This is a genomic window from Arthrobacter sp. efr-133-R2A-120, assembly GCF_030209835.1.
GTDB lineage: Bacteria > Actinomycetota > Actinomycetes > Actinomycetales > Micrococcaceae > Arthrobacter.
Map to the genome: position 1 here is coordinate 56419 of NZ_JARVRF010000030.1, position 56637 is coordinate 113055.

Genomic DNA, 56637 nt, shown 5'->3' on the forward strand with positions numbered 1-56637 from the left:
CCCCCATGTCAGCAGCCCTCCCACAATGCGGCGGCGTTGCGCAGCGATTCGGGCGCCGCCGTGAGGCAGTCCTCGCGGCCCTCGTATTCCACCGAACACGGTCCGCTGAAACCGAAGTCCTTGATCAGGCGAAGGACACGCGGCAGGTCCATGTCCCCGAGTCCGAACACGGAGCCCTGGATATGGTCCCCTGCCAGCGTTTGCAACCAGCCGTCGCCGGGGTTTCGCTTCCGGCGGTAGAAATCCTTCAGATGCACCACAGACGCGTAGGGGAGGAGTTTGGCGACGGCCGATTCCGGCACCTCATCGACGCACAGGAAGTTGCCGATGTCCAAGGTGATCTTGAAATTGTCGCGGTCCACTGCGTGCACCAACTGCAGCAACCGTTCGCTGACGTTGAAGGCCATGCCGTGGTTTTCCACGCTGGTGGTGATTCCCAGGGTTGCCGCGTAGTCGGCGAGTTCCCTGGATGCAGGGACCACCTTCTCCAGGGCATCGCGGTATTCGATGTATGAGGCGGGGCGCCAGGCCCACGGGACAACATCGTGGCGGAAGCGGCTGATCCCCATCCGTTGGGCCGTGTCCAAGTGCGTCTTCACCCGGGCGATTTCAGCCGCCGCGTCGGCGCCAAGGAAATCCGCACCCACCACATAGTTGACCAAGGCGATCCCGGACGCCTCTGCACGCTCGCGCAGCCCTTCGGCTGCCGCGTGGTCCGCGGAAAGGTCCACGCCCAGTCCGGCCTCGGCCACTTCAAGATGGCCGGCCTGATGGGATGCCGCCCAGCCCGGCAGGTCCAAAAGGCCCACCCGGCCGGCAGCCAAGGCTCCCGCCAAACTGTACGTACTCAGCCCAATCTGCATTGTTCGATCCTCTTCCGTGGAGTCCGCGTGCCGTCACTTGCGAGCCCACGTTAGGCAGGATTCCGGGCGAAAAGGGCTGGTTGAACTTCATTCGGCATTGAACTTTCGCGGCTCCGCCCCGGTCCCGCAGCGAACCTCAATATCGTGGCAGGCATGATGGAAAAGAAGCCCCGGATCCTCATTACCGGAATCGCCCTCGAGGCCAGCACCTATTCCCCTGCCCGGACCCGCATGCAGGACTTTGTCCGGCGGGATGGCCAGGAGATCTTGGACCAGTACCCCTTTTTCGCCCCGGACCATCCGGTGCGCGAGGCGGCGGATTGGCTGCCGCTTGTCCACTTCCGTTCCATCCCGGGCGGGGCTGTCCCCTCCGCGGACTATGCCGAGATGAAACGGACGATTCTTTCCGCTGTGGCGGATGCGCTGCACGCAGGCCCCGTGGACGGGCTCTATTTCGACATCCACGGTGCCATGAGCGTTGAAGGCCTCGACGATCCCGAGGGTGATTTGCTCCTTGCCCTGCGCGGTCTGATCGGCCCGGACGTGCTGGTGTCCAGCGGCATGGACCTGCACGGCAATGTTTCCTGGACTTTGGCGCACCAACTCGATATCCCCAGTTGCTACCGCATGGCCCCGCACGAGGACTGGCTGGAAACCAAGGAACGCGCCGCCGTGAACCTGCTGGAGCGATTGGCATTACCGGAGGCCGCCCGCCGCCCGATCAAGGCCTGGGTTCCGGTCCCCATCCTGCTGCCCGGGGAAAAGACCAGCACCCGATTGGAACCGGCAAAGTCGCTATATGAGGAGGTCGGGGTGATCGCCGGGCGGCCCGGCGTGCTCGACGCCGCGCTATGGATCGGTTATGCCTGGGCAGACGAGCCGCGCAACCGGGCCGTGGTGATGGTCACCGGTGACGACGCCGACGCCGTCGCACGCCATGCGAGCGGGCTCGCCGTCGACATGTGGAACAGGCGGGACGAGTTCCGTTTCGTGGCGCCCTCGGCGCCGCTCGCTGAATGCCTCGCGGCAGCGGAGGCGAGCACGAAGCGGCCGTATTTCATCAGCGATTCCGGGGACAATCCCACGGCCGGGGGAGCCGGTGACGTCACTTGGACCCTGCACAAACTCCTTGGGCACCCACCCATCGCCGCCGGAACGATGCAGGCAATCTACGCTTCGATCCCGGATCCTGCCGCGGTGGACGCGTGCATCGGCGCCGGCGTCGGTGGATCCGTCTCGGTGGACGTGGGCGCCCGCGTGGACGGCACACAGTCCGGTCCGGCGCGGCTGGACGGCATTGTGGAGCACCTGGCTCAGGGCGACCCTGTGGCCATTGACGAGGCCGTCATCCGCGTTGGCGGGCTGCGCGTCATCGTGACCCGGCGGCGCAAGCCGTATCACTTGGAATCGGACTTCCTCCGGAACGGCTTGGATGCCCGGACAGCCGACGTTGTGGTGGTCAAGATCGGCTACCTCGAGCCCGAGCTCTTCGACATGGCCGCGGACTGGATGCTGGCGCTCACTCCAGGCGGCGTGGACCAGGACCTGCACCGGCTGGGCCACCGCAGGATAGCGCGGCCCATGTTCCCGTTCGACGACGGCGGTGCGACGCCCGACCTGACCGCACGGTTCGTACCTGCGTCGAACCAGCCGGCGGGCGTCGAGCGCTGAGGGGCGGGCCGCGTGCGTCCGGGCTCCAAATCGGACCCAAACTAAGTTCGATTCTGAACTAAGTTATAGGCCCTTCCGAAGCATCATTCCTCCATGATTTCGTTTCCTGCATGGTCAATCGACCCTGTGAGTTCAAAGTGGAGGAAGCGATGAAAGAACTTAGTCGACGTGGTTTGCTCGGTCTGGGCGGAGCCCTGGGTGCCGCAGCCTTGCTGTCCGCATGTGGCGAGGCCTCGGGCTCCGCCTCTTCGGACAGCCTCTCCACTCCGGCAAAGCTGCGGGTCTGGTTCATGAAGGACTCCGTGTCGGACAAGGCCCAGGCGTGGCTCAAGCAGGAGTTCGAAAACAAGTTCCAGGGATCCACCCTCACCATCGAGCAGCAGGAGTGGGATGGCATCGTCCCGAAGCTCCAGACGGCCCTTGCCAGCCCCGAATCGACGCCGGACATCATCGAACTCGGCAACACCCAGGCGCCCACCTTTTGTGCGGTAGGAGCATTGGCCGATCTGAGCGGCATGAAGGAAGAGCTGGGCGGTGCGAATCTGACCAAATCGCTCGTGGAACTCGGCAGCTTCGAGAACAAGATGTACGCCGCCCCCTTCTACGCGGGAAGCCGGATCGTGTTCTACCGGAAGGACATGTTCCAGAAGCTCGGGCTCGCGATACCGAAGACCATTGACGAGCTGACCGCCGTCGCAACGAAGATCCAGACCGGCAACCCCGAGAAGAACGCACACTTTTCCGGGATGTTCCTGCCCGGGATTTCCTCACAATCCGCGTTCGCTTGGGTCTTCAGCAATGGCGGGCGGCTGGCCGTGCAGAAGGACGGGAAATGGGAAGGAGGCTTGTCCTCGCCGGAAAGCCAGAAAGCCATCGCCCAGCTCCAGCAACTGTGGACGACCGGCTCCACCACCGGGACCATCACGGATTCGACCATCGGTTCCCAGCCGTACACCGCCTTCAACACGGGCGAGGCGGGAATGTTCTTCGGCTTCAACTTCCATCTGAAGAAGATCAAGAAGGAACTCCTGGACGCCGGCAAGGTGGGGTACTTCAACTTCCCGTCGCCTAAGGGCGACGCCGTGGGCAATCCTTTTGCCGGCGGCTCCAATGTGGCCATCTCGAACAACAGCAAGGCGCGGGGGCTGGCCAAGGAGGCCCTCAAACTCATCTTCAGCAAGCCGTTCCAGGAGTTCTTCGCGACCGAAGGAGGCTGGGTCCCGGGAAACCTGAACTACGCCGCGGCCCTTGGGCAGGACGAATTGTCCAAGGTCACCATCGAGGCCGTCAGGAATTCCGTGGGCACCCCGGCAGCAAAGAACTGGGCATTGGTGGAGAGCGCCAAGGTGGTTGACGACTTCTTCGTGGCCATGGGTGCGCTGAAGGATCCCGTGGGGCTGGCCAAGACGGCCGACGCCAAAATGACGGAAATCCTCAACAGCAAGTAGGCCCGGCGGGAAGCAGAAAGGACCGAAGCCATGACCGTAACCAGTACGCGTGCGAAGCCGGAAGGGACCCTGCCCGACCGGACTGAACCAGCGGCCCCCAGGAAACGCAGGCGCAACCCCCTGCCGTACATCCTTCTGCTTCCCGCGGTGCTCATTGTCCTGGTGGACATGGGCTACCCGTTGCTCCGCCAAATCACCATGGCGTTCCAGCACTTTTCCCTTGAGCAACAGTTCGGCAAACCCGCGGAATTCGTCGGGCTCGACAATTTCACCCGGGTGCTCGGCGATTCGGCATTCTGGCTCACCCTGGGAAGATCCCTTGCCTTCTGCCTTGTGTGTGCCGCCCTGACAATGGCCATCGGGATCGGAGGCGCGCTTCTGCTCACCAAACTCTCGCGCCCGGTCTCCGTCTTCGTCCAGGCCGCCATGCTGCTGGCCTGGGCGATGCCCGTGTTGTCCTCGCTCCAAGTGTTCCAATGGATCTTCGATTCCAGGTCCGGGGTGGTCGACTGGACACTGGCCGGACTGGGAATGCAAGGGATGGCTGGCTACAACTGGTTTTCCAACCCCCTGACCTTCTTCGCGGTAGCGGCCATCCTGGTCATCTGGATGAGCGTGCCGCTGGTGGTCTTCATGGTCTACGCATCGGTCACCCAGATCGATGAGTCCATGCTGGAGGCCTCAACTCTCGATGGTGCCAACGGCTGGAAGCAATTCCGCGAAATCACCGTTCCCACCATCGCCCCGGTTCTCCTGCTGGTCACGATCCTTGAAATCATCTGGGACCTGCGGGTCTTTACGCAGATCTTCATCCTGCAGAAAAACGGCGGCATCACCGAGCAGACCAACGTCCTTGGCACATACGTCTACCAGGTGGGCTTGTCCGGCGGAGACTACGGTGTGGCTTCCGCGACCGCCCTGATCATGCTGCTGATCACGCTGCTCCTCACTTGGCGTTATGTCACCCAATTCCTGAAGCAGGGAGAAGTCTGAATGGCCCTCAAACCCAGCCCCGTCCGCCGCTCGGCGGCCAACATCACCGGCCTGGTCTTCGGGCTGCTGTGGATTTTCCCGGTCTACTGGTTGGTCAACAATTCGCTCGTCACGGACGACGCCTTGCAGTCCCGCACGCCGTCGTTCCTGCCGCTCGACTTTACTTGGGCGCACTACGAAACAGTGCTCCACGACAGCCGCTTCTGGTCCGCCCTGCGGATGAGCTTCGGGGTTGCCCTGATTGTGGTGGTGGCCGCATTGCTTTTCGCCTTCTTCGCGAGCATGGCGCTCAGCCGCTTTCGATTCAAGGGCCGCAAGATCATCATCATCTCGGTGCTCGTGATCCAGATGATCCCTGCTGAAGCCATGTTCATTTCCCAGTACAAGATGATCGACAGCTGGCACCTGCTCAACTCCGTGCTCGGCCTGAGCCTGCTGTACGTCGGGGCGTCCGTGCCTTTCACTATCTGGATGCTCAAGGGATTTGTTGACGGGGTCCCTGTGGAGCTCGAAGAGTCAGCGATGATTGACGGTTGCTCCCGAATGGGCGCATTCTTCCGGGTGACCTTTCCGCTACTGGGCTCCGGACTGGTGGCCTCCGGAATCTTCGCCTTCTTGGCCGCATGGAACGAATACACATTGGCGCTGGTACTGCTGAGCAGCGACAACAGCAAGACCCTCCCGCTGTGGATCCAAGGCTTCAGCGGCCAGAACCAGGCCACGGACTGGGGTGGGATCATGGCCGGGTCCACCCTCATGGCGCTACCGGTGATCATTCTCTTCGTCATCGTCCAGAAGAAGATGGCCCAGGGCCTCGTTGCCGGTGCGGTGAAAGGCTGACATGCAGTTGAGTGTTCAAACCGCCGGTTCCCCTCCGACGTCGTTGATTCCGGGACCGGGCGCTCCGGTGATGGTCTTCGACGTTGGCGGCACCGACCTCAAATACGGCGTCGTGGATTCCACCGGCCGCTTCGCACACCAAGGAAGCACACCAACGGCAATTGGTTCGCAGGAAAAATTCCTTGACCAGCTTTCCGGCCTCGTCGCCACCTACCAGGCTGGGCCCCGGGAGCAGCGACCGCAGGCAATCGCCGTCAACGCGCCGGGGATTGTGGATGCGAGCACCGGCGTTGTGGTCTCCGCAGTGAACCTGGGCTGGAGCGACTTCGCCCTCTCCTCGGCTTTGGAAACGCGCGTCGGACTTCCTGTGGTGCTCGGCAACGATGTGCAGATGGCCGGTTTGGCGGAGCACCGTCTGGGGGCCGCGAAGGGGCTGCGGAACGCCCTGGTGTTGGTCATCGGCACCGGGATCGCCAGCGCGGTCATCCTGGACGGCGAGGTGTACGACGGCGACGGGTACGCCGGAGAAATCGGCCACGCCCGCATGGAACCACTCACGAGCACCGTGGCCATCCTGTGCACGTGCGGCGCGTCAGGATGCCTGCAGACGGTGTCCTCAGCCTCGGCCATCGCACGCAACTATGCAGCCGTCTCCGGTACCCGCGTTGTTGGCGCGAAGGAAGTGATGGAGGCCGCAGCAGCGGGTGACCCGGCCGCCGTCGGGGTCCTGAACCAGGCATATGACGGGCTCGCGCTGGCGATCGCGCAGAGCGTCGCACTCCTGGCGCCGCAGGCCGTCATCTTCGGCGGTGGCCTGTCCAATGCCGGCGACGCGCTCCTTCGCCCGGTAGCGGAGCGGCTGGACTCCATCCTGAGTTTCCACCGCAGGCCCCGGCTCCTGCCTGCGCGGTTCGGCTCTTCGGCGGGACTTCTCGGCGGCGCAGTGCAGGCCCGTCGGCTACTCTGCAAAGAGCAGCCCAACGGCGGCCAGCAGACACCGAGCCCCTGGAGGGACTGACTTTGGGTTACAAGCCTTCCTATGCCAAGACCGTCAAAAGAACCGGTCCCCGGGACATCGCGCTGACTGAATACTCCTCCAGCATCCTGTCCATGATCGCGAGCGGCCGGGCGACGTCGCGCGCCGACCTCGCGCGCACCCTGAACCTTGCCCCATCCACCATCACCATCAAGGTGAACGAGCTGATGGAAGCCGGGCTCATCAGCGAGAGCGGCTCAGGTTCGGCGACCGGAGGCCGAAGGCCAACGCTCCTGGAACTGGTCCCGGACGCGGGGTTCATCCTGGCGGCGGATTTGGGCGCCCATCATTTGTGGGTCGGCAAGCTGAACCTCTCAGGCAATCTGCTTGTCTCCGAAATCAGGACCATCGACATCAACGACGGCCCCGAAGTGGTTCTGCCCCAGGCCGCCGCGATGATGCGTGCCCTGAGCGATCCGGCCGTCGACCCTCCGCTGCGCGGCGTAGGGATGTCCTTGCCCGGACCGGTCAACTTTGCCTTGGGTGCGCTCGACTCGCCGTCCAGAATGCGCGGCTGGCACGAGTTCAAGGTCCGGAACTGGCTTGCCGAGGAATTCGGGACCTTGGCGGTAGTGGACAACGACGCCAACATGATGGCTTTGGGTGAGCACACGCTGCGCCAGCGGGAATCACCCGATTCCAAAGTCCGGCAGAACACGCTGTTCCTCAAAGCAGGGGCCGCGATCGGCTGCGGGCTCATCATTGACGGACAGGTCTACCGGGGCGCCACGGGAGCGGCCGGAGACATCGCCCACGTGCAGATCCCGGCCGCGGGCGATGCGCCATGCTCTTGCGGCAACCGCGGCTGCCTGGAGACGGTGGCCAGCGGGTCCGCCATCATCCGCGACCTGGCCGCCGTCGGGATCGATGCCGCGGACGTCAACGACATCGTCCTGCAGGTCAACAACGGCGACCCGCACACCACGACGCGAGTCCGCACTGCGGGCCGGATTTTGGGGCAGACCCTCAGCATCGTGGTGAATTTCGTGAACCCGGATGTGGTGGTGCTGGGCGGCGGACTTTCCCAATTGGAGCCGTATGTCGCCGCTGTGCGCTCGCAGCTCTACGAAAGCTGCCACCCGCTCGCCACCAAGAACATCGTGATCGAAGCCTCGCTCGCCGGTTCGCAAGCAGGCCTGCTAGGCGCGGGGCAGCTATGCCTGCGCACCGTGCTGGCCTCGTGAACATTCGGCCCGTCCGACGGAGGAACCATGAAGATTGAAATATGCGTGCAGGACCTGGACGGTGTTCGCTGTGCCATCGAAGCCGGCGCGGACCGCGTCGAGCTCTGTTCAGCGCTTGAGGCCGGCGGCCTTACCCCGAGCGCCGGCCTCGTTGAGGCAGCCGCTGGGCTCGCGCGCGACGCCGGTCGCCAGGATTTCGTCCACGTGCTCATCCGCCCGCGGCCGGGTGGCTTTGTCTATACACCTACCGAGATCGAGGTCATGAGGCGGGATGTCCGGCAGTCGCTTTCCCTCGGTGCCGACGGGGTCGTCGTCGGATTACTGACCGCGTCGGGCGACGTCGACGTCGCTGGCGCCGGGGCGCTGATCGATGCCGCGGGCGGGACCTTCGTCACGTTCCACCGCGCGGTGGATGCGGCCCGGGATCCGCTTCAAGCAGTGGACGACGCCGCCCGGCTGGGTGCGCAGCGCATTCTCACCTCGGGTGCAGCCCGGGCCGCTGGCGACGGTATTGACATGCTCAAACGCATGGTTGCGGCCCTCCCCGCTGACGTTTCCGTCATGGCCGGCGGCGGCGTCACTGAGCGGGCCATACCCGCGCTTTTGGCCACGGGAATCCGTGACATACACTTCTCTGGCCGTAAGCTCATGGTCGATTCCGCTCCGTCCGGGCCAGGCGGCGGGGATGGGATACGCTCAGTCACGCATCCGGCCACAGTGGAGCGGATGGTCAAGGCGATGCGCACCGCGGAGGCAATGACGCACATGCGCTGATTTTTGCCACATTGTGGGGAATAGCAGCCGCATGGTGTATGTTGCACATTCGCCAGCAAATATACAAGAGAAGAGATAACCCCAGGTGGCAACCGATTACGACGAACTCCGCTCCGACGTCGCGGAATCCCAAAGCACGTCACTTCAGGCCCTGCAGTCTGCCAATGCTCCGGACGCCCGCAGCGTTGTACGGGAGCTGGACGAAGCCGATGCTTTTGAAGGCAACGAGGTACCAGGCGGCGAATTCGTGGCCGAGGAACTGATCATTGCGGTCGTTCCCCAGAAGGAAGACGAGTTCACGTGCTACTCGTGTTTCCTCGTCCGTCACCGCTCCCAGATTGCCCGTGAAAAGAACGGCCACGCCTACTGCGTAGAGTGCGAGGGCTGAGCCTCTGAGGCTCAGATCCGTCCCTCACAGTCCCCTCCCCGAGAGTTGCGTTCATCACAGGGGATTCAAGCGCTTCTTCTTGGCGAGCTTTTCATAGCGGGCCTCGGAGTCCGCGGCTCGCTGCTCTTCGGCAGCGAGCAGGGGGCCATAAGGCGAGTTGTCCTCCACCGATCCGCCGGTATCGTTTGCGAGGCGGAGCAGCACCGAGCGGCTCACGACGCTGTCCTGGTGCTCTCCTAGGATCTTCTGGATCTTCTGGGCGTTACGCGCCAGCTTCACGGCGGGCTTCCCATGAACGTCTTGCAATGCTTCGGCTGCATGGCGCAGGCGTTTGGCGTCTTTGCGGACCTGATGCAGTGCCGCGTCGTTTTCGTCGCCGCTGTTCTGGGCCACTGCCTTCTGGGACCGGCGCAACCGTTTGATCGCTTTTCCGGCCAGCTTGGCCGTGATGGGACGGGCCTTCTTCCCGGCACGAGGCCTTACGGGAGGCTCGTCGCGGAACTCCTCAAGCGCGTCCAGGAGCCGGAAATACCGTTTCGTTCCCAAGGAGCGGAGCATCTGGCGATACCCGGAGTTGAAGGCGGCCTCGAGTTCGTCATTGATCTTGGTGGCAGCTGGGGCGGGTACCAAGCCGTCGGGTTGCTCATTCATCAGTTCCCCGATCCGGTCGCGCAGCACCTCGGCATCCCGGGCCTTGCCCAGGACCTTGCTCAGCCATTTCAGTTCGGCCTTGAGCTGATCCCCGCCGTCGGCGTCGAAGAGCTTGCCATACGTGGACAAGGTCGAGCGCAGCCTGCGGGTGGCCGAGCGCATGCGGTGGACGGCGTCGTCGAGGCCTTGCCGGACTCCGGAGTCCAGTGCGGTGATTTCGGCGATCTGCGCGGCAACGTAGGCAACTATTGCGTCTCCGGCAGAACCCTTCGGACGGGCTTTTGGTGGCGTCGGCACAGCGGCTGGCCAGGCCGTTCCGAATGCGCGGGCAAGCTTGGAAGCATGCCCTGAGGGGGTTGCGCCGGCGCCTGACAAGACGCGCTCCGCACTCTCGAACAGCGCTTCATCGCCGTGGACCAGCTCGATTTCCCATTCCCGCCATCGCCTCTCCAATTGCCTTGGGTGCAAGGTCTCGGCTGTCACGTGGTCATCCACGAAGTCGGCCAGAGTGACGTCTTCGCTTCCGTGCAGGCGATGCAAAGTGCGGCGGGTATGGATCCGGGCCACGGGCCTGAGCTCTTCGCCGCGGGTGAAGACGATGAGCCTCTCCGCCAGTTCCTCGGGGACGATCTCGGGCTGCCCCAGCGGCGCCTGGATCTCCACACGGGTGTCCCGGTCTGCGGGCAGTTTCAGGTGCCATCCTGAATCGGTGCCGCCGGTGCGGCGCCGCAAGGTGATGCGGTGCCTGGCAAGGGTCAGCCCGTCCGTGTCGAAGTAGACGGCCTCGAGTTGATGATCCGCAGGGTCTGCGACCTGTTCGACGCCGGTGATGTCCACGAACGCGGGAAGCGGCGTTTCCAAGTCGGCGTCGTACTTGCGTTCTGTTTCCACGGATTCCTGGGTCGACATGTCGTTTCCCGTCCTTCTCGTAGCTGCTCGCACCTATAGGCATCCTCCCACCAGGCCTCCTGCAGGAAAAGACCGGACCAAAGCCTCTCCAGCGGGTCCCTTGCGGGCGCGGCGATCTGGGGAAGAATGTGGGCATGACTTCGACGCCGAGCCTCGGTCCGTTTGTTGATGGCTTCACTGATGGCTTCTCTGGGGATGCCTCGTGAGCGCGTTCGTGCTCGTGCCCGGAGCAGGCGGCTCAGCCTGGTATTGGAGCCGCGTCGTCCCCCTCTTGCAGGAGGCAGGCCACGATGCTGTCGCCGTCGATCTGCCCGGCGACGACGAAAATGCGGGCCTGCCCGAATACGCGCGCCTGGTTGGGGCCGCTGTCAATGGCCGGAACGACGTCGTGCTTGTGGCGCAATCGCTTGGCGGTTTCACGGCACCCATGGTGGGAGCCCGGACCGGCGTCGCAGAGATCGTCTTCGTCAACGCGATGATTCCCAACCCGGGTGAGACCCCCGGAGCATGGTGGGACAACACGGGCTGGGAGGACGCGCGCAAGCGTTCTGCCGCGGCCGGCGGTTACAGCGCGGAGTTCGATGTGAACGAGTACTTCCTGCATGACGTTCCGCCGGAGCTTGCGGCCGAGGGGGAACCATACCAGCGCCCCGAGGCTAACGCAGTCTTCGCGTCGAGCTGCGAATTCGTGGAGTGGCCGGCAGTTCCCATCAGGGTGCTCAGCGGTGAGGGGGACCGGTTTTTCCCGCTCGAGTTCCAGCGCACGGTCGCACGCGATCGCTTAGGCATTGAGCCGGATGTCCTGCCTGGCGGGCATCTCCTTGGGCTGTCGAATCCGGTTGGGGTTGCGGATTATCTCTTGCGCCGATGAACTTTTTACAACCCCGGTCCTTCGATTCCCTAGACCGGAGTCGGCCCAAGCCCTAAGATCGCTCTGACGGCACCAGCCCTGGCTGATCGATGTCCGTCGCGGTCTCACCCTTAAGCGTGAGCGCCGGGTCCGTTCCGCGACTCCTGGGTCTCCGAACGGGCCCGGTCGACCTCCGTCCGGCTACTCAATGGCGATGCTGATGCGGCGCGCTCAGTGTCCGAAGGCACCAACTTCGCGATAGTTAGAGAGTAATTACTCGTAGATGGTGACTGTGGCCTTCCAACGGAGGATGCTTGATTGTTGGGAGGGAAAATCATGACACGAGATGTGACTCATTTCGAGCGACTTTCGGCGTGGACCGAAAACGACATGAAGCCAGCCGTCGGCAAGTTGTTGCGCGGTGATGGTTTGCCTGCCGATGCCCGGGAAAGCAACCATCCCTCGCCCTTGGATTTCCAGATCCCCCAGGAACTGGACCGCGCCTTGGAGTCGGCTTCACAGACGCTCAGCCTCACGCCCAGCGAGATCCTGCGCGAGGCCCTGTCTGAATGGTTGGGCACTCACGGACAGCCGGCCACGGGCCACCATCCGTTCGGGAAGCACACCGCGCTGTAGGGTCGGCCAGGCTGCGGGTCGAGGAGCTGCAGCCGCTACCGGAGGCTGCCCTGGGCAGCGTCTCCGTGCTGTGCGGAGCGGAATGGCGACGCCGCAAGGAACACAGCGGCCGCCACGAATCCCGCGAGAGCGATCCACAGCGTCGGCTGGTACCCGATTGATACGGCGAGCAGGCCACCGGTGGGTGCGCCGACCACAATCATGGCCCGTGGACTCGAACTATCCATGGGGTTTCAGCGACCGTTCACGGGCAGGCTGAAGCCGATAGAGCGGACACTTGTGCCGACGCCGCCCACCCGGGGACTGGGCGCCCATGGCCAGTCCCCGGGTATGCAATGCAAACTGCTCTTAGCCGCCGCAGTACTTGCTGTAGTTGGCGCCCGCGTTCTGGTAATCGTTCTTCAGGGCGTTGAGCTTCGCGGTATCCGGGTTGTCCTTGGAAGACTCGTCCAGGTAGTCCACAAGCGTCTTCAGGGTGGGCTTCAGCTCATCCGAGGACACGGCTTCGATCGGGCGGAGCTGGTTCGCTACCCGGATGGTTCCCGTTTTGTCCGTGGTGTTCGTGGGGTTCGAGATGACGGTCTTGACCCGGCTGCAGGTGTCCGCGGTGCTCAGCTGCTGCGGTGCGGAGCAGGCTGAAGCGGAGAGGACGAGCCCGGCCGCGAGCAGGGCTGTGGTGATTTTCTTCATGGTTCCCTCAGTAGTTGCTGACGTTTGATTGTAAGCAGACCGGGCGTGGCGCCCAATGCAGGCTTGGCCAGCGGAAGGGTCTATTGCGTGCATCCTAGGGCCTGATGGTCACAAGGGAGGGGCCCCTTGGCAGTCTGGCCGCGGAACCCCTCCAGTGTTTGAGGCGCGCTGGATCAGCGCTCAGGAAGGGCCTTGGTCCCCTCGATCTGCACGGCCTGCAGTTTGTTCGGATCCAGGCCAAGGGTCTTCAGGATGGTCGGGGCAATCTGGGTCGTCTCGACGGTGCTGGTCACTGTCCGGGCGTGTTCGTCATTTGCCCCGGAGACCACGAGCGGCACATCGCGGTCGTCCGCGCTGGCTCCGCCGTGTTCGGCGATCTTGGCCTTGCCGCCGGTGTAGACCACGCCCGTCTGGGCGATGCCCAAGATGTCCGGGTAGCGTGCGTCGCTGGTTTGGGTGCCGAAGTAGTTCGCAACCTCGCTGCCCGCGTAGATCTTGCTCAACCCCGAGGTTGCCACGGTCTTGGCAGCACCGTTGACGTCGTTACCGGTGGCCGAATGCCCTGCCAGGTAGTCCTTGGCGAACTGCGCAGCTGCCTGCGAGTGGTCCGAAAGCCACAGCTGCATGATGTCGTCGTCGGTGGAGAACACAACGAGGTCTGCGGAGCCCGGGTGTGCGGACTTCCACGCGGCGTTCAGGCCGTCGATGATTGCGCTGTCAGGGACCCTCGTCAATGTCGACGAGTCCATCGGTGACTGGCCGTGCTTGGCAGAAAGGATCACGGTGGTGTCCTTTGCGTGGCCGGAAGCGGCCAGTGCGGACTCGAACTTCCCCACGGAAGCGTTGACGAAGTCCAGGGCTTTGCTCAAGAGCGGCCCGGGAACGGTGCCGCCCTGAAGGTAGCCGCCGGTCAGGCCGTCCGACGTCGGGAGCTTCTGAGCCGTCGACACGGCCTGGAAGTTCATCCCGAAGATGCCCGGTACTGCGGCCGTCTTGGTGCCGGAGTGGTCCTTGCCGTCGATTTCGTTCACCACGGCCTGGACCTTGTAGCCGTCGTACTGCTGGGTTGCGGCGTTGTCCTTGGTCCAGTCGCCATTGAAGGGAGCGGGGGCGATGCTGTTGATCTCAGGAGTGAACAGGTCATCCAGGCCCTTGCCTGAAGGGCCGTTCAGGATTTCGTATGCAGGGTGCTTGTCCGACCACGCCGTGGTCAGGCCAGCGCTCTTCGCCACCTCGCCGGGAGGGCGGCCGGGTCGAGGAGAGCGCCGGGCTGTCCCGTCATGTTCAGGATGCTGGCCGGAAGCCCGGTCAGGCCTTGGCCGGCGTCGAGGGCGTTCTGGTCCTTGTCGGCGGCTTCGGTGAAGGCCACTTCGGCGCCGGGCGCCGTGTTCTTGCAGTCCGTTGTGCCGGCTGGCAGGAGTGCCCTGTTGAAGGTGTCGTCATAGTAGACGCCGGTGGTCCCGGGATTTCCACCGGTCAGCTGGCCGACCATGCCGGGGAAGGAGTCCGAAGGCACGGGAGTCTGGGCGTGCGTGTAGCTGGTGCCGTGGTTTACGAGCGACGCCAGTGCCGACGTCGGGTGGTTCTTCACGTACAAATCCAGGTCCTTCTGGTGGAGGCCATCCACCGACAGCAGCAGGACATGCTTCGATGTTTCGCCCTGGCCGCCCTGGCCCTTGTTGCTGTCTGATTCCTGCTGGCCCTGGACGTCCTGGCCGCGTGAAGCGTCGTCGGCAATCGCCGGCGCCACCGCGGATCCGGCCATGAGCAAGGCCCCCAGGACCGCTGCTGTGGCAAGCCCGTTTTTCTTGGCTGTCTTCATCAAAGTAAGACCCTTCGCTATTGCGTTCTTATCGATCGAAAATGCGTCCCCGGATGATTCTTGTTGCGGGGAGGGACTCCGTCTTGCCAATTGGGCCCAACCGCGGAAACGTTCACGACAGGTTCAATTGCGGGTAGCCGAACTCTTCCGAAACTCACAGGAAGCCCGCGTACCCCCGCGGGTGGCCGGGGGTACGCGGGCTTCTGTTGTCGGTACGGTCCCTAGGAGGACGTCGCGCTGAATTGGCTTCCGCGTGATTCGTCCGCGTCCTCGGGGCTCCAAGCCGGTGGTTGGAAGTGCGCTCCGCCGAACATGGGGTAGGACAGGATTCCTTGTTGGTCCTGGAGCTGCGCCCACGGCCTGTTGATGCCGAGTGTGCCGTAGCGCCGGACCTGCGTGACCCGGTCGAGGTCAAGGACGGCGAAGAGGATTTCTTCGCCTCCCGTCGCTTGCTGCATGATGGTGCCTTCCGGGTCCACGATGACGCTTTCCCCCACTGCGGACGGGTCGGCGCCGTTGACGTTGACCACGTACACCTGGTTTGCGAAGGCGTTGGCCCGTGACATCACGATTTCCATTTCCCTGTCCCGGGTTGTGGTCAGCGTGGGCTGGATGATGACTTCTGCTCCAAGCCATGCCAGCTGCCGGGATACTTCCGGAAAGCTCCCGTCGAAGCAGATGGCGAGACCCACCCGTCCGCGGTCAGGGATGTCGAAAGTCACGAACGAGTCGCCGGGCGTGGTGGTTTCGAACGGGCGCCAGGGAAAGAGCTTCCGGTATCGGGCCACGATCTCGCCGTCGGGGGAAACCGCGATTGCGGTGTTGTACGTGTTTCCTCCATCCGTTTCAAGGAGGGAACCGGGCACGAGCCAGACCCCCAGACGGCGGGCCAGTTCGGAAATGCGGGCGGTGAGCTGACTCGGGATGGGTCCGGCGGAACGCGTCTCGCCGTCCGGGTCCGGGATCAGGAATTGCCCGGGTGCAGCGAGAAGCAGTTCGGGTGCGACGATGACGTCGACTTCGGGGCCCAGGATTTTGGCGGTCTCCGCCTGGGCGGCGAACCGTTCCCAGGTTGCTTCGACGTCGTAGGGAACGGGTTTCGTTTGGATTGCCGCAATGGAAAGAACTCGCATTTATGCCTCGGTTTCGCTGCTCAGGATGGCTTGCAATTCGTTTCGGGTGGAGAAGTTTCCCCGGGGGATCGTTTGCCCGGAAAAGTACGCACGGAGTTTGGGACGGATGATTCCAATGACCACGACACCCAGGGCCAGGGCGCCGATTCCGATCCAGAAGACGGTTCCGATGCCCATCCAGGACATCCCGGCGTATTCAGGGGACAACATGTCAATGGCGCTGTATATGAAAGCCCCCATCATCAAGAGCGCACCAAGGCCGGGCAGGATGCCTTTGAGCCAGAGGGAAGAGGCCGAGGCGCGCATCTGGGGAGCAAAGTACACAACACAGGCCAGGGCCGTTGCGGCGTAGTATGCGGCGATCATCAGGCCGACCGAAAGAATTGCCAAGCCGATGAAGTCGGCACTGATTGACGCCAGCGCCACGGTCACGCCAATGCTCAGGAATGCCCACCACGTGATTGACCTTGTTGGGGTCCCCCTGGATGCGTGCATTTTCGTCGTCGCTGCCGGCAGCGCGCCGTAGGTGCCCATGCTGAGCCAGGACCTAGGGTTGCTGATTGCTACGGTCATCAGCGCCGCCAATGCCGAGAGACCAACGGCGAGGATGATGACTTGCCCGAAGAGGCCACCCGTTGCCTGGGGGCCAAGGACTGACAGGACGTCCGAGACGGTTGTGGGATCCGTGATTCCTTTGGTCCCGGCAAATCCAACGGCCGCTGTTGCAGTCACGACGTAGAAGAGCAGCAGGATCACCGTGGTGATGACCACGGCCCGCCCGGGGGTGCCTTTGCGGTCAGTAGTTTCTTCATTCACGGCTATGAGAGCGTCCCAGCCCCAATAGATGAAGAGGCACAGAATGACACCGTGGACCAGCCCCGAGAGATCGCCGGAGGCAAAGGGATTGAACCAGTCCAGGACCGGCGTTTCCGCACCGGTTACTGAACTGCCGGCGGCCATCGCGATAAAGGCTCCAATGCAGAACCCGCCCAGGGCAATCAGTTGCAAGGCAATCAAGGCGTACTGGAGCCATGCGGAAAGTTCGATTCCCCGGGCTGCCACAACAGCGCTGAGGGCGATCAGCCCGCAGGCAATGGCGACGACGATTACCGGTTGGGAGGCCGCCCATCCAAGTCCCAGAAAGGTCAGGAGGTACGTCGTGGCAACCTGGGCCAGGGCCGCGCTGGCGATGAAGGTGGCGACCTGTGGTACCCAACCGCCGAAAAACCAGCCGGCCCACGGCCCGAACACCCGTGAGATCCACACGAAGACTCCGCCGCAGTCGGGCATTTCCCTATTGAGGTCCCGGAACGCGAATGCCGTGAACAAGATGGGGAGGAACCCTAGAAGGAACGCGGCGGGCGTGCTCGTTCCCACTGCCAGGTCAACGAAACCGAGGGTTACGGCAAGGCTGTAGGCAGGTGCAACCGCGGCAAGTCCCAGTGCCACTGTGGGGCCGATGCCGATCGATCCGGCCTTCAGTCCTTTGGTGGCAGCGAGGGACGGAGGGGCGGGGGACTGAGGGGCGAGGGGCGGTGCGGTCGGAGGTGGAAGGTGGTGCGACATGGCGACTCCCTATCGAATCGAAGTTATTTGAATCACATTCAAATTTGAATGCCATTCAATACTCGATTAGGCTGGCTGTCAATGGGCGTCGAAGCAGGGGGATGGCAATGACAGGTCTCAGCAAGAGGGAAGTACGCCGCCGGGAGATCGCTGCAGCGGCGCTGGCCGTGGCCGCTCGTGACGGTGCAGAAGGCGCGACTCTGCGTGCAATTGCAGCGGAGGCAGGTATGGCCGCCAACGCCGTCCTGTACTACTACGGGAGCCTCGCCGACATTACGGCCGCTGCAGTCAAGGCCTCCTCCGACCGTCTTCTTGAGAAATTGTCGGAGGCCGTAAGTGCCGACATGAGCCCGACTGTCCGCCTCGCCGCGGTTATTCGGGCTGGAACCACCGCGGGGCTGGACGATGATGTCTCCCGGATACTCTACGAATACTGGCCCCATTCGCTCAGGGATGCGGAGCACCGGCGGATACAAGGGGAACTCACCAGCGCCCAACAGCTCATCTACGAAAGGGTCATTGCCGAGGGAATAGAGGCCGGCGAGTTCTTTCCGGTTCTTGCCCCGGCCAAGATCGCACGCACCCTCGTGGCCCAGGAGGACGGCCTCGTCATGGACGTGCTGGCCGGCAATGCCAGCAGTGACGACGTGCTGGACTTGATCGCGAGCCTCGCCGCGGCCCTTCTGGGGGTCGACAGGGACGCGCTACTGGACAGGAATTCTGAAACTCACCGGGAAGGACTCGGCGCGGGCGTCCCGATCATAGACGCGGGCGGCGCCGGGAAGGGGGCCGTCGGGTAGAGCCCGGCGACCTGCGTCATGTAGTTGGCCCATTGCGGCCCGGCCAGCATGTAGCCGTCGATGGCCGTGTAGAACTTGCCGTTGATCGTGACGTTTTGTCCCGCCCGGCTCTGTCCTGCCATGGTGTCGCCGAAGAAGGACGCTGTGGCGAGCCCGGTGGTGTATCCGACCACCCAGGTGGAGCCGTTGCTGTTGTTCGTTCCCGTCTTTGCCGCGGTAGGGAACAAGTCCTGGACTTTCGGTTGAATGTAGATGCCGGATCCCCGTTTCAGGACGTCCTGGAGCACGGAGTTGACGCCGCGGGCAACCTCGGGCTTGATGGCCGGGTGGCATGAACTGGCTTGGGCGGGCAGCTTCGCGCCGGATGGATCCGTGATGCCCGTAATGGCGATCGGCCCGCAGTACGTGCCGTCATTGGCGAAAGTGGCAAAGGCGTCGGCCATCACGAGCGGCGATACCTCGGTGCCGCCGAGGAGGTTGCCCAGTTGGTGCATGTTCACGGGTGCGTTGTCCACACCACTGTGGAGACCCACGGCATCCACCACCCTCTGGATGCCGCAGAAGTCCAGTTGGGTCGCCTCGGCAAAGGTTGCGGTGTTGATCGAGTTGTAGAGTCCGTAGTTGACGGGCATTGGGCGGTAGTATCCCTCATCGTTGTTGCGGAGATCGTCCGCTGTGCCAAGGCCGGCGATCTTCTGGGCTGTGCTGTATCCGCCCAGCACCCTCCCGCAGCTGTCCCTCCAAGGGAATCCCAGTGGATAGACCCTTCGCGACGCGTCCACCACTGTGGTCATGGACTTGCCTTCGTTGAGCCACTCCGTGAAAGTGAACGGCTTCATGGCGGAACCTGGCTGGAAACCGCCGGCTCCGTTGAGGTCATTGCCGTTGGCGTCCTTGGAATCAACGTTGAAGTTCAGCTGCGTGTCGAACTTCCCGGGCTCTGGAAGGAACACTGTGTTCTGTGCCATGGCCAGGATCTTGCCTGTGCCGGGCTGCACTGAGACCAAGGATGCGCCCCATTTATCCGGGTTCGCCCCCGCCGTTGCATCGACCTGTTGCTGTGCTACTGCCTGCAGGCGGCTGTCCAAAGAGGTGGTGATGGTCAAGCCGCCGCGGTACAGAAGCTGTTCCCGGTCCGTGACGGTAGCACCGTAGGCCGGATCATTCAGGATGAGATGGGAGATGTAGTCGCAGAAGTACGCAGCCATGTTTGCGGCGGCACAGCCTTGCCTCCCGGGCGTAATGGTGAGCTTGAGGGGAGTGGCGACGGCGGCCGCGTACGCTGCTTGCTGGATCTTGTGCTGGGCGAGCATATCGGCCAATACCAGGTTGCGCCGCTTGATGGCATTGTCCGGATGGATGGAGGGGTCGTAGAAGCTGGGGCTGTTGACCAGGCCGGCGAGCAACGCCGCTTGTGGAAGGCTGAGGTCCTTGGCGGACACGCTGAAGAAGTGCTGCGCTGCGGCTTCGATGCCGTACGCGTCCCGATTGAAGAACACGATGTTCAGGTAGCCCTCCAGGATCTGGTCCTTCGTGAATTTCTTCTCGAGTTCGACCGCGAGCTTCATTTCGCGCACCTTGTCGCCCAGGGTTTTCTGGCCGCTGAGCACCACCTGTCCGGTCTGGCCTGCCGCCAAACGGGACTCGTTCAGTACGTTGGTCACGTACTGCTGCGTCAAGGTCGACGCACCCTCGTTGGTGCCCTTGGTGAAATTGGACGCTAACGCCCGGAGAATCCCTTGGGGGTCGATGCCGCCGTGCTCGTAGAAACGGCTGTCCTCGACGGCGACAATCGCGTCCTTGATGTAGGGCGACATCTGGTCCAGGCTGACCTTCACCCGGTTCTCGGCATAAAAGGTGGCGATCGTCTTTCCGTCTGCGCTGAGCACCTTGGTGGACTGTGACGGCGAGTTGACCACCAGATCACCCGGGAGGTTGTCGAAGTACTGGATCGAACCGCTCACGGCCATGCCGGCCGAGGCCACGCCCGGGACTACCAGCCCGGCGGCCAATACACCACAGACCGCACTCACCAGGAAGAATCCCAAGACCCTTCGCAGGACCCTGGCCAAACCACTTTTCGGGTTGTTTTTCCGAGCCATTTTTCCAGCTATCAACCGTGCGTGATTTTAGATTACGCCGCCATTCCACCCGTCACATAGGCCCCAAAATCCGTGGCGACACGCCCGCTGCGGTTATGTTCGTCACTTCGCCCGCGCGCTGACCGTGTCCGGCGATTTTCCGGATGCATACTGAAGTTATTCGGGTGCGGTGATGGAAGGCAGGTGGCAGCCGGTGGAGACACTGATGGCTGTTGTGAGGAGCGAGTACTTTCCGGCGGGAGCCGTGCTCGTGGGCGTGGTTTTGTTCTGGACAATCGGCTTGCTCGGAGGGTTGTCCTGGTTGAGCGGAGCGCAGCAGCCCCTGGCCATCCTGACGTGGTTGATCTTCATCTACGGCGTGGTTGTGCTGTCTCCCCTCGCCGGAATCTGGGCCGCCGTGGACCTTGCCCGCCGTTGGTTGCGGAACCGCCAGGCCCGCCGGCAGCAGCTCGGATCGGCCGACGTCGAGTCCCTCTAGCACCTGCCATGATCCGACCGCACGGAACGAGGACTCCCATGATCACACGCGTCGACGTCGATGAAGCTGCCGCCCGGATTGCGGGGAAGATCCGCCGTACGCCCGTTTTCGAGGCGGATGCCGGGACGGTGCCCGGGCAATTGTGGTTCAAATGCGAATTCATGCAGCACACGGGGACGTTCAAGGCGCGGGGTGCCTTCAACCGCGTGCTGGCTGCCCGGGAGCGCGGCGAGCTGAAGGACGATGTTGGAATCGTCGTCGCCTCAGGAGGCAATGCGGGGCTGGCGAATGCCTACGCCGCGGCGCAACTCGGCGTGCCCGCAACCGTTTTTGTCCCCGAGACCGCACCTGCCGTGAAGGTCAAGAAACTGAAGGCCAGCGGAGCCACGGTGGTCCAGCGCGGAACGGAGTACGCCGAAGCGTTTGAGGCCGCCCTCGCCTACGCTGCGGAAACCGGCGCGGTTTACTGTCACGCCTACGATCAAGCCGAAATTGCCGCTGGCGCAGGCACGGTAGGCTCGGAACTCCTGGAACAGCTAGGAGACGTTGACACCGTTGTGGTTGCCGTTGGAGGCGGCGGGCTCATGGCGGGAATCGCGGCCGCCGTCGAAGGTCAGGCCCGGGTTGTCGGCGTCGAGCCGGACAATGCTCCGACCCTCTTTTCGGCCCTCGCTGCGGGGGCGCCGGTTGACGTTGCCGTCTCCGGGATCGCCGCAGATTCCCTTGGCGCCCGGCAGATCGGCCGGATCGGTTTCGAGGTGGCCGTCCGTACGGGCGTCCGGACGGTCCTGGTGTCCGACGACGACATCGCCGCGGCACGCTCCCTGCTCTGGGAGCAGTACCGGATAGTCGTGGAACATGGCGCAGCCGCCGCTTTCGCGGCCGTGAACTCCGGAGCGTATGTTCCGGCAGAGGGGGAACGCGTGGCCGTGATCCTTTGCGGCGCCAATACCGACCCCGCCACGGTCTAGGCAGCGTGGCCCTGCCGCGAGCGCTCGGCAGTTGCTAAGCTCTAGCCACAATGCCGGGGCACGCAAAACCGCTTCACGATCGGACAGTGGCATGACGCGATTGATCATCATGGGCCCTCCTGGCTCGGGCAAGGGTACCCAGGCTGAGCACATCGCCGCGCATTTCGGTATACCTGCGATTTCCACCGGAGACATCTTCCGCGCGCACGTCGGCGGCAGGACGGAACTCGGAGCCGAAGCCAGCAAGTACATGGACAGCGGCGAGTTCGTGCCGGATCACGTCACCAATGCCATGATCCGGCAGCGGCTTGGCAACGCCGATGTCCTGGCAGGATTCCTCCTGGACGGATATCCCCGCACGACGGCGCAGATCGAGGCATTGGACGGCATTCTTGCCGGCAACCGGCAGCAGCTGGATGCCGTCGTCGAACTAACGGTCGACGACGACGAGCTGGTGGCGCGAATGCTCCGCCGGGCGCAGGAACAGGGCCGCAGCGATGACACGGCGCCAGTGATACGGCGTCGCCTGGAGCTCTATCGCAACGAGACGCAGGCCGTGGTTGAGCGATACTCCGAGCGCGGAATCGTGCTGGCCGTAGATGGTTCCGGCCAGCGGGAGGAGATCACGGCCAAGGCCATAGCCGCTATTGAATCAGCACTAGGAAAGGGACTGTGAACGGTCAACCGCCTACCGGCCAGAGGATCGAAGACTATGCAATGATCGGGGACCTGCACACCGCGGCCCTGGTCAGCACGGCGGGCTCCATAGACTGGCTGTGCCTCCCACGTTTCGATTCGCCTGCGTGCTTCGCCGCGCTCCTGGATTCCCCTCAAGCCGGGCGCTGGCTCTTGGCGCCTGAAGCCGGGGGAATCTGCACGCGCCGCCAGTACCGGGACGGAACCCTCATCCTGGAAACGGACTGGGAAACCAAAGAAGGACACGTCCGGGTCATCGACTTCATGCCGCCGCGCGACGCCGTCGCGGACATCGTGCGGGTGGTTGAAGGGATCCGCGGGACGGTCAAGATGCGCGGGGAGCTGATCCTGAGGTTCGACTACGGACACGTGGTGCCGTGGGTGCGGCGCGACAGGCACGGCCTCCGCGCGGTTGCCGGTCCGGACTCCGTCTACCTCAAGACCCCGGCACCGTTGGTAGGCAAGGACTTCACCACGGTCAGCGAGTTCACGGTGAACGCCGGTGACCACGTGCCCTTCGTCCTGACTTGGGCGCCCAGCCACGAACGGCGGCCCCGCACCGTCGAGGCAGATATCGCCCTGGACGACACGGCAGCATTCTGGACGGATTGGTCCAAGCGTTGCAACGTCCGGGGGCCTTACCGGAAAGCCGTTCAGCGTTCCTTGATCACGCTGAAGGCCCTCACCTATGCGCCAACCGGGGGCATTGTTGCCGCGGCCACTACCTCGCTGCCCGAGCAGATCGGCGGGCCCCGGAACTGGGACTACCGCTATTGCTGGCTCCGTGATGCCACGCTGACGCTTCAAGCCTTCCTGGCCGCAGGCTATACCGAGGAGGCCGCCGCGTGGCGGGACTGGCTCCTGCGCGCTGTGGCAGGCGACCCGGCCGACCTCCAGATCATGTACAGCCTGCATGGCCACCGGCGATTGCCGGAGACGGAACTGACCTGGCTTTCGGGATACCAGGGTTCGACGCCGGTGCGCATCGGGAATGCGGCGGCCGAGCAGCTCCAGCTGGACGTCTGGGGAGAAGTCCTGGACTGCCTGTCACTGACCCGTGCATCGCTGATGACCATCGGCGATGAGTCCTGGGCTATCCAGACTGCCCTGATGCGCCACCTTGAGAGCACCTGGGACCAGCCGGACAACGGGCTCTGGGAAGTACGCGGCCCGCGGCGCCACTTCGTGCACTCAAAGGTGATGGCCTGGGTCGCGGCTGACCGCATGGTCCGGGGAATCCGTGAGTCCGGGATGCCCGGTCCACTGGATCGCTGGGAAGCTCTGCGGGACACCATCCATGACGAAGTCATGACCCACGGATTCGACGCGGACCGCAATACTTTTGTCCAGTCGTACGGGAGCAAGGAGTTGGACGCGAGCCTTCTCCTGATCCCCAAGGTGGGCTTCCTGCCGCACGACGATCCGCGCGTCATCGGCACCATCGACGCCATCCAGCGCGAGCTGACGGAAGACGGCTTCGTGTTGCGCTACCGTCCGGAAGACAGCGACGACGGACTGCCGGGCGGGGAGGGCGTCTTCCTTGCGTGTTCCTTCTGGATGGTGGACGCACTCTTGGGGGCCGGGCGCCGTGCGGAGGCGACGGCCCTCTTCGAGAGGCTCCTGGCTCTGCGCAATGATGTGGGCCTGCTGAGCGAAGAATGGGACGCACACGCGGGCCGCCAACTCGGCAATATGCCCCAGGCATTCAGCCATTTCGGTTTGGTGCTCAGTGCCTTGCAACTTCACCACGGCAAAGCGCACCACAGCAACGTCCCGATCGGCGGGGTCCCGCCGTCGGGCTCTTCGGCGGAGGCATCGGAGTCGTCGTCAGCCTCAGGGGCGGGCTTGACCTGAGGTTCCGGAGCGCTTGGGCCAGCGGAAGATCCGGCCTGCCAACGCCAGCCCCGCGCCGAGGTTGAGCATTGGCAGGTAGGCCCGCGCCACTGCGGTCCCAACGGCAGGCAGGGAAGCCGCATCGGGGTAGAGCATGTAGAGGGGCTCGTACCGGGGCCGGAATTTTGCCTTGAACGCCAGGAGTGACCTGAACCCGTATACCGGTTCCAAAGTAGCGCCCAACCAGTCGAGCAAGCGGTCGAGGCTGCCGGGCGGCCGGGATCGTGGCCTTGGGCGTGGCATCTCGGAAGGATCCTCTTCGACCCGTGCCAGGGGTGCTCCGGAAAGGCTCACGAATTCGCATCCTTCATCCTTGAGGCTGAGGGCCGCGGATGCGATGAGGAATTCGATGCTGGCACGGAATCCACCGCTGCGGCGCCGCATGAAATCCAGGGTCCAGCCCACGATGTGCCCGTTGCGGTATACGGGCAACCAAGATGTGACTGCGTGGACTGTGTGGCGCTTGTCGATTGCAAGCAGGCAGCGCACCTCGGGGTCGTCGAGCTCGTCAAGGCTGCCCAAGGTAAAGCCCATTTCGGGCATGCTCCTGTCTGCCACCCATTCTTCGGAGATTTCCTCGATCTGGACCTGGACTGAGAAGGGGGCCGAGGCGTAACTCGTCCATTCGTAGCGGATGCCGGCCTTCGAAGCATTGTTCAACGCCGTGCGGATGTCCTGGAACTTCTTTCCCTTGAAGGAGACCGAATGCAATGGCAGGACCGTTTCCTGGGCTACCTGTGCAGAGCTCCATCCGGAGGAATCCGCGTGGTCGCGCAATTCCTGGGGCACGGAGTAGAAACACGGTGTCCACCCATTGCCCCTGCAATAACGGGCAAATTCTTCGAAGACGGCGGCCATCTCGGATTTGGGTCCCACCGGGCCGCCGAGCGTGAGCGCAACCCCTGTGCTGACCCGGTACGCAACAAAGGACTCCCCGGAAGAGGAGAACCAGTACATGTTTCCCGGCCATGTGGTCATCCAGGACAGTGAGCTTCCCTCCCACGTCTTGATGACTTTCCGGGCATGCTCCGTGCTGGCGTCGTGCCGGGTGTGGGCCTGGTGGAGGAAAGTCCTGAAGATCAGGACGCCCGCGACGGCCCAAAAGACGACCCCGACGCCTTCGTACACGAGAACGGCGGCCGTGCCTTGGGGGAAGATGGCCGGGGGCACGTCCAGGACGAAGCCCAGCGGGAGGAAGCGGTCAGGGACATCCGCCAGCAGATCCGGCAGACTTGGAACAGGGGAGAAATCCTGGGCCAGGAAGAAGCCGGCTCCGACATAGACGACACTGAGCACAGCCGCCACCGCAAGTACCCGGACCGCGAGGCGCCGGTAGGTCCCCTTCGGCGCCTGGACATGAAACAGCCGCCGGGTCGCGAGCAGAATGATGGTCAGCGCAAGAGGCAGGAGCAGCGGCAGGGCCAGGGTGAACGGTTGCGAGGAAGCCGATCCTTCGATCGCGACAATCCCCTCGCTCGCACCGGTATCCGAAGTAGTTCGCTGCAAGACTCCAGCGAGTGCGATTCCGGCCAGAGCGGAAAGGCCCACCTGGATCAAAAGGGTCCCTACCCAGGCAAAACGCCGTCCCCGGCGGAGGCCCTCAGCAAGCAACAGCAGGAGGAAAGACGGAAGGATGGCCATGAAGATCCCGCCGGCGCCGGCGCGCAACTGCAACTGGGCGACGGCACAGTCCTTCGCCTGCGCCGGATCCGAGCAGAGGCTCTGCAGTGTTTGGGGATCGACGGGCTGGATGTTGGTGAACAGGAAACGCAGGATGGACAACGGTCCCACCGCATGCGGGATAAGGCCGGCGACTACCGGACCGATCGCCGATACAGCAATGAGCAGCGAAAGCAGCACACGCCCTTCGTGCCGGGAACTGACCGGACGCGCAAACCGCGGCCGGCGCCCCATCAGCAGAGGCCCGAGAACCGTGCCCGCACCTGCGGCGCCGAGCCTCACCAGGTCCGCAAACCCTCCGCTGTACAGGGCCAGGAGCAGCAACAAGGCGAAGACGACCAGCCGGATCCGGCGCCTCCACAGGGTTGCCATGGACGCAGTTCCCGCCATGGCGGTACCGATGATGAATGCGCTCGGACCGAAGAAGAGGTGGCTGCCTATCTCCTCTGTCCAGTTACCAAGCAAGCCTTGGGCCAAGGCAAGGAATCCCAGGGCAATGCCAACGCCCAGAATCTGGCTGGAAACAGCAGCAATTGCGTACGCCCGCCGTCCCATTCGCCGTTCCAAAGGCACGCCCAGCAGCAGCACCAATGCAGAATCCAGGACGTAGCCCGTCAGGTCCCTGGCCCAGGCTGCGGACGCCACTGCGGCCCACCAGTGATCTGGAAGAGAGCGCGGGGTCAGTGCGACGTTGAGCCGCCATTGCGCGTCCGGTCCCGTGGCCAGACTCGAGGTCAGCGCTCCCAATCCCCAGAAAACGATGACAAAACCCAACGTGAGCTGCACCGAGCGCAGCCATCCCGTCCAAGATCGCCGCAAACGGACGTCGGGGACGGACGGGGTTCCCGGCTCGGGCGCCGGTGCGTGCACGGAGTTCCTATCTGTGCGTCGGAAGGATGGGTGCGAAATGAAATTCTTTCACACCGGCCGTCCGAGCAGGATAATTCCGACGTCGTCGCCACCTTCCCCGTTCCGATCCAATAGACTCCGACGTAGGCAGGCTGCCGGCTCGTTCCGTCACCGGCCTTTGGGCAATGGAAAGTTGCTTCTGCAACGCTCTAACGAAGAGAAAGCACGCTCGGGACAGGACGATGGACAAACCTCGCATATTCCGCTTCGCCGTCGCCGTTGTAGCCGCTGCTGCGGTCCTGGCCGGCTGTGCACAAGCGCCCGCCGTACCTGCCGACCCGTCCAGCGGGAACCCGACGGCGGCCCCGATCGCGCCCTCCGGGAGTCCGGCGGCAGCGGCCCAGGGCCCCAAGAAACCCGATTCCGGGCAGGATCCGTCAAAGCTTCCCGTGGGGTCCTTGTACAAGAACCCGGGCAACAACCGGAACGAAATCATCCTCGAGGACATCCGGCATACGGCTGTCCTCATTGGTGACTCCCAGTCGGAGCCACCGGGCTCATGGCCACGCGTGGCTTTGGGTTCCCTTGGTTACAAGGTGTACTCCGTGGCCCGCGGCGGTACAGGATACGTGGCCGCGACGAAGGCCAGTGGCAACTACATCGATGCGCTGCAACGTGGAGACTGGGTCCTGCCGTACGGGACCCCGCCGCTGATCATTGTCGAAGGTGGTGGCAACGACGCCTCCCGCAACGCCAGCGACGAGCAGATCACGGTCAACGCTAACAGGCTGCTTGCCGCCCTCAAAAAGAGGTACCCGCAGGCGAAGATCGCGATGATCGGAACCCTCGCCAGGGGCGCCAACGCCGGCGGGGGCCGGCGTACGCAGGTTGACACTTTGCTGGGCAACATCGCGGCAAAAGCCGGAACGACATTCTTCAGCGTGGGCGACTGGGTCAGCAAATATCAGCTTGCCGGGGACTTGGTAGACGGCGTGCACCTGAACGCTGCCGGGCATGCCAAGCTGGGCGGTGTCCTGGCAGCGGACATGGCCGCGGCGGGCCTTCGTCCGCAGCCGGATCAGGGGAGTGCCTCATGAAAATTGCAGTAACCGGAGGAAGCGGGAAACTGGGCAAGAGCGTGGTCCGTAGGCTGAGGGCCGATGGCCACGAGGTCATGAACCTGGATCGCGCCGGTATGAAGGCGCGTGGAACGGTCACTGTGGACCTCCGCAACTACGGCCAGGTGGTGGATGTGATCTTTGGCCTGGACGACCGCCACCACGGATTCGACGCGATCGTCCACCTCGGAGCGATCCCGGCTCCCGGACTGGTCCCGGATGCCGCAACGTTTGAAAACAACATGCTCTCCACCTACAACGTCCTCCAGGCCGCCAGGAGGGCAGGGATCAAGAAGATCGTCTACGCCTCCAGCGAGACAGTGCTGGGGCTGCCGTTCGACGTCGATCCTCCTTACATCCCCGTGGACGAGGAATACCCTGCGCGGCCGGAAAGCACCTATTCCTTGGTGAAGCATCTCGAAGAACAGATGGCCATCGAACTCACGCGCTGGGATCCCGAGCTGAGCATTGTGGCGTTGAGGTTCTCGAACGTGATGGACCCCGAGGATTATGAAGCTTTCCCATCCTTTGATGCCGACGCGAAACTCCGCAAATGGAACCTCTGGGCGTACATCGATGGGCGCGACGGCGCGCAAGCTGTTGCTCGTGCCTTGGAGAACGGCAAACCGGGATTCGAAGCGTTTATCATCGCGGCTGCGGACTCCGTCATGAGCCGCTCAAGTGCGAGCCTGGCCGCCGAAATCTTCCCTGAGGTCCACGTGACCAAGGATTTGGGAGAACATGAAACCTTGTTGTCCATCGACAAGGCCAAGCGCCTCCTTGGTTTTGCACCGGAGCACAGTTGGCGGGACTACCACTCAAACCGCACCACACCCACCGAAGACTGAGTCCGCCGAAGACTGACGCTGGCAGAACTTCGCGCGCCGGAGAACAATTGATTTATGGTCAGCTATTCAGCCCTTGAAGACGCGTCCAGCAAGAATCCGCATGACTGGGGCCGGGCGATGGCAACGGCGATGACAAAACTCCTGGATGCGGCTCGCATTGACGGACGGCATTTTGAACACGAGTTTCTCTATGGCGAGGAACTGCGCTTGAGGATCGACGAGAACAACGACGGCGCCACGGTCAAGCTCACGTGGACGCCCACGGACCAGGACCCCGGGCAGGAGGAGTCCCCCTAGTCGTTGACCAGCTGTAGCAGGCCCGCGGCGCTGAGCTTGCCGGCGAACGTTGTCGCAACCTCAGAAAGTTCCGTCTCAGCCGCACGGCGGGTGCCATCGACGTCGCCGTTGAGCACTGTCGGCGCGAAACGCACGTGGGTTGCATCCTCGATGCCCACAAAGTTGAGCCAGTCCGCGAAAAATGTGCTGCTGAAATCCTGCCCGAAAGCTGCTGGCACGCCCGGCGCATACACTCCGCTGGTATGGATGGCCAAGGCCTGCTTGCCCTCCAGGAGGCCGCGGTAGCCGGTGGCCGGATCAAAGCCGAAGCTCCAGCCGGGCTGGGTCACGATGTCAATCCACTGCTTGAGGACGTACGGGACACCGGCGTTCCACATCGGAATATTGAAGACGTAGGCATCCGCCGCGGCGAACTGCTCGAAGACAGCTCGGGCGGCCTCCCAAGCGTTCATCTGTTCGGAGGTTTGGTCCTGCCCGGAAAACACGGCCATCTTCGCGGCAGCGGCGATGCGCCCGAATCCGGGGAGGACGCCGGCGTCGAACAGGTTCACCGTCTCGACCTCAAAAGTCCCGTCTCCGGCAGACTGAACTTCGTCAATGAAGTGACGGGCAAGCCTCAGCGAGCCGCTGTGCGAGTCGCGGGGAGAAGCGTTGATGTGCAGGATCGTGGGCATGATAGTCCTTTCGGGCGGTGCCTTGGGCCGGGCGAAATGCCCGCCTGTATGATCCTCGCGGAGTTGTCGATGGCCCGGAAGAACGCACTTTGATGTGCCTAGGGCACTTTAAAGTGCCCTGCCTTGCGGTGCTTCGGCAGGAATGGCCTCAAGACTAATCCGTGTGACAAATATTGCGGGAGCTTCCCGGAAGGAAACGCGTCGGTAGTACGCTGAGGCCGGCAAACGGATGAGCACGGGGAAAGTCTGGGGCAATGTCTCTCACAGTGGAACTGAAGCGGCAAGCAGCACAAACCGAATACAACGCGGAGCTGATCCATTGCCCTGCGCGCCACCTCCTCGAGGCAATCAGCAGCAAGTGGGTCACTTTGGTGATGCTGGCGCTCGCGGAAGGTCCACTCCGGCACAGCGAACTCCGCAAACGGATTCCAGGGGCCAGCCAGAAGATGCTTACGTCCACTTTGCGATCGCTTGAACGCGACGGGATCGTGTCGCGCTGCATTACCGTGTCTGTTCCCGTGCGGACCGACTACGAGCTGACGCCCGTTGGTCATTCGCTGCTGAGCGTTGTCCACGACATGAAGGAATGGGCCGAGGCCAACATGGACGATGTAGCTCATGCCCGCCTGGAGCACGACCGTCGTGCCTCAATTTCGGGTGACAGGCGCTGATGTGGCGCTAGCGTCCACCACGCAGAAGCGGTTGCCGTCCGGATCGGCCAGGACCACGAAATCCGGGTAAAGATCCCAGTCGACGCGCCGGCTCGCGCGGCACGTAGCTCAGCCAAGAACGGTGCTGCCGATGGATAACATGGCTACCCCGCACCCCCGTTGCTTCCGAGCAGGCTCCGCGTCAGGGCCTCGCTGTCCGCCATGAGCTGTCCCACTGCGGAGCCTAAGTGCACGTCGCTAGGGGTTTCGCCCGCCAGCGCGGCCGCGACCACCGCGCGTCGGATCAGTTCCTTCGCGAACGACGCCGTGGTGCCGGCGGTGTGGGCTGCGGCACCTTCGATCGCCGAACCCGAGAATGAGATTTCGTTCGAGTACAGCCGCAGCAGTTCCACGCGTTCGTGCTTGGACGGAAGCGGGATTTCGACCGCCAGGTCCACGCGCCCGGGACGCTGGGCGAGGGCCCGTTCCAGCAGGTCCACGCGGTTGGTCGTCAGTACGAACGCGACATCGGCATCGTCGTCCAGCCCGTCCATCGCGTCGAGCACCTCGAAAAGCAACGGTTTGGGCCCATGGCCGTAGCTGCGGTCTTCAGCGATCAGGTCGCAGTCTTCGAGCACGACGATGGACGGCGCCAAGGCCCTCGCGATCTTGGCCGCTTCGGAAATTCTGGCGAGCGAACCGCCGGAGAGGAGCACCGCCGTCGTGCCCTCACTTTGGCTTAACAGGTACCGGACCGTGTGTGTCTTGCCCGTCCCCGGCGCCCCGTAGAGAAGGAGGCCGCGTTTGAGATGTTGTCCGTGTGCCGCAAGGATGTCCGCTTGCCGCGCAATGCCAAGGGTGTGGCTCTCCACCTTGCTGAGGAGTCCATCCGGGAGGACCACGTCACGGCTGGCGAGCTGCGGGCGCCTGATGAAGGTCACGCCGCTGATGCTCGGCCCGTAGTCGCTGACGGCGAGCGCGATAACTTGGCCCTTGAAAACGCTTTGGTGCTCCATTCCGCGCCGCACCTCGGCAAGGAGTTCGGAAGCGACCCCAGGGTGCGTGGCCAGGACTTCAAGTGACGCGGTTTGCCGGCCGCGATCCAACTTCGCGCCGCGCTGGAGGACCGCTACGGGTGATCCGGCGTAGTTGAAGAGCCGGAGCCCCAGTGCAACGGCTTGTCGCTGTTGGTCCGGACCAGTGGCGAGGTTGCTGTAGTCCGGCTGGGCGAGGGGGAAACCCGGGTAACTGCGGGATTGCTGCAACATGTCGCTGAACGACATGTGGTGGCGCTGATCGCCGCCGCCGATTCCTACCAGCCGCCAGTCCGGGTCGCGGCCAGCCAGCCCTTCCATCACGATGTCCACATCCACCAAGCGATGCTGCGGGATCTCCTCCGTCACGACGGAAAGTTCGTGGGCGGGAACGGCGAGGTGCCTCGTCAGTGCCTGCAGGAGTTGTTCGCCGTCATCGGCACGGTCCAGCCCAAACTGGGCCAGCCTTGTCAGTGTTCCGAAGTCCTCGATGAATTTCCCCAATTTTTCATCCATGCACAGACCCTAGCAGGAGGGGCATTGCACGGTCAGCGGGCCGGTGCGACAGTGAACCATGGCTACGGAGGAAGACGCCCGAGTGATTTGCCGTGGATTGCCCGGCGTAAGCGAGCGGCCCAGTTGGGGCCAGCCGGCGTGGTTCGGCAAGACATTGATGGCCCGGATGTTGGTCCGCCTGGCGAGGATCGACCTCGAGGAACTGGACGAACTGCTGCAGGAGTCGTACCGGCTCGCGGGCGGAGGGGCACCTGGCGGAGAGAAACCTGGCGCGGGAGCGACGGGCTGAGCATTGCGACTCAGCAGAGCCCGTTCATGGTCGCGATAGCCACTTGCCGAAGCTGCTCGAACTCTGCTTGGCCGCTGCCATCTGTCGATTCAATGTGCTTGTCCGTATCGGATGGATACGCGAAGCTCATTGCTATCTGGCGGCTCCCGTCGCTCGTGGATAACGCGATGCTCGCAAACCATGTGCTGCCGCCGTAGCCGTAGTAGAAGCCGTTCGTGCATTCGTCATTCCAACGCTGCAGGCCGAGTCCGTGGTTGTCCTGCCACAGGGTTTGCATGTCGCGGAGGGTGCTCGCCGTGAGTAGCCTGCCCTGCATGAGCGCTGCATAGAACGTGTTGATATCGCCTACCGTGGAGATAACTCCTTCTGCGGGAGAACCGACGAGATACTCCGGCTGCGAGGCGTTGATGCGCTCGCCGTCGATGAATTCATAGCTCTGGATCATGTCGCGCGCATCACGGTCCGGCTCGGCTGACAGCGAGGTGTGGCTCATTCCGAGCGGCACAAGGATATCTGATTTCAGGACATCGCCGATAGGCCGGCCGCGGAGTTTTTGCACGATCGCGGCCAAGGCGAAGTAGTTGGCATCCGAATAGCGGAACAGCTGGAAGTTTGCGTGCGCCCACGGCACGGTCCCGGCCATCCGGAGGTAGTCCTTGATGCTGAACTTCGTGTCGATGGCCTGCTTGGTCGGCATGGCCTTCAAGATGGCTTCCGGTGCATCGGGCAGGCCGGAGCTGTGGTTCAACAGGGAGCGGACCGTGACAGGGCCCGGCGGGTGGACGAGCTGCTCGAATTCCGGGAAGTACTCCGTGACAGGGTCTTCAAGGCCCAGCTTTCCTTCCTGGACCAGCTTGAGTACCGAGACTGCAACCATTGACTGAGTGATGCCGCCGGCCTGGATCCGGTCGGTCACGGCTACTGGTTCGCCGGTCTCGACGTCTTGGCTCCCGTAGGCCTGGGACCATTCCCGGCCCCGGACTTTGATCTGGACGACGACGGCCGGCGCGCCCCGGTTGAGCATTTCATGCGCAAAGAAATCCGCAACAGGGGATTCCGGCACGGCCCCTTGCGAATCGGACGACGAGGTACCTGCGGGGGGTTCACTTGTCAGAGGGTAAGTGCAAGCGCCGGACGCCAAGATCAAGGCCAGGACGACGGCCACCCGGAATCCCGCCCGGGGTACGCCGGAAGTCTGAGAGGCCCGCGCAGCCTCCATGGCTGCCTCCTGAAGCTACGCCGCGGGGCAACGGCTAGGCGCCCTTGCCCCCGTAGTTTGATCGTCCTCTTCGGAAGCGAGGGGGTCAACGTTGAGAACCCGGGTGCGGCCCAAACCCAACTGACTCGCAGTAGTTGTCGTTATGAGCGCTCATAACGACATTAACTGCGAGTCAGTTGGGAAAGGAGTGCCTTAGGTCAGCTTGACCTGACGGTTGACGTCCTTGTAAAGCAGGTAGCGGAACGGACCCGGGCCGCCGGCATAGCAGGCCTGCGGGCAGAAGGCTCGCAGCCACATGAAGTCGCCTGCCTCCACTTCGACCCAGTCGTTGTTGAGCAGGTACATGCCCTTGCCCTCCAGGACGTACAGGCCGTGTTCCATGACGTGGGTTTCCGGGAACGGGATGACGCCGCCGGGCTGGAACGTCACGATGTTCACGTGCATGTCGTGGGCCAGGTCGTTGGGGTCCGCGAAACGCGTGGTTGCCCAGACACCGTTGACGTCAGGCATTTCGCCGGCTTCAACTTCGTCGTCACTCGTGACAAAGGACTTGGCTTCGTAGCCCTCAAGGCGCTCGTAGGCCTTGCGGATCCAGTGGAAGGAGACGATGTCGTCCGAGACGTTCTCAAGGCCCCAGTTGGAACCGGCAGCCAGGTAGGCATAGCCGCCCTCTTCGAGCTGGTGCAGTTCGCCGTCGAGGGTCAGGTTGACCTTGCCCTTGGTGACAAAGACGACGCCTTCGACGCCTGCTTCGAACTCTGCCTTGGGAGCGCCGCCACCCGGGCCGATCTCAACGATCAACTGGGAGAACGTCGTGGCGAATCCGGAGATCGGGCGGGCAATGATCCAGGAACGGGTGTTCGAGAAGCCCGGCAGGTTGCTGGTCACGATATCGGTCAGCACGCCCTTGGGGATGACCGTGTACGCCTCCGTGACGATCGCGCGTTCAGTGGTGAGGTGGGTCTGCGGCGGCAGGCCGCCCTGGGGATAGTAGTACTTGCCCATCATTGGATCCTTACTTGGAGGTGGTGTGTGCGAGCCGGGGATGCGCCAGTGCAGTCAGCCGGGGGAGTTCGACGCCGGCAAGCGCCAGCACTTCTTCGGCACCTACCGCTCCGCACTGGACGCCGCGGAGGACGAAGGCGGCCAGTGCCCGGGCGGTGGCGGGTTCGTCCATGACGCCGCCTTCGGTGCGTTCCACGTAGTTGCGGAGGCGGGCCGCTGCGGCGGGCAGGCCCTCGCGGTAGAAGGCGTACGTTGCAGCGAAACGGCTCGGCAACTGGGCAGCATGCAGGTCCCAGCCCTGGTAGTAGCCGCGCTCAAGGGAGCGGCGGACCAAACGGCCGTGCAGCTTCCACGCGTTTTCCACGTTGTCGCCCACCGGGATGATGTTGGTGGAACCGTCCGAGAGCCGGATGCCCGTCCCCGCAACGGCCAACTGCATGACTTCCTTCGCGAAATCCGCCACCGGGTGCTCCATGGACTGGTACTCCGCGGAGATCTGCAGGGAAGCGGAGTAGTCATAGGTGCCATAGTGCAATCCACTGATGCGGCCCGGAACTGCGTGCGGAAGCTGGGCCACGGGGGAGGTCCCCTCCGGGCCGAGGATCAGTTGCGGCGTCTCTACCTGGACTTCGAAGCGGAGCCGGCCCGCCGGTAGCGAGTGGATCTCTTCGAGCCGGGAGACCGCGAAGTCCATGGCCTGCACCTGGGCCACCGTGGTGACCTTCGGCAGGGTCAGGATGAGTCCCTCGGGCAGTTCTCCGGCCGAGGCCAAAGTGGAGACGAACAGGTCCAGGGTCTTCAGGCCACGTGCCCGGGTGGGGGCCTCGAAGCACTTGAACCGGATGCCGATGAACGGCGGGGCCGAACCTGCGGCAACGGCTTCGCTGACAGCCTGGGCAGCCGCTACGGCCGCGACGTCTTCTGCTTCGTCGCCCCGGTCGCCGTAGCCGTCCTCGAAGTCGAGGCGCAAGTCTTCGATCGGTTCGCTGCGCAGTTTGGCAGCCACACGGGTGGCGACGGCGGCGGCCAGTTCGGGCTCCTGGCCCAGCAGCGTACCGAGCCTTTCGAGACCGCCGTGGGCCTTCGCCGTCGTGATTGCCTGGGCGCCCCATTCAGCCGACAGCGACGGCGTGAAACGGTCCGCCGGGACGTACACCGTGTGCACAGGCTGGCGGGTGCCGTCGTCGCCGGGGTAATTGCGCTCCAGCAACTGGTCAGTGGCGGCCAGTTGGGAGTCGATCGCGGCAAGATCTGCCGCCGAGAAGGAGGATGCGGCCATTCCTACACCAGCTCGTAGGCGGGAGTGGTGAGGAAATCCGTGTAGTCCTCGGAGAGACAGATGTCCGCGATCAGGCGGCTTGCCGGCTCGTAGAACTTCTCGAAGGACTCGGCGTCGACCTCTCCGCGCAGGCGGTCAGTCTCTTCGCCAAGGATCCGGGTGACCAGTTCGCGGGTGACCGTGTTGCCGGTGTCGGCGAGGACGGACTTGTTGCGGATCTGCTGCCACACCTGGGAGCGGGAGATTTCCGCCGTGGCGGCGTCTTCCATGAGGTTGTGGATGGCGACGGCGCCGCTGCCCGAAAGCCACACCGCGGTGTACGCGGCGGCGACGTAGAGGTTCAGGCGAAGCCCGGCCTCGGTCACGTGGCCACCGGCTGAGGAGATGTCCAGCAGCTGATCGGCGGTGACGGAGACCTCCGGGCGCTGCTTGTCCAGCTGGTTCGGCTTGTCGCCGAGCACGGAGTCGAACACTTCGCGGCACGTGGAGACGAGGTCCGGGTGGGCCACCCAGGAGCCATCGAAACCGTCGTTGGCCTCGCGGGTCTTGTCCGCGCGGACCTTCTCGAAGGCCTGGGCCGTGACTTCGGGCTCGCGGCGGTTCGGGATGACGGCTGCCATGCCGCCCATCGCGAAGGCTCCGCGCTTGTGGCAGGTCTTGACCAGCAGTTCCGTGTAGGCCCGCATGAACGGGGCCGTCATGACCACGGACGCGCGGTCCGGCAGGATGAAGGACTCGCCGGCGTCGCGGAAGTACTTCACGATGCTGAACAGGTAGTCCCAACGGCCCGCGTTCAGGCCGGAGGCGTGGTCCCGCAGTTCGTAGAGGAACTCGTCCATTTCGAACGCGGCAGGGATGGTTTCGATGAGCATGGTGGCACGGACACTGCCCTGCGGGATGCCGAGGTAGTCCTGGGCGAAGACAAAGATGTCGTTCCAGAGGCGTGCCTCGAGGTGGCTTTCCATCTTGGGCAGGTAGTAGTACGGGCCGTGGCCGTTGAGCAGGAGCTGCTTGGCGACGTGGAAGAAGTGCAGGCCGAAGTCCACCAGGGCGCCAACGGTGGGTTCGCCGTCGAGCAGCAGGTGCCGTTCGTCCATGTGCCAGCCGCGGGGGCGGGCGACGACGACGGCGAGCGGCGCGTCGGTGCGGAGCCGGTATTCCTTGCCCTCCGGGGAGGTGTAGCTCAGGGTGCCCTGGGCGGCGTCGCGGAGGTTGAGGATGGCGTCGATGACGTTCGCCCACGTGGGGGTGCTGGCGTCCTCGAGGTCCGCGAGCCATACCTTGGCGCCGGAGTTCAGGGCATTGATCGCCATCTTGGCCGGGGAGGCCGGGCCGGTCATCTCGACCCGGCGGTCCTGCAGGGCCTGGGGTGCTTCGGCAACCTTCCAGTCGCCGTTGCGGATGTCCTGCGTTTCGGGCAGGAAGTCGAGGCGGCCGGTGCGGGCCACTTCTTCACGCTTGGCGACGCGGGCCGCGAGGAGCTCGGTGCGGGTGCCCGCGAAACGGCGGTGCAGTTCCTCCACGAAGGCCAACGCCTTGGGAGTCAGGATCTCCTCGGCGCGTTCGATCGGCCGGGGGTCTGTGACTGTGAGAGCCATGGGGTGGTCCTTTCCTAGGGAGCGCTCTAGCGGGCTGCGTTTGCTGCGTTTGCTACGGCTGCGGCGACGTCGGCGGCAACGTGGGGGTCGAAGACGCTGGGGATAATGTAGCTCGCATTCAGTTCATCATCTGCAACCCGCTTGGCGATAGCCTCTGCGGCGGCCACGAGCATTTCCGGGATGATGTCCGATGCTCCGGCGTCGAGGAGTCCGCGGAAGAAGCCCGGGAATGCCAGCACGTTGTTGATCTGGTTCGGGAAGTCGCTCCGGCCGGTGGCGACCACAGCGGCGTGCTTGGAAGCGATCACCGGGTCGATTTCCGGGGTGGGGTTGGCCATGGCGAACACGATCGCGTTCTCGGCCATCGAGGCGACCTGCTCTTCACCGATCACGTGGGGAGCGCTGACGCCGATGAACACGTCGGCACCCTTGAGGGCTTCGTGCAGCGTGCCGGAGAAGCCTGCCTCGTTGGTGTTCGCGGCAATCCAGGAACGGTGCTCGTCGTCGTACTTTTCGCCCGAGTGGATGGCGCCGGAGCGGCCGGCGGCGACAATGTGCTGCGCGCCCTGCGCCTTGAGGAGCTGGATGATCGCAGAGCCGGCGGCGCCGACGCCGGAGACAACGATCTTGACCTCGGACAGCTTCTTGTCCACCACGCGCAACGCGTTGACGAGGGCCGCGAGGGTGACAATTGCCGTTCCGTGCTGGTCGTCGTGGAAGACCGGGATGTCCAGCTCGTCGCGGAGCCGCTTCTCGATTTCGAAGCAGCGCGGGGCTGCGATGTCTTCAAGGTTGATGCCGCCGTAGACCGGAGCCATGGCCTTGGCGATCATGATGATTTCTTCAGTGTCCTGGGTGTCCAGGCAGACCGGCCAGGCGTCGACGTTGGCGAACTGCTTGAACAGCGCGGCCTTGCCTTCCATGACAGGCAGTGCCGCGGCCGGGCCGATGTTGCCCAGGCCAAGGACGGCCGAACCGTCGGTGAGGACGGCGATGGTGTTCCGCTTGACCGTCAGGTTGCGGGCAGCTGCCGGGTCCTCGGCGATGGCGAGGCAGACGCGTGCGACGCCGGGAGTATAGGCGCGTGAAAGGTCGTCGCGGTTGCGCAGGGCCACCTTCGGGACGACCTCGAGCTTGCCGCCCAGGTGCATGAGGAAGGTGCGGTCCGAGACGTGCTGGACCGTGACGCCGTCGAGCGCGTTGAGGGCGTCCTTGACGCGGTTGGCGTGGTCTTCGTCCGTTGTGTTGCAGGTGACGTCAACAACCAGGGTGTCGTGGTGCGACTCGGTCACATCCAGCGCGGTGACGGCCGCACCGGCAGCGGCGACGGCTGCGGCCAGCTCGCTCGTGGCAGTGAAGCTCGACGGCGCGGCGACGCGCAGGGTGATCGAATTTCCGGGGCTCGGGTTCGCCATTGAATTTCCTCCTCGTACAGGCCCGTAGCGGGCCTCCGCTCAAACCGAATATTTTCGTATTATGGATATTATTATCTACAAAGTGGAAACACAAGCCCTGATCGGCAGGCGAGCATTCCGGCGTCGCGTGCTGTATCTTGAGTGTTCTAAGCAATTCTTTTCACGATGCGGATAAGAGTTGTCGGATTCCGAGCCATAGGAGACAACGGAATGGCTGAAAAGCCCTCGGGAGGCGTGCAGTCCGTCGAGCGCGTCTTCGAACTGCTGGAACTCATCACCGACGCCGGCGGAGACGTCACGTTGAGCGAACTGTCGTCGTCGACAGACCTGCCCCTCCCCACCATCCACCGCCTGCTGCGCACGTTGGTGTCCCTCGGCTACATCCGGCAACTGCCCAATCGTCGCTACGCACTGGGCCCCCGGCTCATCCGGCTTGGCGAAGGCGCCAACAAGCAACTCGGAGCCCTTGCCCGTCCCCAGTTGAAGTCCCTCGTGGACCGGCTCGGCGAAACATCCAACATGGCCGTGCTGGATTCCGACATGGTCATCTACGTTGCCCAGGTTCCGTCACTGCACTCCATGCGCATGTTCACCGAGGTGGGCCGCCGCGCCCACACGCATGACACCGGCGTCGGAAAGGCCATCCTGGCGCAGCTGGATGACGAAGTGGTCCGCGGCATCGTAGCCCGCACGGGTATGCCGACTCCCACGGCAAAGAGCATCGGGGACATCGACTCCCTGCTCGCCGATTTGAACCGGATCCGTGAACGCGGCTACTCGATCGACGAGGAAGAGCAGGAGATCGGCGTTCGTTGCTTCGCGATGGCCGTCCCCAACGCTCCGACGCCGACCGCTATTTCCGTTTCCGGACCGGTGTCCCGCGTGGACCAGCACTTTGCCGACCGTGCCGTGCCGTTGCTGCGCGAGGCCGCCCTCGCGATTTCGGCCGAGCTGAACCAGAACTAATCCGTTCCGACGCTCGCTCACTTGTGTCGGGTTTTCGGTGGACGCTCGCTCACCTAGGTCGTGTTTCCGGTGGACGCTCGCTCACCTATGTCGTGTTTCGGGCCGACGCTCGCTCACGAGGTGAGCGAGCGTCCTGGTATTTGGCCCCATAGGTGAGCGAGCGTCCGGCGGGTCCGTTCCGTGGGGAGGGGCGGGCGCTCAGGCGAGAGCGCCGTCGTTCGCTTCGACGCCGTTAGGCTCCAAGTTGATCATCGGTGAGTGCCGCTCGAAGTACCAGAAGGTCAGCAGGCCCAAGGCGCAACCGAGGAACCAGCTGTAGTTGCCGATCCACGTGGCGTTGACCGTGGTGGCACCAGAGTCAAGGAGCGCTTTGGGGACCAGGACCGAGGCGATCGACACCACACCGCTGATGGCGACTGCCTTCACCGCGTTCGGGTTGTAGCCGTTGCGGAACCAGTACTTGCCGCTGGGCTTCATGGTGTACATGTCCTCAACCCATACCTTCTGCTTTCCCACGAGGTAGTAGCCGGCGATGAGGATGCCGAAGAGCGGGCCGATCAGCGCCCCCAGAACCCCGAGGGTGTAGTGGATGGCGTCGTCGTTCGAGTACCAGTTCCACGGGGTCAGGACGACGGATCCGCCCGCGGCGATCATGCCACCCATGCGCCAACTGATCTTCTGCGGGCTCACGTTGGAGAAATCGAACGCCGGCGAGATGAAGTTGGCCACGATGTTGATGCCCACGGTCGCGATGACAAAGGTCAGTCCGCCGAGCAGCACCGCGAACACCGAATCGATTTCCTGCACGGTCTTGACCGGGTCCGTGATGAGGTGCCCGAAGACCGGGATGGTGGCCGACGCCGTGATGACCGTGAGCAGCGAGAAGAACAGGAAGTTGACGGGCAGGCCCAGGAGATTGCCCTTCTTGACGGCCTTGAAGCTCTTTCCGTAACGCGCGAAGTCGCCGAAGTTGAGCATGGGGCCGGAGAAATAGGACACCACCAAGGCGATCGCGGAGATCATGACCGGGATGGAGGCCGCGAAGTCGAGCGGTTCGCCCGCGGAGAGGTTGAGGCTGATGTTGCTGATGCCGGCCTTGGATACCAAGTAGATGGCAAGAACCAACATGACAACGTAGACGGCCGGTCCGGCGAAGTCGATGAACTTGCGGATGCTTTCCATCCCGTTCCAGAACAACGCGGCCTGGGCTACCCAGAGGATTCCGTAGCAAATCCAACCCAGGGCGGAAAGCCCGAGGAATCCGTACTGGTGGACGTCGTACAACGGTTTCATGGCCGGGAAGAACTTCAGGAACACGATCACCAGTGCTTCCGATGCCAGGAAGGTCTGCACCCCGTACCAGGCAACAGCGATGAGCCCGCGGATGATGGCGGGGATGTTGGCGCCCTTGACGCCGAAGACCGCCCGGTTGATCACGGGGTACGGCACGCCGGTCTTCTGGCTTGGCTTTGCCACGAGGTTGCAGAAAGCCTGGACAATCACGATGCCCACCAGCAGTGCCACCAACACTTGCCAGCTGGCCAGGCCGAGGGCAAAAAGACTGCCCGCCGTCACATAGCCGCCGATGCTGTGGACATCTGACATCCAGAAGGCGAACAGGTTGTAGCTGCTCCAGCGCTGGCTCTTCAGGGGTGCGAGGTCTTCATTGCTGAGCCGCGGATCGCGGAGCGCCGCGGCGTCGTCGGCCGGGCTGCCCAGCAGGGTGCCCGGCGCGCCGGTTTGCTCTGTGCCGGTTTGCTCTGGGGCGAGTTGTGCTTCGGCCATCAGTTCCTCGAATCAGGGTTTTCCACGACAGGGGCAGTCGTTTCACTGATTCAATTCAATGGAACAGATGTTTCAGGACCGTTTCCGGGCAGCTAACTCTTCTTTACGCTTGGCGCCGGGTGCACGGCGAGCGAGCCGAGGATGGCCGCCGTCGGACTACCGTCGCTCGATCTCTTCCAGTGCGTCGAACACCCCGGTGATTTCCCGGACGCGATCCCTTCCCGAGCGGCCCTTCGCCGCCAACACCCCATTAGCGATGACGCTCATGAGGCTCATGGCCGACGCGTAGCTGTCGAAGGCTCCGCTGCCCTCCACCGGGCATTCGATCCAGAGGGAGGCATCGGACGCAAGCCAGCGGGCGCTGGGGTCTCCGATCAGGATGGTGCTCGCGCCGGTGGAGGTGGCGGCCTTCAGGACATGCTGGAAACGGTCCGGCCTGCGCCGGAAGCCAAGCAGGACCACGACGTCGTTCCCGTCCAGTCCTGCCAGCTCCTCGCCCACGCTCTGGCCTGGCTGAGGGGCCAGGCTTACCGATGAACGGCATTGTAGAAGCTGCTGCCGTAAGTGGAGGGCTACGGGGAAACTGTTGCGGAAACCGATCAGCAGGACATTCCGGGCCTCAGCCAGTTGTTGTGCAACATTGAGGAGGCGATCGTCGTCGAGCGTGTCGAAAAGGCGGTCCAGGTTCTGCTGTTCCTGTGCCAAATGCAGGGGGAGCCCGCCGTCGCCCTCTTGCCTGGCGAGCGGCACTCCGCTGGACCTCAGGCTCCGGGTGTGTTCCTTGACCTCATTGAAATCGGCGAATCCCAGCCGGCGGAAGAGCCTGCTCATGGTGGCCTTGGAAACGCCGCTTAGCTGGGCGAGCTCGGCCGCGTTGTAGACCGCAAGGTCGCCCAAGCGGTCCAGCAGGGTATCCGCGGCCTTTTGTTCCTGCGGCCCAAGCTCCGAGTAGTGTTGTTCGATTCGCTCATCGATCCTCATGAAACAACCGTCTCACGCGGATCAGTAACTATCGCGAAATGGCAGGTGCTGCCCTTCTTGAGGAAGAGGGGCAACACCTGCCAGTTCGGCGCAGAAAGGCGCTTAAGGCCCGTCAGTGTTCGGCGGCGGTGCTCGACTTGAGCGGCACTTCCTTGCCCTCGGCGTCGATCAGCTTGCCGTTCTCGAAACGATCGCCGTTCGCAAGGCAAGCAATATCCGATTCGGTGACCACGCGTCCCGTGCCCGCCACGAACACCGACTGGTTGTCCGAGTTGCCGGCCTTGAAGTGGTTGAAGAGCACGTTCAGCAGGATGGCCATGATGGCGGCCGAGCTGATGCCCGAGTGGAAGATCGTGGAGAACCAGGATGGGAACTGGTCGTAGAACTTCGGGGCCGCGATCGGGATCATCCCGAAGCCGATGGACGCAGCCACGATGATCAGGTTCATGTTGTTGCGGTACTCCACCTTGGAGAGCGTCCGGATGCCGCTGGCGGCCACAGTTCCAAAGAGTACGACGCCGGCGCCGCCCAGGACGGGCGTCGGAACCGCTGCGACCACTCGGCCGAGGACGGGAAGCACGCCGAGAACCACCAGGATGAGTCCGCCGGCACTGACCACGAAGCGGCTCTTGATTCCGGTGATGGCCACGAGGCCGACGTTCTGGGCGAAGGCGCTCTGGGTGAAGGAGTTGAAGAGAGGTGAGACGGCGCTTGAGAGCATGTCCGCACGCAATCCGTTGCCGATGCGCTTGGAGTCGACCTTGGTGCCCACGATTTCTCCAACAGCGATGATGTCCGCGGAGGTCTCGGTCAGGGTGACCAGGATGACGATCAGCATCGAAACAATGGACGCGATTTCGAACGTGGGAGCACCGAAGGCGAATGGAGTGGGGAAGGCAACGATCGGACCCTGGCCGACCTTGGAGAAATCGGCCATTCCCGTGGCGAGGGCGATGACGGTACCGATAGCCATCGCAAGGAGGATGGAAAGTCGGGAGATGGCCGCGTTGCCGATCTTGCTGAGGAGCAGGACGATGCCCATCGTCGCGGCGGCGAGACCGATGTTCGCCATGCTGCCGTAGTTGGGTGCGGCGCTGTTGCCGCCCATGGCCCAGTTGGCTGCGACGGGCATGAGGGTCAGCCCGATCGTCGTAATGACGGTACCCGTGACCACAGGCGGGAAGAACTTGATGATCTTGGAGAAGAGGGGAGTGATCGCCAGGCCGATCAAGGACGCCACAATGACCGAACCAAACACCGCCTGGATTCCGCCGCCTCCGTGGACGATCGCCACCATGGTGGAAACGCCGGCGAAGGATACGCCCTGGACCAGCGGCAGTTGCGAGCCGAAGAACGGGATGCCGACGGTCTGAAGGATGGTGGCGAGGCCGCCGACAAACAAGCAGGCCGCGATCAGGAGGCCGATGTCCTGAGAGGACATGCCCGCGGCGGCTCCGATGATGAGCGGCGGTGCGATGATTCCGCCGTACATGGTCAAGACGTGCTGGAAGCCGTAGGCGAATGTGCTCCCGATCGAGAGGCGCTGGTCCTCGGGGCGGGCCGGCCCGGACTCTGCGGGGCGGGTTTTCTTCTTGGTGTTCATGGCAGACTTTCTTGGTTCATGGCAGACGTCTTTGTCTGGCTAACTTTGTCTGGCTAACAATGTGGTTTTGGGTATGGTTGCCCAACTGACTCGCATTTGATGTCGTTTTGAGGCTCCAAAACGACACTTACTGCGAGTCAGTTGGGCGGGTACCTGGGGGCTTAGCAGAAGCCGGCGATTCCGTTCCACGCAGCCGGGGCAGGCGTGGTGTTGTCGCGCTGGACCGTGGCCTCGATGAGGCCGTACGGGCGGTCAGCCGCGAAGAAGACCTCGTTGGGGTTGTCGAGGCCGAACGGGCTGAGGTCCACCAGGAAGTGGTGCTTGTTGGGCATCGAGAACTTGATCTCGTCCACTTCGCTGTGGGCCTCGAGGACCTTCTTGCCCATGTCGAACAGGGTCTGCTGCAGGGCGTGGGAGTAGTTCTCCGTGAAGCCTTCCAAGAGCAGGGCCTTGATGTCCTCGTAGCTCTTGTTGAAGTCGGTCCCGGCAGCGTCGAGCCCGGTGTTGTAGCGCCAGCGTGCCGAGACGTCGGTGGCGAGGATGCGGTCCGTGGTCTCGGGCAGCGTGGTGTACCGGTCGCGGGGGTAGCCCACGAAGCCGGACTGCGTGGTCTTGAGGACGGTCAGGTCCTTGAGGCCGGAAATGACGTGCGTCGTATTGCCTTCGCGGACCACGACGGCGGTGCGGACTTCCTGCCCCTTGCGGACAAAGCTGTGGTCGTGTTCGGAGCCGTGTGCCTGGATGCGGTCCCAGGTGTAGGCCTCGGCTTCCCAGCGGCCGCCCGTGACCCACTCGAAGCCCGAGGTGAAGTGTTCGCTCAGGCGCAGGAGGAAGGCCTCGGGGGAGCCGATGCCGTCGCGGGCAAAAGCGTAGATGGTGTTCTTCTGGGTGTCCGTGGCGACGACGTGTGCGTTGTCGCCTTGGAGGTGCGCAGCCTGGAAGTCGCCACGCAATTGCGAGGTGACGTTAAGGTCTTCGATCTGGTGGCGGTCGGTGTCGCGGGTGACTTTGACGACGCGGACTTCAGCCTTGCCGTACTGGTTGTCGCCGAGGACGATCTTGTTGCTCATGGTCATATCCCAACTTCTATGAGGTGGAACCCCTAAGGTCCACCAATGAAATTAAGCGCGTGTTTCGTACGCGTTTCTGGTGGAGCCGACCCAACAAAAAAGAGCCGGCATCCGTTGATGCCAGCTCATTACGACCCTGCCTGCTGCTCCCAGGTTACGTGACCTGCGCCACGAATTGAAGAAAGCGTAGCCCACGTTTGCCAGTGGTGTACATCACTTCCGGAGAATCGTTATCTACTTTCCGATTGTGACCGACGGCGGCTGGCGGCGGGGGCGTGGCCCCGCGGGCACCCCTTGACGCGGTTCGGGAATCCCCTCTACCATTTCCATATAACAAAAAATGTTTTCCAAGATGTGGAAAGTACTCAAAAGCTTCAACCGCATCGCCACGGAGAACTTGAGCGCATGAAATAGGAGGACAGATGGACTCGCAGGATAAGAACAACGTCGTGGAATTCCCCGCGCCCGGCCAGGAACTGTACCTGCCGTTCGGCGCCACGGATCCTGACTTCTACATTCCGGCCGACTGTGACCGCACGCCCGGGACTTTCTCCCGCTGGCTGCGTGCCCTTCCCGTATTCGGCCGGCAGCGTTCCTAGGGCTCCTGCCCCTGGGGATGAGGGACTCTGCGCAACAGAGCAAAAAGGCGGGCGGCACTGAACCCTCCCTTCGGGGGTGGTGCCGCCCGCCGCTTTGTGCCGTGGGACAGATATTTCGCCCGGAGCCTACATTGGCAGGGCCTTGGCGATGGTCGAAACGATCATGCTCGCTTTGACGGCCACCAGGATGAAGCTCACAGCCACCAGGCCAATCAGTACCCAAACCGGCGCGAGTCCGCGCTGCGGAGCGACCTTGTGGACAATCACGGAGCGGCCCACCACGTAGACTCCGGCGCCCAGGAATGCCCATGCCCAGTGGAAGGGGCGGACCACCCCGTCCCTTTGCAGCTTTTGCCAGTCGAGGTAGGACAGCAGAACACTGACCCCGTAGATCAGCCAGCCCGAAACGATGAGCAGGAAATATGGAACGCTGAATGCGCTGGGGTCGAGGGTGGGTACGCGCCTGGCGCCGACATACCGCAGGTGGAAGACCGGATTCCAGAGCAGCAGGATGATCAGGGTGATCACCGGCAACAGGGTGACGAGCCAGATGAATGGGTTGTAGACCGGGGTCTGCTTGCTGATTTCCGGGCGCGGTGCGGGCTGGACCGGTCCCGCGTATTGCGGAGGCCCCCCGTACTGCCCCGGACCGCCGTATGGCCCTGGCCGCGCGGCCTCGGGCCACGCCGCGGCGGGCTGACCAGCGCCGGCCTGGCCCGGTGGGTTCCACGCGTTTCCGGTCCAAGCGTTGCCGTCCCACCACCGTAGTTGCCCGGAGCCCGAGGGATCCGGGTACCAACCTGGAGGAGTCGGCGTGTTGTGCTGGGGGACGGTCATGATGTGCCTCCTGATCTACGACCTAATCGAGAGGCTACTCCTAACCCCTGACGATTTTCTGTGCGGCGGCTGAATGTTTGGCAATAAGTTCCGGGATGTCCAGATCGGGGATCCGACCGTCCACAACGCGCCACTTACCGGCCACCATGACGCGGTCGGCGCGGTCGGCCGCGCAGAGCAACAAGGCCGCGATGGGATCGTGGCTGCCGGAGAAGCGCAGCTCGTCAAGCGTGAACAAGGCTAGGTCGGCCTGCATCCCGGGAGCGATCTGCCCGATGTCCGTGCGGCCCAGCACCGCAGCGGATCCTCGCGTCGCCCAGCCGAGGGCGCGTTCCACAGGGACGTCCGCGCCGTAGCGCAGCCGCTGCAGATACAGCGCCTGCCGCGCTTCGAGGATCATGTTGGAGGCATCGTTCGAAGCCGAACCGTCCACTCCCAGCCCCACCGGAACTCCGGCCGCCTCAAGTTCCAGCACCCGTGCGGTGCCGGACGCGAGCCTCATGTTCGACGTCGGGCAGTGTGCGACGGCGGTGCCCGCGGCACCCAGCCGGGCGATCTCGTCGTCGTCGAAATGGATGCCGTGGCCAAGCCAGGTACGTTTTCCGAGCCAGCCGACGCTGTCCAGATAGTCCACCGTGCGCAGCCCGAACATCTCGCGGCAGAAATCTTCCTCGTCGATGGTTTCCGCGAGGTGTGTGTGGAGCCGGACATCCAGCCGTTCGGCCATGGCGGCGCTCTCGGCCATGATTTCCCTGGTCACGGAGAACGGCGAGCAAGGGGCCAACGCGATTTGGATGACCGCTCCGTCTCCACGTTCGTGGTACTCCCCGATCAGCCGTTCGCTGTCCGCGAGGATCACCTCCGGACGCTGCACAGTGGAACGCGGCGGCAGCCCGCCGTCGTCCTCGCCCAGCGTCATGGACCCTCGGGTGAGGGTGGCGCGCATCCCGAGTTGACGCACGACGCCGACCTCGATATCGATCGCGTCCTCAAGTCCCGCGGGGAAGAGGTAGTGGTGATCGGCTGCCGTGGTGCAGCCGGAAAGCAGGAGTTCCGCGAGTGCTACCTTCACGGCAAGTTCGAGGCTGTCCGGCGTCAGCCGCGCCCACACGGGATACAGGTTCTGCAGCCAAGGGAACAGGGGAGCGTTGGCCACCGGACCCCAAGCCCGCGTGAGGGTTTGGTAGAAATGGTGATGCGTGTTGATGAGCCCGGGTAGCAGGACATGGCTGCTGGCGTCGAAGGTTTGATCGCATTGCGCGGAAGGCTGTGCGCCGGCGGGGACGAGCTCGGCGATTTTCCCGTCGCTGACCACGATGCCGCCGCTGGCGTCGAGCCCGTTGGCGGTGAACACTGCGAGGGGATTCTTGATCCAGAGCCGGGAAGGTGCAGGCCTTGCTGGAGCTGCTGGCTGGAAATCGGATTTCGGGGACACGGGGATCCTTGTCTGGTCGGCGTAATTGCGTTCCAGCTCAGTGGTTCCTGTCTGCTGATCCAGGTTCCGGAGGTCAACCCTGCCGGTGGCACCCAGCGTAGGTCGCTCGCCGAAGTGCGTCAATGTGACCGGCGCCCGAACCGGCCCCGACGCCCGGCATTCAGCGTGAATTTCACATCTCGAAACTTTTTTTCCAGAAACTATGGCGCGGCTCACATCTCCGGTGCTAATCTCAATTTGCCAAAGGCGGGCACCCGGACTCCGGGAAGCTATCTACCAGGCGAAACCTTCAAAAGCACATGCTGAAGCCTGGTAATCGCAGCACTGGTCCGTCATGTCCAGACGCCTCCCTGGTTACAGGCTTCCTCAGCACTAAGGAAGTCGCACATGAGTACCACCGTCACGGCCGAACGTTTCTTGGCCACTTCCATTGAGCTGGCAACAGCCAATGTCCTCAACAGCGGCGGGCCGTTCGGCGCCGTCATTGTCACCGCGGATGGCCGCGCCTTCGAAGGCGTCAACAGGGTCACCGCTACCAACGACCCCACGGCCCACGCCGAGGTCACCGCCATCCGCAACGCCTGCCGCGAGCTCGGCACCTTCGATCTCAGCGGAGCCACCCTCTACACGAGCTGCGAGCCATGCCCCATGTGCCTGGCCTCGGCTCTCTGGGCCCGGATCGGCAACGTTGTCTTCGCAGCAGACCGGCACGACGCCGCATCCGTCGGCTTCGACGACGCCGTCTTCTACGAATACTTCGAGAACGAAGACCGGGACACGCTTATGCCGGTCCGCAAGCTGGAACTGGGCGACCCCCAGGCCCCGGCCATCCTGGAACCGTTCAACACCTGGAACACGCTTGACTCCAGGATTGACTACTAGGGCCCGGTGGCTGAAATGACAATCCTGGACCCCGCAGAAATGCGAACGGCAACTGAAAAGCAGGCTGCGCCTTCCGGCGCAGGGCAGACAGAAGCACGCGAAAAGCACACGGCAACCGGACTGGCGCAGCGGGGCAGCAGCCCCAGGCCCCCGGCGTCGAACTCCTTCCTGGATCGTTTCTTCCAGATCACCAAGCGTGGCTCCACGCTGGCCCGCGAATTCCGCGGCGGCATCGTCACGTTCTTCACGATGGCCTACATCGTTATCCTCAACCCCCTGATCCTGGGCGGATTCTCAGCCCAGAACGCACCCACGGATGTAGCTGGCGGATGGTTGTCCGCAGCCCAAGTGGGGGCGGTCACCGGCCTGACCGCCGGTGTCATGACGGTCCTCTTCGGCCTCATCGCGAACCTGCCGTTCGGGCTCGCCGCAGGCTTGGGAATCAACTCGTTCCTCGCAGTCGCCGTCATCCATGAAGTCACCTGGCCGGAAGCCATGGGCCTGGTGGTCATCAACGGCATCCTGATTGTCCTGTTCGGCGTCACGGGCGCCCGGACCGCGATCTTCAAGGCTGTTCCCAAGGAACTCAAGGCCGCCATCACCGTTGGCATCGGCCTGTTCATCGCCTTCATCGGCTTCGTCGATTCCGGCTTCGTCCGCGCCACAAAAGGCGGACCGCCGGTACAGCTCGGCAACGATGGTTCCATCACCTCTATACCTACCCTCATTTTCATTGTCGGTCTGCTGGTCATGGGAATCCTCGTGGCCCGTAAGATCCAGGGCGGCCTCCTGATCGGAATCGTCGCCACCACTGTCCTCGCCGCCGTTGTCGAGGCCGTCATGCACATCGGACCTGGCAGCGCCGCCAATCCCGGTGGCTGGCACCTCAACACCCCGGTACTGTCCGGCCAACTGGTATCCGCCCCGGACTTCAGCCTGGTAGGCCACTTCGACCTCTTCGGTTCGTTCTCGAGGATCGGCGGCCTGGCGGCCACGATGCTGGTGTTCACCCTGGTGTTCACCAACTTCTTCGACGCCATGGGCACCATGACCGGCCTCGCCAAGAGCGCTGGCGTGGCTTACAAGGACGGTACGTTCCCCAAGCTCAAGTCGGCCTTCATTGTCGAGGGCCTGGGCGCGGTAGCCGGCGGCGCGACGTCGGGTTCGTCCAACACCGTGTACATCGACTCCGCTGCCGGCATTGGCGAAGGCGCCCGTACCGGCCTGGCGTCGGTGGTCACCGGCCTGCTGTTCCTGGGGTCGATGTTCCTGACCCCGCTCACCAGCGTGGTTCCGCTCGAGGTCGCAGCCGCAGCCTTGGTGGTAGTGGGAGCCATGATGATGGCACAGATCCGCGAGATCAAGTTCTCCAAGTTCTCCGTGGCCCTGCCGGCCTTCCTGACCATCGTTACCATGCCGCTGACCTACTCCATCGCCAACGGCATCGGCGTCGGGTTCATCTCCTGGGCCGTGATCCACGCGGCATCGGGGAAGGGCAACAAAGTCCACCCGCTCATGTGGGTGGTGACCGTGGGCTTCCTGATCTACTTTGCCCGCGGGCCGATCAGCGCGCTGATGGGAGCGTAGCCGGCCATTGAGACGGCGGTCCGGCCGCAAGTCACCGCAATGAATAGGCGTCCGCCGATCGTCACCAACCGCATAGTGCGGACGACGACGGCGGGCGGCGGTGGGGTACGGCCGCTCCGCTAAGGACCGGGGTGGGAAATGAGAGGCCCGCCCCGGTCCTCTTCGCGAAACGGGTGATCACGCACCCAAGCTTCCCCGAACACACGCAAGGAATGAGAATATGAGGCAAGATCGCACACTGCCCCGGGCGGGTCTCCGGTCCGGGACCTCGGTAAAGGAGGTGTTGCCATGCTGGATTTGATGCCCTCGCTGGGCACCTGGCGACCCGCGGTCTCCGGGCAGCGATGCGCCGTCGCCACCATCGTGGCCGTGGGAGGTTCCGTGCCCCGGCCCCCCGGCACGTCCATGCTCGTTTCCGAACAGGGCGACGTGCTTGGCAGCCTCTCCGGAGGCTGCGTGGAAGGCGCCGTGGTGGAGGCCGCCCTTCAAGCAATGCGCGACGGCGGCAGTCGCCTCGAGTCGTTCGGCTACAGTGCCGAGGACGCGTTCGCCGTCGGGCTCACGTGTGGCGGCGAGCTCGAAGTCCATATCCAGCCAATCCAATCAACAAGCGCCGGCGGCCTGGACTTGGCTTCATTGAACAACGCTTTCGGCGGCTCCTCCCTGGCACTCATCCGCAGGCTCGACGCCGCGGGAGGCGCCGTCGTCGTTCCCGATCCGGCAGCTTTTTCCGCCGCAGGTTCACAAGAACTTTCGGACCTTCTTGGCGGGGATGACTCCGTGATCCGCGCGGCCGCGGCGCAGCTTGAACCGCTTCTCCGCGGAGGCCGTGCAGGGATGGTGCGGCTCGCCCCGGCCGAAGGCTGCGGGGGCTCCGGGCCGGAAACCGAACCCATCACCCTCTTCGTGGAAAGCCGCCTGCCCGCGGCTCGCATGCTCATCTTTGGCGCCAACGACTTCGGCGCGGCATTGCTCCCCGCCGGGAAACTCCTGGGCTACGAGGTCACCTTGTGCGATGCGCGGCCCGCTTTTGCGAGCCAGGGCCGTTTCCTCGCCGCCGACCACCTTGTCACGGACTGGCCGCACCGCTACCTTGCCGCCGAAGCAGCCGTCGGCCGGATCGATTCCCGCACCGTCGTTTGCGTGCTGACCCACGATCCCAAATTCGATATTCCCCTGCTGGAAACTGCACTCGCTTTGGATCTCGCCTATGTGGGAGCCATGGGTTCCAGGCGCAGCCACCGGCAGCGGATTGATGGACTGCTGGCTCACGGCATCCCGGCCGCGGCCCTTGAGCGCCTGCATTCGCCGATCGGGCTGGATCTTGGCGCGGTCACTCCCGCCGAAGTGGCCGTTTCCATTACCGCCGAAATCCTCGCGTCCCGCGCTCCGCAGCCGGCCTCCGCCCGGGGTTCGCTCAAGGACGGAACGGGACCGATCCACCGCACCAACACCCCCGAACAAACCCAGGAGAACCCATGGACATGAACACCATCGAGTCCGTGGTTGCCACCACGGATCCAGGCCAGTGGCGCGAGGGCGATGCTTGGCTCGCCGGCGGCACGGTCCTGTTTTCTTACGGAAGCCCGGTGGGCAGCGAGGAGCCGCTCAAGCGGTTGCTTGACCTAGGGCAAGCAGGCTGGCCGGCCGTAAACGTGAGCGACGCCGGCATTGAGCTGGCCGCCACCTGCACCGTCGCCGAACTCTACGCGCTCCCGGTGTCTGACGCTGTGGCCGGCCGGAACTGGCCGGGACTGGCTCTTTTCCGGCCGTGCTGTGACTCTTTCGTGGCTTCCTTCAAGGTGTGGAACATGTCCACCGTTGGCGGCAATGTGTGCACCGCCCTCCCCGCCGGGCCGATGATTTCGCTGTGCGCAGGCCTGGATGCGAGGGCCGCCATCCTTGGCCGGCACGGCAGCAGCCGTACGGTTCCAGTGGCCGAGTTCGTTACAGGGGACGGGAAAAACTGCCTGGCACCCGGCGAGCTCGTGCGCAGCATCCAGCTGCCCGCGTCGGCCTTGGGGGCGAAGGTCGCCTTCCGCCGGCTCTCGCTCAGCAACCTCGGGCGATCCGGGGTCCTGCTGATCGGAAGGCTCGACGCCGATGGCAGCTTTGTCCTCACCGTCACCGCCGCCACCAAACGGCCCGTTCAGCTGCGGTTCGCCGCCGCGGAGTTGCCGGACGCCGAGCGGCTGGCCGCCGCCGTCGGGCATTCAATCCCTACAGAGCTGTACCACGACGACATCCACGGGCTCCCGGAATGGCGCCGCGACATGACGTTCCGCCTTTCTGAGGAGATCCGCGCGGAGTTGCTCGAGCCGGTTCCGGACGGACCGCTCACCGTCTCGGGCGATTTCTGGCCGCCGCACGCCACGTCGCCGCAACCATCCACCCAACTCGCACAGAAGGAGGCCTGAGCATGGCAATCGAGATCAACGGAACCGCCACCGAGGCCGCACCCCGCCCGGGCCAGTGCCTTCGGACGTTCCTGCGCGAACAGGGCAACTTCGGAGTCAAGAAAGGGTGCGACGGCGGCGACTGCGGCGCGTGCACCGTCCACGTGGACGGCACACCCGTGCACAGTTGCATCTACCCCGCCGTCCGCGCCGAAGGGCACTCGGTCACCACCATCGAGGGGTTGTCGAACGGGGAAGAGCTTCATCCCGTGCAGGAGCAGTTCCTGGAAAACCAGGGCTTCCAGTGCGGTTTCTGCACGGCCGGCATGATGATGACCGCCGCCACCTTCGACGAGGAACAGAAAGCCAACCTCCCGCGAAACCTCAAGGGAAACCTGTGCCGCTGCACGGGCTACCGCTCGATTGCGGACGCCGTGTGCGGCAGTCACAGGCACGACGGCGACGCCGCGTCGCGGGCCGGCGCGGGAGCTAAGGGTTCGGGCCAGCTCGGCGACAACGTTCCCGCACCCGCGGGTCGCGCCGTCGTCACCGGCACTGCCCGTTACACCCTCGACGTCCCGGCAGAACAGCTCCCGGGACTGCTCCATCTGAAGCTGCTGCGCTCGCCACACGCGCATGCCCGGATTGTTTCCATCGATACGACGGCGGCCCTCCATATACCCGGCGTCGTCGCGGTTTTCACGCATGAGGACGCGCCGGACCGGTTGTTCTCCACGGCCCAGCACGAGCTTTACACCGACGATCCCGACGACACCCGCGTCCTCGACAACGTGGTGCGCTTCATCGGCCAGCGGGTTGCCGCCGTCGTCGGTGAATCGGTGGGCGCAGCGGAAGCCGGGGCTCGGGCCATCAAGGTGGAGTACGAACTCCTGGACGCTGTCTTCTCGCCGCAGGACGCGTTGCTGCCCGGTGCGCCAGCGATCCACGGAGAGAAGGACGGGGAAACGGCCCGGATTTCCCGCCCGCAGAACAACGTCGTGGCGGAGGTCCATTCCGAGCTGGGGAACGTCGAAGCCGGATTTGCCGCGGCCGACTTCATCCATGAGAACACGTACCAGACCCAGAGGGTGCAGCACGTCGCGATGGAAACGCACTGCTCCATCGCCTGGGTGGAACCCTCCGAGAACCCCGGGGAGGACCGGCTCATGGTGCGTTCCTCCAGCCAGGTCCCGTTCCTGGTCCGGCGGACACTTGCCCGCGTGTTCGATCTTCCCGAAGACCGCATCCGCGTCGTGGCCGGGCGCGTCGGCGGCGGGTTCGGCGGCAAGCAGGAAGTGCTCACCGAGGACCTCGTGGCCATGGCGGCACTCAGGCTCCGCCGGCCCGTGCAAGTGGAGTTCACGCGCACCGAACAATTTACCGCCACCACCACACGTCACCCCTTCACCATCAAAGTCAAGGCCGGGACGAGCAGTGACGGCCACTTGACCGCGATGCAGGTGGACGTGGTCACCAACACTGGTGCATACGGAAACCACGCGCCTGGAGTGATGTTCCACGGTTGCGGCGAATCCTTGGCCGTCTACAAATGTGCCAACAAGAAAGTGGATGCGCAGGCCGTCTACACCAACACGGTCCCGGCCGGCGCCTTCCGTGGCTACGGCCTGAGCCAGATGATTTTCGCGATCGAATCCGCCATGGACGAGCTCGCTGTCGGAATCGGCATGGACCCCCTGGACTTCCGGCTCAAGAACATGGTCCGGCCGGGTGACGACATGCTCTCCACGAACCCGGAACCGGAAGAGGACGTCTTCTACGGCAGTTACGGTCTGGACCAATGCGTGGCGCTGGTCCGCGATGCCCTCGAACGCGGCGGCCAACGCTACCGGGACGCCGGGCTCGACGATCTCGGTCCGGAGTGGGTCACGGGCGTCGGTTCCGCGCTGTCCATGATCGACACCGTTCCGCCCCGCGGCCACTTCGCCCACACGCGCCTCAGGCTCCTGCCGGACGGTACGTTCGACGCCGCCGTCGGGACGGCCGAGTTCGGCAACGGCACCACCACGGTCCACGCCCAACTGGCGGCGACCGCCCTGTCCACCACGGCGTCGAACGTGGCCGTGCGCCAGTCCGATACGGACCTCGTGGAGCACGATACCGGCGCGTTCGGCTCCGCAGGAACCGTGGTGGCCGGGCAGGCAACCTTGCTCGCAGCGCAGGAGCTCGCAGTGCGGATCCGGGCCGTGGCTGCTGCGTTTGCCGGTGTTTCGGAGGCGGAGTGCCTGCTCGAGGACGGTGCGGTGCGTTGCTGTGAGCGGGTCTTGGCGCTAGCGGAGGTGCACGACGCCGCGCGGCAGCAGGGCATGGAACTCGCCGCCGAAGGGCGTTGGGGCGGAACTCCGCGTTCGGTTGCCTTCAACGTCCACGGATTCCGGGTGGCCGTGAACACCGGCACGGGGGAGCTGCGGATCCTGCAGAGCGTCCAGGCGGCCGATGCCGGCGTCGTGGTCAATCCACGGCAATGCCGCGGCCAGGTGGAAGGCGGAATCGCCCAGGCGCTGGGTGTCGCACTGTATGAGGAAGTCCGCGTGAACGACGCAGGCAAGGTCACCACCGACATCCTTCGGCAGTACCACATCCCTTCCTTCGCGGACGTGCCACGCAGCGAGGTCTACTTCGCGAAAACGAACGACCAGATGGGGCCGCTCGGCGCGAAGTCCATGAGCGAGAGCCCGTTCAACCCCGTTGCGCCCGCGCTGGCCAACGCCATCCGGAACGCCACCGGGGTGAGGTTCGCGGCGCTCCCTATCGCCCGGGACAAAATCTACCTGGCACTGAAGGACGCCGCCGCCTCCGCCCCCACCCAACTGACTCGCATTTAATGTCGTTATCGAGCCTCATAACGGCATCTATTGCGAGTCAGTTGGGGGTGGCTAGTCGCCGAGGAGGTGCAGCTTGTCCTTCGTGTCCACATCGGCTCCGTCGGCGAGGTCGCTGCAGTCGACGACGTCCACCAGCCCGGGGTGCGCTTTGAGGAAACGGCGTGCTCCGGCGTCGCCCACGGCCGATTCTGCTACCTCGGCACGGAGCGTGACGTCGATGATCAAGGGGTGGCCGCGCCTTAGCTTTGTTGTGTGGCCACCGTCGAAGGCGGCTTCCGGGTATCCCGCCGCGGTCACCCGGCCGGCTTGGTGCGCTGCTAACAGCCTGGCGACGACGGCGGGGGTCACCCCAGGCTGGTCCACCAAAGTCACCATGACATTGTGGCCGTGTGTAGCTGCCGCAATACCGGTGCGGAACGAGCTGGCCATGCCGGTCGCCCACTCCGGGTTGTCGACGACGAGGTACTTGTCCAGCTCCGTAGCGCCACGGACATCCTCGGCTCCGGCACCGAGCACTACGACTACCTTGGAGCATCCGCCGTCGAGCAATGTCTTGGCGAGCACTTCAACCAAGGTGCGGCCGCGGAAGGGCAGCAGCGCCTTGGGGCCGAGGCCCAGGCGTGTCCCTGCGCCGCCGGCCAACAGCACACCAACGGTGGGCGCGGGGCTGGAATCGTTCATGGGGTTCACCCTATCCATGCGCCCTCGAGAGATCTCTAGGTTCACCTTGCACTCCAATATAGGTCTACCGAAAAAGGTTGAATATTACCCGCGGGTAGGCCTTCTGG

The 56637-nt window shown here is 63.9% G+C and carries 52 protein-coding genes (1 of these 52 only partly in view); 27 read left to right on the forward strand and 25 right to left on the reverse strand.

The genetic code is table 11. The features are described 5' to 3' along the window. Nucleotides 1-7 carry the beginning of a Gfo/Idh/MocA family protein gene (locus tag QRN52_RS15055; protein WP_284753685.1) on the reverse strand. 1055 nt of this gene lie to the left of the window's left edge, so 7 of the gene's 1062 nt are visible here — the first part of the coding sequence; it begins with the start codon at nt 5-7; its stop codon lies off the left edge, out of view. Between the two features lies 1 nt (nt 8). Further along, a complete protein-coding gene (locus QRN52_RS15060; RefSeq protein WP_284753686.1) occupies nt 9-863 on the reverse strand; it encodes a sugar phosphate isomerase/epimerase family protein in 855 nt (284 codons plus the stop codon). 153 nt (nt 864-1016) lie between these two features. On the opposite strand from QRN52_RS15060, the gene QRN52_RS15065 reads away from it, so the two are divergent. The 8 genes from QRN52_RS15065 to QRN52_RS15100 all read left to right on the forward strand — a co-directional run bounded on the left by QRN52_RS15065 (nt 1017) and on the right by QRN52_RS15100 (nt 9197). After that, nucleotides 1017-2534 (forward strand): M81 family metallopeptidase, encoded by a 1518-nt coding sequence (locus QRN52_RS15065; protein WP_284753688.1) that lies wholly within the window; start codon nt 1017-1019, stop codon nt 2532-2534. A gap of 149 nt (nt 2535-2683) precedes the next feature. Beyond that, complete coding sequence (locus tag QRN52_RS15070; RefSeq protein WP_284753689.1) at nt 2684-3982, forward strand: extracellular solute-binding protein; 1299 nt, start codon at nt 2684-2686, stop codon at nt 3980-3982. Nucleotides 3983-4012: 30 nt separating this feature from the next. Continuing rightward, on the forward strand, nt 4013-4975 hold the full coding sequence (locus tag QRN52_RS15075) for a carbohydrate ABC transporter permease (RefSeq protein WP_284753690.1): 963 nt from the start codon (nt 4013-4015) through the stop codon (nt 4973-4975). Continuing rightward, nucleotides 4976-5815 (forward strand): carbohydrate ABC transporter permease, encoded by an 840-nt coding sequence (locus QRN52_RS15080; RefSeq protein ID WP_284753692.1) that lies wholly within the window; start codon nt 4976-4978, stop codon nt 5813-5815. Nucleotides 5816-5822: 7 nt separating this feature from the next. Continuing rightward, a complete protein-coding gene (locus QRN52_RS15085) occupies nt 5823-6833 on the forward strand; it encodes an ROK family protein (protein WP_284753694.1) in 1011 nt (336 codons plus the stop codon). 2 nt (nt 6834-6835) lie between these two features. Next, nucleotides 6836-8035 (forward strand): ROK family transcriptional regulator, encoded by a 1200-nt coding sequence (locus tag QRN52_RS15090; RefSeq protein ID WP_284753696.1) that lies wholly within the window; start codon nt 6836-6838, stop codon nt 8033-8035. Between the two features lie 27 nt (nt 8036-8062). Further along, nucleotides 8063-8809 carry a copper homeostasis protein CutC gene (locus tag QRN52_RS15095; RefSeq protein ID WP_284753697.1) on the forward strand — a complete coding sequence of 249 codons (747 nt, stop codon included), beginning with the start codon at nt 8063-8065 and terminating at the stop codon, nt 8807-8809. Between the two features lie 85 nt (nt 8810-8894). After that, nucleotides 8895-9197, forward strand: coding sequence for a DUF4193 domain-containing protein (locus tag QRN52_RS15100; protein WP_059389433.1), 303 nt, complete (start codon nt 8895-8897; stop codon nt 9195-9197). 54 nt (nt 9198-9251) lie between these two features. Here the strand turns inward: QRN52_RS15100 and QRN52_RS15105 are convergent, their stop codons facing one another. Continuing rightward, the gene (locus QRN52_RS15105; RefSeq protein WP_284753698.1) at nt 9252-10757 is read right to left on the reverse strand and encodes a CYTH and CHAD domain-containing protein; all 1506 of its coding nucleotides are present in this window, start codon (nt 10755-10757) and stop codon (nt 9252-9254) included. 202 nt (nt 10758-10959) lie between these two features. Between QRN52_RS15105 and QRN52_RS15110 the strand changes: the two genes are divergently transcribed. Together QRN52_RS15110 and QRN52_RS15115 are read left to right on the forward strand one after the other, a co-directional pair. Then, nucleotides 10960-11628 (forward strand): alpha/beta fold hydrolase, encoded by a 669-nt coding sequence (locus QRN52_RS15110; RefSeq protein ID WP_284753699.1) that lies wholly within the window; start codon nt 10960-10962, stop codon nt 11626-11628. Nucleotides 11629-11943: 315 nt separating this feature from the next. Then, complete coding sequence (locus tag QRN52_RS15115; RefSeq protein WP_284753700.1) at nt 11944-12243, forward strand: ribbon-helix-helix domain-containing protein; 300 nt, start codon at nt 11944-11946, stop codon at nt 12241-12243. A 35-nt stretch (nt 12244-12278) separates the two neighbouring features. Here QRN52_RS15115 and QRN52_RS15120 read toward each other — a convergent pair whose 3' ends face one another. The 6 genes from QRN52_RS15120 to QRN52_RS15145 all read right to left on the reverse strand — a co-directional run bounded on the left by QRN52_RS15120 (nt 12279) and on the right by QRN52_RS15145 (nt 17454). Further along, nucleotides 12279-12470 carry a hypothetical protein gene (locus QRN52_RS15120; protein WP_284753701.1) on the reverse strand — a complete coding sequence of 64 codons (192 nt, stop codon included), beginning with the start codon at nt 12468-12470 and terminating at the stop codon, nt 12279-12281. A 121-nt stretch (nt 12471-12591) separates the two neighbouring features. Next, a complete protein-coding gene (locus tag QRN52_RS15125) occupies nt 12592-12933 on the reverse strand; it encodes a hypothetical protein (RefSeq protein WP_284753703.1) in 342 nt (113 codons plus the stop codon). A 173-nt stretch (nt 12934-13106) separates the two neighbouring features. Continuing rightward, nucleotides 13107-14165: an alkaline phosphatase family protein gene (locus tag QRN52_RS15130; RefSeq protein WP_284753704.1), complete on the reverse strand. Its 1059-nt coding sequence runs from the start codon at nt 14163-14165 to the stop codon at nt 13107-13109. Continuing rightward, complete coding sequence (locus tag QRN52_RS15135) at nt 14144-14755, reverse strand: alkaline phosphatase family protein (RefSeq protein ID WP_284753705.1); 612 nt, start codon at nt 14753-14755, stop codon at nt 14144-14146. Before QRN52_RS15135 ends, QRN52_RS15130 begins: the two co-directional genes overlap by 22 nt. 221 nt (nt 14756-14976) lie before the next feature. Continuing rightward, complete coding sequence (locus tag QRN52_RS15140) at nt 14977-15888, reverse strand: carbon-nitrogen hydrolase family protein (RefSeq protein ID WP_284753707.1); 912 nt, start codon at nt 15886-15888, stop codon at nt 14977-14979. After that, complete coding sequence (locus QRN52_RS15145) at nt 15889-17454, reverse strand: APC family permease (protein WP_284753709.1); 1566 nt, start codon at nt 17452-17454, stop codon at nt 15889-15891. It lies immediately after the preceding gene. Nucleotides 17455-17561: 107 nt separating this feature from the next. Between QRN52_RS15145 and QRN52_RS15150 the strand changes: the two genes are divergently transcribed. Further along, entirely contained in the window at nt 17562-18254 is a 693-nt protein-coding gene (locus QRN52_RS15150) for a TetR family transcriptional regulator C-terminal domain-containing protein (RefSeq protein ID WP_284753710.1), read from the forward strand. Here the strand turns inward: QRN52_RS15150 and QRN52_RS15155 are convergent. Next, nucleotides 18182-20356, reverse strand: coding sequence for a transglycosylase domain-containing protein (locus QRN52_RS15155; protein ID WP_284753711.1), 2175 nt, complete (start codon nt 20354-20356; stop codon nt 18182-18184). The genes QRN52_RS15150 and QRN52_RS15155 overlap by 73 nt on opposite strands. 205 nt (nt 20357-20561) lie before the next feature. On the opposite strand from QRN52_RS15155, the gene QRN52_RS15160 reads away from it, so the two are divergent. The 4 genes from QRN52_RS15160 (at nt 20562) to QRN52_RS15175 (ending at nt 24355) form a co-directional block, all read left to right on the forward strand. Further along, nucleotides 20562-20834: a hypothetical protein gene (locus QRN52_RS15160; RefSeq protein WP_284753713.1), complete on the forward strand. Its 273-nt coding sequence runs from the start codon at nt 20562-20564 to the stop codon at nt 20832-20834. A 38-nt stretch (nt 20835-20872) separates the two neighbouring features. Next, entirely contained in the window at nt 20873-21805 is a 933-nt protein-coding gene (locus QRN52_RS15165) for a threonine/serine dehydratase (protein ID WP_284753714.1), read from the forward strand. Between the two features lie 91 nt (nt 21806-21896). After that, the gene (locus tag QRN52_RS15170) at nt 21897-22481 is read left to right on the forward strand and encodes an adenylate kinase (RefSeq protein ID WP_284753716.1); all 585 of its coding nucleotides are present in this window, start codon (nt 21897-21899) and stop codon (nt 22479-22481) included. A gap of 41 nt (nt 22482-22522) precedes the next feature. Further along, complete coding sequence (locus tag QRN52_RS15175) at nt 22523-24355, forward strand: glycoside hydrolase family 15 protein (protein WP_284753765.1); 1833 nt, start codon at nt 22523-22525, stop codon at nt 24353-24355. Here the strand turns inward: QRN52_RS15175 and QRN52_RS15180 are convergent. Beyond that, entirely contained in the window at nt 24335-26944 is a 2610-nt protein-coding gene (locus QRN52_RS15180; protein ID WP_284753717.1) for a bifunctional lysylphosphatidylglycerol flippase/synthetase MprF, read from the reverse strand. The genes QRN52_RS15175 and QRN52_RS15180 overlap by 21 nt on opposite strands. A 221-nt stretch (nt 26945-27165) precedes the next feature. On the opposite strand from QRN52_RS15180, the gene QRN52_RS15185 reads away from it, so the two are divergent. Genes QRN52_RS15185 through QRN52_RS15195 form a run of 3 tightly spaced genes read left to right on the forward strand, consistent with a single transcriptional unit; the run spans nt 27166 to nt 29186 of the window. Beyond that, nucleotides 27166-28020, forward strand: coding sequence for an SGNH/GDSL hydrolase family protein (locus QRN52_RS15185; protein ID WP_284753719.1), 855 nt, complete (start codon nt 27166-27168; stop codon nt 28018-28020). Beyond that, nucleotides 28017-28889 (forward strand): NAD-dependent epimerase/dehydratase family protein, encoded by an 873-nt coding sequence (locus QRN52_RS15190; RefSeq protein WP_284753721.1) that lies wholly within the window; start codon nt 28017-28019, stop codon nt 28887-28889. Before QRN52_RS15185 ends, QRN52_RS15190 begins: the two co-directional genes overlap by 4 nt. A gap of 54 nt (nt 28890-28943) precedes the next feature. Continuing rightward, on the forward strand, nt 28944-29186 hold the full coding sequence (locus QRN52_RS15195; protein ID WP_284753723.1) for a hypothetical protein: 243 nt from the start codon (nt 28944-28946) through the stop codon (nt 29184-29186). On the opposite strand, the gene QRN52_RS15200 is transcribed toward QRN52_RS15195, so the two are convergent. After that, nucleotides 29183-29860: an FMN-dependent NADH-azoreductase gene (locus tag QRN52_RS15200; protein ID WP_284753725.1), complete on the reverse strand. Its 678-nt coding sequence runs from the start codon at nt 29858-29860 to the stop codon at nt 29183-29185. The two genes, QRN52_RS15195 and QRN52_RS15200, sit on opposite strands and share 4 nt — an antisense overlap. A 254-nt stretch (nt 29861-30114) precedes the next feature. Here QRN52_RS15200 and QRN52_RS15205 point away from each other — a divergent pair, with 254 nt between their 5' ends. After that, nucleotides 30115-30531, forward strand: a complete 417-nt coding sequence (locus QRN52_RS15205; RefSeq protein ID WP_284753727.1) for a winged helix-turn-helix transcriptional regulator — start codon at nt 30115-30117, stop codon at nt 30529-30531. 143 nt (nt 30532-30674) lie between these two features. Here QRN52_RS15205 and QRN52_RS15210 read toward each other — a convergent pair whose 3' ends face one another. Further along, nucleotides 30675-32060: an AAA family ATPase gene (locus QRN52_RS15210; protein WP_284753729.1), complete on the reverse strand. Its 1386-nt coding sequence runs from the start codon at nt 32058-32060 to the stop codon at nt 30675-30677. Nucleotides 32061-32118: 58 nt separating this feature from the next. Between QRN52_RS15210 and QRN52_RS15215 the strand changes: the two genes are divergently transcribed. Beyond that, nucleotides 32119-32349 carry a hypothetical protein gene (locus tag QRN52_RS15215; protein ID WP_284753730.1) on the forward strand — a complete coding sequence of 77 codons (231 nt, stop codon included), beginning with the start codon at nt 32119-32121 and terminating at the stop codon, nt 32347-32349. A 10-nt stretch (nt 32350-32359) separates the two neighbouring features. On the opposite strand, the gene QRN52_RS15220 is transcribed toward QRN52_RS15215, so the two are convergent. From QRN52_RS15220 to QRN52_RS15240, 5 genes are all read right to left on the reverse strand, one after another. Continuing rightward, nucleotides 32360-33412, reverse strand: coding sequence for a serine hydrolase domain-containing protein (locus QRN52_RS15220; RefSeq protein ID WP_284753731.1), 1053 nt, complete (start codon nt 33410-33412; stop codon nt 32360-32362). Nucleotides 33413-33760: 348 nt separating this feature from the next. Then, a complete protein-coding gene (locus tag QRN52_RS15225) occupies nt 33761-34573 on the reverse strand; it encodes a bifunctional allantoicase/(S)-ureidoglycine aminohydrolase (RefSeq protein ID WP_284753733.1) in 813 nt (270 codons plus the stop codon). A gap of 10 nt (nt 34574-34583) precedes the next feature. After that, complete coding sequence (locus QRN52_RS15230; protein ID WP_284753735.1) at nt 34584-35852, reverse strand: DUF6986 family protein; 1269 nt, start codon at nt 35850-35852, stop codon at nt 34584-34586. Nucleotides 35853-35854: 2 nt separating this feature from the next. After that, entirely contained in the window at nt 35855-37450 is a 1596-nt protein-coding gene (gene aceB / locus QRN52_RS15235) for a malate synthase A (protein ID WP_284753737.1), read from the reverse strand. A gap of 26 nt (nt 37451-37476) precedes the next feature. Beyond that, entirely contained in the window at nt 37477-38865 is a 1389-nt protein-coding gene (locus tag QRN52_RS15240) for an NAD-dependent malic enzyme (RefSeq protein WP_284753739.1), read from the reverse strand. A 210-nt stretch (nt 38866-39075) separates the two neighbouring features. Here QRN52_RS15240 and QRN52_RS15245 point away from each other — a divergent pair, with 210 nt between their 5' ends. Continuing rightward, nucleotides 39076-39831, forward strand: coding sequence for an IclR family transcriptional regulator (locus tag QRN52_RS15245; RefSeq protein WP_059389461.1), 756 nt, complete (start codon nt 39076-39078; stop codon nt 39829-39831). 198 nt (nt 39832-40029) lie between these two features. Here the strand turns inward: QRN52_RS15245 and QRN52_RS15250 are convergent, their stop codons facing one another. From QRN52_RS15250 to pucL, 4 genes are all read right to left on the reverse strand, one after another. Continuing rightward, nucleotides 40030-41616, reverse strand: coding sequence for an NCS1 family nucleobase:cation symporter-1 (locus QRN52_RS15250; RefSeq protein WP_284753740.1), 1587 nt, complete (start codon nt 41614-41616; stop codon nt 40030-40032). 156 nt (nt 41617-41772) lie between these two features. Continuing rightward, nucleotides 41773-42597: a MurR/RpiR family transcriptional regulator gene (locus QRN52_RS15255; protein WP_284753741.1), complete on the reverse strand. Its 825-nt coding sequence runs from the start codon at nt 42595-42597 to the stop codon at nt 41773-41775. Between the two features lie 112 nt (nt 42598-42709). Next, nucleotides 42710-44200 (reverse strand): nucleobase:cation symporter-2 family protein, encoded by a 1491-nt coding sequence (locus tag QRN52_RS15260; protein WP_284753742.1) that lies wholly within the window; start codon nt 44198-44200, stop codon nt 42710-42712. A gap of 161 nt (nt 44201-44361) precedes the next feature. After that, nucleotides 44362-45276, reverse strand: coding sequence for a factor-independent urate hydroxylase (gene pucL, locus QRN52_RS15265; protein WP_172465633.1), 915 nt, complete (start codon nt 45274-45276; stop codon nt 44362-44364). Between the two features lie 416 nt (nt 45277-45692). On the opposite strand from pucL, the gene QRN52_RS15270 reads away from it, so the two are divergent. After that, a complete protein-coding gene (locus QRN52_RS15270; RefSeq protein WP_172465634.1) occupies nt 45693-45869 on the forward strand; it encodes a hypothetical protein in 177 nt (58 codons plus the stop codon). A gap of 126 nt (nt 45870-45995) precedes the next feature. Here the strand turns inward: QRN52_RS15270 and QRN52_RS15275 are convergent, their stop codons facing one another. Beyond that, nucleotides 45996-46706 carry a DUF2510 domain-containing protein gene (locus QRN52_RS15275; RefSeq protein ID WP_284753744.1) on the reverse strand — a complete coding sequence of 237 codons (711 nt, stop codon included), beginning with the start codon at nt 46704-46706 and terminating at the stop codon, nt 45996-45998. A gap of 40 nt (nt 46707-46746) precedes the next feature. Then, nucleotides 46747-48141 (reverse strand): 8-oxoguanine deaminase, encoded by a 1395-nt coding sequence (locus QRN52_RS15280; RefSeq protein WP_284753745.1) that lies wholly within the window; start codon nt 48139-48141, stop codon nt 46747-46749. Between the two features lie 387 nt (nt 48142-48528). Between QRN52_RS15280 and QRN52_RS15285 the strand changes: the two genes are divergently transcribed. The 5 genes from QRN52_RS15285 (at nt 48529) to QRN52_RS15305 (ending at nt 55849) form a co-directional block, all read left to right on the forward strand. After that, nucleotides 48529-49023 (forward strand): nucleoside deaminase, encoded by a 495-nt coding sequence (locus tag QRN52_RS15285; RefSeq protein WP_284753747.1) that lies wholly within the window; start codon nt 48529-48531, stop codon nt 49021-49023. Between the two features lie 15 nt (nt 49024-49038). Next, nucleotides 49039-50610, forward strand: a complete 1572-nt coding sequence (locus QRN52_RS15290) for an NCS2 family permease (protein WP_390282585.1) — start codon at nt 49039-49041, stop codon at nt 50608-50610. 288 nt (nt 50611-50898) lie between these two features. Continuing rightward, the gene (locus QRN52_RS15295) at nt 50899-52098 is read left to right on the forward strand and encodes an XdhC family protein (protein WP_284753750.1); all 1200 of its coding nucleotides are present in this window, start codon (nt 50899-50901) and stop codon (nt 52096-52098) included. Beyond that, a complete protein-coding gene (locus QRN52_RS15300) occupies nt 52089-53027 on the forward strand; it encodes an FAD binding domain-containing protein (RefSeq protein WP_284753751.1) in 939 nt (312 codons plus the stop codon). The genes QRN52_RS15295 and QRN52_RS15300 overlap by 10 nt, the downstream gene beginning before the upstream one ends. Nucleotides 53028-53029: 2 nt before the next feature. Then, complete coding sequence (locus QRN52_RS15305) at nt 53030-55849, forward strand: molybdopterin-dependent oxidoreductase (protein ID WP_284753753.1); 2820 nt, start codon at nt 53030-53032, stop codon at nt 55847-55849. A 51-nt stretch (nt 55850-55900) separates the two neighbouring features. On the opposite strand, the gene nboR is transcribed toward QRN52_RS15305, so the two are convergent. Next, the gene (gene nboR / locus QRN52_RS15310) at nt 55901-56530 is read right to left on the reverse strand and encodes a nicotine blue oxidoreductase (protein ID WP_284753754.1); all 630 of its coding nucleotides are present in this window, start codon (nt 56528-56530) and stop codon (nt 55901-55903) included. Between the last annotated feature and the right edge of the window lie 107 nt (nt 56531-56637).

Excerpts from the sequence above, each read along its gene's own strand:
- QRN52_RS15160 (WP_284753713.1), top strand. The coding sequence starts at position 20,562 with ATGGCTGTTGTGAGGAGCGAGTACTTTCCGGCGGGAGCCGTGCTCGTG.
- QRN52_RS15275 (WP_284753744.1), bottom strand. The coding sequence starts at position 46,706 with ATGACCGTCCCCCAGCACAACACGCCGACTCCTCCAGGTTGGTACCCG.
- QRN52_RS15290 (WP_390282585.1), top strand. The coding sequence starts at position 49,039 with ATGACAATCCTGGACCCCGCAGAAATGCGAACGGCAACTGAAAAGCAG.
- QRN52_RS15245 (WP_059389461.1), top strand. The coding sequence starts at position 39,076 with ATGGCTGAAAAGCCCTCGGGAGGCGTGCAGTCCGTCGAGCGCGTCTTC.
- QRN52_RS15140 (WP_284753707.1), bottom strand. The coding sequence starts at position 15,888 with ATGCGAGTTCTTTCCATTGCGGCAATCCAAACGAAACCCGTTCCCTAC.
- QRN52_RS15060 (WP_284753686.1), bottom strand. The coding sequence starts at position 863 with ATGCAGATTGGGCTGAGTACGTACAGTTTGGCGGGAGCCTTGGCTGCC.
- QRN52_RS15250 (WP_284753740.1), bottom strand. The coding sequence starts at position 41,616 with ATGGCCGAAGCACAACTCGCCCCAGAGCAAACCGGCACAGAGCAAACC.
- QRN52_RS15175 (WP_284753765.1), top strand. The coding sequence starts at position 22,523 with ATGATCGGGGACCTGCACACCGCGGCCCTGGTCAGCACGGCGGGCTCC.
- QRN52_RS15170 (WP_284753716.1), top strand. The coding sequence starts at position 21,897 with ATGACGCGATTGATCATCATGGGCCCTCCTGGCTCGGGCAAGGGTACC.
- QRN52_RS15190 (WP_284753721.1), top strand. The coding sequence starts at position 28,017 with ATGAAAATTGCAGTAACCGGAGGAAGCGGGAAACTGGGCAAGAGCGTG.
- QRN52_RS15225 (WP_284753733.1), bottom strand. The coding sequence starts at position 34,573 with ATGGGCAAGTACTACTATCCCCAGGGCGGCCTGCCGCCGCAGACCCAC.
- QRN52_RS15105 (WP_284753698.1), bottom strand. The coding sequence starts at position 10,757 with ATGTCGACCCAGGAATCCGTGGAAACAGAACGCAAGTACGACGCCGAC.
- QRN52_RS15230 (WP_284753735.1), bottom strand. The coding sequence starts at position 35,852 with ATGGCCGCATCCTCCTTCTCGGCGGCAGATCTTGCCGCGATCGACTCC.
- QRN52_RS15080 (WP_284753692.1), top strand. The coding sequence starts at position 4,976 with ATGGCCCTCAAACCCAGCCCCGTCCGCCGCTCGGCGGCCAACATCACC.
- QRN52_RS15070 (WP_284753689.1), top strand. The coding sequence starts at position 2,684 with ATGAAAGAACTTAGTCGACGTGGTTTGCTCGGTCTGGGCGGAGCCCTG.
- QRN52_RS15065 (WP_284753688.1), top strand. The coding sequence starts at position 1,017 with ATGATGGAAAAGAAGCCCCGGATCCTCATTACCGGAATCGCCCTCGAG.
- QRN52_RS15165 (WP_284753714.1), top strand. The coding sequence starts at position 20,873 with ATGATCACACGCGTCGACGTCGATGAAGCTGCCGCCCGGATTGCGGGG.
- aceB (WP_284753737.1), bottom strand. The coding sequence starts at position 37,450 with ATGGCTCTCACAGTCACAGACCCCCGGCCGATCGAACGCGCCGAGGAG.
- pucL (WP_172465633.1), bottom strand. The coding sequence starts at position 45,276 with ATGACCATGAGCAACAAGATCGTCCTCGGCGACAACCAGTACGGCAAG.
- QRN52_RS15150 (WP_284753710.1), top strand. The coding sequence starts at position 17,562 with ATGACAGGTCTCAGCAAGAGGGAAGTACGCCGCCGGGAGATCGCTGCA.
- QRN52_RS15125 (WP_284753703.1), bottom strand. The coding sequence starts at position 12,933 with ATGAAGAAAATCACCACAGCCCTGCTCGCGGCCGGGCTCGTCCTCTCC.
- QRN52_RS15115 (WP_284753700.1), top strand. The coding sequence starts at position 11,944 with ATGACACGAGATGTGACTCATTTCGAGCGACTTTCGGCGTGGACCGAA.
- QRN52_RS15155 (WP_284753711.1), bottom strand. The coding sequence starts at position 20,356 with ATGGCTCGGAAAAACAACCCGAAAAGTGGTTTGGCCAGGGTCCTGCGA.
- QRN52_RS15145 (WP_284753709.1), bottom strand. The coding sequence starts at position 17,454 with ATGTCGCACCACCTTCCACCTCCGACCGCACCGCCCCTCGCCCCTCAG.
- QRN52_RS15285 (WP_284753747.1), top strand. The coding sequence starts at position 48,529 with ATGAGTACCACCGTCACGGCCGAACGTTTCTTGGCCACTTCCATTGAG.
- QRN52_RS15270 (WP_172465634.1), top strand. The coding sequence starts at position 45,693 with ATGGACTCGCAGGATAAGAACAACGTCGTGGAATTCCCCGCGCCCGGC.
- QRN52_RS15075 (WP_284753690.1), top strand. The coding sequence starts at position 4,013 with ATGACCGTAACCAGTACGCGTGCGAAGCCGGAAGGGACCCTGCCCGAC.
- QRN52_RS15095 (WP_284753697.1), top strand. The coding sequence starts at position 8,063 with ATGAAGATTGAAATATGCGTGCAGGACCTGGACGGTGTTCGCTGTGCC.
- QRN52_RS15300 (WP_284753751.1), top strand. The coding sequence starts at position 52,089 with ATGGACATGAACACCATCGAGTCCGTGGTTGCCACCACGGATCCAGGC.
- QRN52_RS15215 (WP_284753730.1), top strand. The coding sequence starts at position 32,119 with ATGGCTACGGAGGAAGACGCCCGAGTGATTTGCCGTGGATTGCCCGGC.
- QRN52_RS15135 (WP_284753705.1), bottom strand. The coding sequence starts at position 14,755 with ATGAAGACAGCCAAGAAAAACGGGCTTGCCACAGCAGCGGTCCTGGGG.
- QRN52_RS15195 (WP_284753723.1), top strand. The coding sequence starts at position 28,944 with ATGGTCAGCTATTCAGCCCTTGAAGACGCGTCCAGCAAGAATCCGCAT.
- QRN52_RS15305 (WP_284753753.1), top strand. The coding sequence starts at position 53,030 with ATGGCAATCGAGATCAACGGAACCGCCACCGAGGCCGCACCCCGCCCG.
- QRN52_RS15240 (WP_284753739.1), bottom strand. The coding sequence starts at position 38,865 with ATGGCGAACCCGAGCCCCGGAAATTCGATCACCCTGCGCGTCGCCGCG.
- QRN52_RS15120 (WP_284753701.1), bottom strand. The coding sequence starts at position 12,470 with ATGGATAGTTCGAGTCCACGGGCCATGATTGTGGTCGGCGCACCCACC.
- nboR (WP_284753754.1), bottom strand. The coding sequence starts at position 56,530 with ATGAACGATTCCAGCCCCGCGCCCACCGTTGGTGTGCTGTTGGCCGGC.
- QRN52_RS15255 (WP_284753741.1), bottom strand. The coding sequence starts at position 42,597 with ATGAGGATCGATGAGCGAATCGAACAACACTACTCGGAGCTTGGGCCG.
- QRN52_RS15260 (WP_284753742.1), bottom strand. The coding sequence starts at position 44,200 with ATGAACACCAAGAAGAAAACCCGCCCCGCAGAGTCCGGGCCGGCCCGC.
- QRN52_RS15210 (WP_284753729.1), bottom strand. The coding sequence starts at position 32,060 with ATGGATGAAAAATTGGGGAAATTCATCGAGGACTTCGGAACACTGACA.
- QRN52_RS15200 (WP_284753725.1), bottom strand. The coding sequence starts at position 29,860 with ATGCCCACGATCCTGCACATCAACGCTTCTCCCCGCGACTCGCACAGC.
- QRN52_RS15205 (WP_284753727.1), top strand. The coding sequence starts at position 30,115 with ATGTCTCTCACAGTGGAACTGAAGCGGCAAGCAGCACAAACCGAATAC.
- QRN52_RS15185 (WP_284753719.1), top strand. The coding sequence starts at position 27,166 with ATGGACAAACCTCGCATATTCCGCTTCGCCGTCGCCGTTGTAGCCGCT.
- QRN52_RS15295 (WP_284753750.1), top strand. The coding sequence starts at position 50,899 with ATGCTGGATTTGATGCCCTCGCTGGGCACCTGGCGACCCGCGGTCTCC.